Genomic DNA, 46,401 nt, shown 5'->3' on the forward strand with positions numbered 1-46,401 from the left:
GGAACAGTTGGAGGAAAACCTCTTTTTGGCATTGGTAAGTATGGCACAATTTCCATTTCTATTGTATATTTGTCGAGTACTGAGTACATATAGGGTTGTGATTTCGTTATTTATGTTTCGCAACACAAATATCCACAACCCTTTCTTACTTTTCGAAAAAAATTTAAACACTTCATTGTAAAATTTTGTGGTTTTACCATTAGTAAACATACTAAAAAATCACATTATACAATTAAATTGGTATAATACCTTAGAGTAATTAAGGTTAAGTCTAAAAAAACATTATGAGTCCATTAGTCTGTATTTTCAGGATGAGAGCAGATTTGGGCTTATGCCCCATGTGGAGACCGTACTTACGGCAAATGGGGTAAAACCAATACTAAACTTTCAAAAGGTTTTAAAAAACACATATTTATACGGCAGTTTCTCTCCAATTGATGGAAGTCATTTTACTTGAGAAATAGAAGGTATTGATACACTCATATTTGAAGCTTATCTAAGAGCTTTTTCCGAATACAGGCCAGAGGAACTTAAAATAATAATCATTGACAATTCCGGATTTCATTCTACAGAAAATATTACTATTCCCTACAATATCAAGCTTTTCAGAATACCTCTATATACACCAGAACTAAATCCTGCTGAAAAAGTATGGCGATTTAAAGGAGCTGAAAAAATGACTAAATGAAACTTTCAAAAAAAATTTAGTAACCAAAACAATCTAAATATCGTCAAATATGAATTCTATATTGATGCTTTAAAAGGCTCGTTTTGATTCATAATTAGTGTTATTACGTTTCTTTTTGATTTTTTTTTTTTTTTTTTTTTTTGTATTTGCCTAAATGTCAGGGTGTTCATAGGTTTGTTTTATTAGTCTGTGTAGGGGGAATATAGATTTCATGTCATTTATTAAAAACAATGACAAAAGTCATAAAAAAGGAAAAGTATTTTTTAAAATAATTCATATTTTATGTTTGAATTATCTTTTTAGTATGGTAATGTGCTTTAAATGAGGGTGTAATGAATGGTGATTTATAGGTTTTGGGTATAGATTTATAGAACAGTCATCGATTTTTGAGTTAATTTGGAGTACTCTTTTCTTAGCAAACGTTAATATTAACATAAATAAACGTTAACAAAAGGTTATGTAAGTGTTAAAAAAAAAGAGTTGTAATTAACTAAAACTAAAATTATGAAAACAAATCTTAAAGCTTTATGAAAAAAAAAACTCAAAACAAACTTAGATTTTAAACATTAATTTATTAAATAAAAAAGTATGAATAAATTTTATTCCTTTATTTATCCCCTGAAAATTAGTGGAAAAACACTGTCAAAGGCTATTAAATCGGTAACGGTATGCTTCTTTTTTGTATTAAATGGGTATGCAAGCACCAAGGTCTCAGTAGAACCTGGTTCAATTACAATGAGCAATAAAAAGGACGGGGCTGATTATCAACAGACTGAAATTACAGGAACCGTTCTGGGTGAAGGTGGTGTTCCGGTGCCTGGCGCAAATATTATAGTAAAAGGAACTAATAAGGGAACTCAGACAGATTTTGATGGGAATTTCCGAATTACAGCTTCCAAAGGAGAAACTTTAGTGTTTTCCTATGTGGGTTTTAAAACTCAAGAAATTGTCATTGGAAATTTTACTTCTCTTAATATAACAATGATTGAAGATCTCGCAGGTTTGGATGAGGTTGTCGTTGTTGGTTACGGTACTCAAACAAAAGAAGCATTGGTTGGTTCAGTAACTACTGTAAAACCAGCAGACTTGAAAATTCCTTCTAGTAATTTAACAACCTCTTTTGCGGGTAGAGTGCCAGGAGTGATTGCCTTTCAGAACTCCGGAGAGCCAGGTGGTGGATCAGATAATGCCGAGTTCTTTATTAGAGGCGCTACTACTTTTGGAAAGTATTCCTCACCTTTAATTTTAGTTGATAATATAGAATTGACAGCGGATGACTTAGCAAGAATATCACCTGATGATATTGAAAGTTTTTCTGTATTCAAAGATGCTACAGCTACAGCTATTTATGGTGCGAGGGGTGCTAATGGAGTAATTGCCATTGTTACAAAAACGGGAGAGTTAGGGAAACCGCGAGTTTCGGTCAGGTATGAAACTACTTATTCTCAAGCTACACAGAACTTAGAGTTGGCAGATCCTTTAACCTACCTGAGGTTGCATATGGATGCAGTTAATACAAGAAACCTTTCACCAAACCGCAATGATCCTTTACCATATTTACAAAATAAAATCGATAATACTGTTGCAGGAACTAACCCGTTTGTTTACCCTGTTACAAATTGGCAGGACGAGTTGCTGAAAGATTTTACTATGAATCAAAGATTGAATTTTAGTGTATCTGGCGGAGGTGAAGTAGCAAGGTATTATGTGTCTGGATCTGTAGCTCAAGACAGTGGCATACTTAGAGTTGATAAACAAGCTAATTATAATAATAATATAGATAATAAAGTTTACAACCTAAGGTCCAATGTTAATATTGACTTGACACCCACTACAGAACTTTTGGTTAATCTAAATGCGACTGTAGATGATTATCGAGGACCTGTTCCTACCGGTAATCAGGTGTACAATATGATTAATAGAACCAATCCAGTTCGGTATCCAGCATATTATGCTCCTGATGCTGCTAATGAATCCGCAGAACATCTCTTATTTGGAAATGTAGATACCGGAGATGGAGAGTTGGCGGGTTATTTAAATCCGTATGCTGAGTTGGTAAGAGGATATCGCGATTACAGTAGGTCAGTAAGTATCTTAAGTTTACAGATTAGGCAAGACCTAAGCGGAATATTAGAAGGCTTGCATTGGAGAGCGCTTGGTAATGTTACCAATACTTCATCATATAACATATCTAGAGAATATGAGCCTTATTATTACGCTATTAGAGATAATAATTATAATAGAGCCGATGACACATATATATTAACAAGTTTGAATCCTCTAAGTGGGACAGAATATTTGAATTTTACTCAAGATCAAAACTCAAGAATTGTTAATAGAAATCTTTATTTTGAAACCGCACTTAATTATGACAAAACCTTCGCTTTTAAACATAGTATTAGTGGATTGTTAGTGGGTGTTATTAGAGAGTCTGTAGATGGTAATGCAACTGATTTGCAATCTTCGCTTCCAAGTAGAAATGTTGGTGTGTCTGGTCGTTTCACTTACGACTATGATAGAAGGTATTTTATTGAAGGAAACTTTGGTTACAATGGTTCAGAGCGGTTTGCGAAGAAAAATCGGTTTGGTTTCTTTCCTTCAGTTGGTGCAGCATGGGTTGTTTCGAATGAAGATTTTTGGAACATTGACCTTATTAGTAGGTTTAAGCTAAGAGGGTCTTATGGGGTAGTTGGAAATTCCAACATAGGTAATCGAAACGATCGTTTCTTTTATTTATCAAATGTTAATTTAAATGATAGTGGAGCTGGAGCGCAATTTGGAACCTTTGGCCAAGATTCAAGCGGGGGGGTCTCGATAAGCAGATATGAAAACCCGCATATTTCTTGGGAAAAAGCATATAAGCAAAATTATGGTATAGAGATCAATCTTCTTAAAGATGCCATACAGTTCCAAGCAGAGTATTTTAAGCAAAAAACGACAGATATTTTACAAACCCGTGCGGATATCCCTTCTTTTTTGGGATTGCAAGCAGCACCCGTGGCTAACTTGGGAGAAGGCAAGTCCAATGGATTTGAGCTCACCTTATTGGTCAATCATAGTTTTAATAGAGACTGGTGGTTGCAGGCAACTGCGAATTATGTAAAAACCAGTAGTGAGTACACTGTATATGAGGAAGCAGACTTATCTGCTACGCCATGGCTATCTAAAATTGGAAATCCATTTAATCAAGCATATGGCTTGGTTGCCGAGCGTTTATTTGTTGATGAAGCTGATGTGGCCAATTCGCCAGAACAGCAATTTGGAGAAGTGATGCCTGGTGATATAAAATATACTGATATCAATGGGGACGGTATTATATCCAGTTTAGATATTGTCCCAATTGGAGAGCCTACGCAGGCAGAAGTAAGTTATGGTTTTGGGTTTTCTTTAGGGTACAAAAATTTTGATATTTCTGCGTTTTTTGCCGGTTTGGATAATGTGTCCTTTTTTATGGATTCATCCAAGTTAACACCTTTTGCTGATACAGATGCGGGTGGTGACTATTTGTCCGATGCTATTGCAGAAAACCAAATCTTACAAGCTTTTGCGGATAGCCATTGGTCCGAGGAAAATCAAGACATTTATGCGTTGTGGCCTAGATTATCTAGCTATGCAGTCGACAATAATAATCAAACAAGTACTTGGTGGATGCGAGACGGCTCCTTTATGAGATTAAAATCGTTGGAAATAGGATATAACTTTGTGCCAGAAACAGGCGTATTTGGACAAGCTAGTGTTCGTTTCTATCTAAGTGGAACTAATTTAGCCCATTGGAGTAAGTTCAAACTTTGGGATCCGGAGTTAAGAGGTGGTGGAATGAATTATCCTTTGCAGAGAACAGCAAATATAGGTGTCAGAGTTAACTTATAAAATAAGAAAAATGAAAAAAATAAATAAAATTGTATATTCAATTATATTTCTATGCATATTTTCATGTGAAGACTATATAGATATTGTACCAGATAACGTAGCTACCTTTGATTTAGTTTTTAACAATCGCGCTAATGCCAAAAAATTCTTTTTTACCTTATATGGGTATTTGCCAGAATTCTCTGATATTAACGGTAATGTGGCGTTAGCTGGAGGAGATGAAATTTGGACCCATCAAACATGGACCGCAATGAGGTTATCTCAGGGAGAGCAATCCAAGGCAAGTCCTTTGTATAACGATTGGGGATACGGAAGCCGTCATAAACCACATATTGCCCTTAGAGATTGTAATATTTTCCTTGATCGGATAGATGCGGTCAGGGACATGACTGATGAGGAGAAAGACAGATGGAAGGCAGAAGTAAAATTCTTAAAAGCCTATTATCATTATCATTTATTACGAATGTATGGCCCAATTCCAATTATTGCTGAGAATATTGAAGTTAGTGAAGATGTGCTTTCGGTGCGTATAGAGAGGGATCCCGTTGATGATGTGGTAAACTATATAGTGTCGTTATTGGATGAATCTATTGAGTTTTTGCCATCTCGAATCTTTTTGGAAGGAGAAGAGTTAGGGCGAGCAACTAAGCCAATAGCAGCCATGCTAAAAGCCAAGGTTTTAGCATTTAGTGCTAGCCCATTGCTAAATGGTAATGCCATATATGCGTCTTGGACTAATAGTGAAGGTATGCCATATATTAATCAAACCTTTAAAGCTGATAAGTGGCAACGTGCTGCAGATGCTTGTAGGGAGGCTATCGACTTCGCTCATGACGCGGGGAATTCCTTGTATGAATTTACATCGGGGTATAGTTTGTCGCAGGAAACTATGACAAAGATGAATCTCCGTGGTGCTATTACAAGCAGGTGGAATAACGAAATTATATGGGGACAAGCTTATCCTACAACAAATAGTATCCAAAACTTTAGTTTTGCGCGAATTGATCCAAACTATGCGGGGTCAAGTTCAGGACAGGTGAATTCATATCACTCTGCACCTTTACATATGGCGGAATTGTTTTATTCTAAAAACGGTGTGCCTATTGAAGAAGATGCTTCATATAATTATAACAATAGATATGAATTGGAAACCGGGGATGCTGATAATAAGTTTTACGTAAAAGAGGGCTATGAAACAATTGGATTGCACTTAAATAGAGAATCAAGATTCTATGCGTCTTTAGCTGGTGACGGTATCTTATCTTATGACGTTAATAATGAGCAAGACGACACAAATTTATTCGTTGTTGATGCCAAAAACGGTGGTATATCTGGTTATATTAATGATCGGCAATATAATCAAACCGGATATTGGCCCAAAAAGCTAGTGCATTATAAATCAGCGATCGGAAATAACACTTTTACCGCAGAAAATTATGCGTGGCCAGTTTATAGGTTAGCCGATTTGTATTTATTATATGCAGAATGTTTAAATGAGCTGTCAGGTCCTTCCACTGAGGTATTTCAGTATATCGACCTTGTTAGAAGTAGATCTGGATTAGAGGGGGTTGAGGCTTCATGGAATGCGTATTCCGTTAATCCAGCTAAGCCATCTACTAAAGACGGCTTAAGAGAAATTATTCATCAAGAGCGCTTGATCGAATTGGCTTTTGAAGGACATCGTTTTTGGGATTTAAGAAGGTGGTTCAAAGCGCATATCAAATTAAACAATACACCAATGACTGGTTGGCGCTACACCGAAACAACACCTGAAAAGTTCTATGATATTGTAAGTTATGGAGCAACAAGCTTCTCCATAAAGGATTATTTTTGGCCTATATCTGAAAAAGACATATTAGCAAATCCTAATTTAGATCAGGCATTCGGCTGGTAGTTAAAAATTATTTAATAATTAAATAAAATACAATGAAGACATTAAAATTATTTGTTGCGCTTTTGTGTATGGTGGTGGCAACTAGCTGTACAGAAGATAATATAACTTCGTTAATAAAAGATGATGGTATTGCTCCTGGCCCTGTAGTGGTAGATGGGGGGGGCGTTGAAAACTTGGCGGGGGCGTCTATAATAACGTATAATCTCCCTAATCAAGCTGACATGTTATATGTGGTTGCGGAATACCAGCGAAAGCAAAATGGCAAAGTGGTAAGAACTAAATCATCTGTTTTTAATAATTCTTTAAGAGTTGACGGCTTTTCAGAAGCCGCAGCGTATGACGTGCAGCTCTATGGGGTAGATCAATCAGAGAATAGATCGCCTGTTACTACAGTGTCCATAAATCCAGAAAAACCACCTTATAAATATGTATGTGAAACACTCTATGCAGTGGAAGACTATGGAGGTATAAAATTGTTTTGGGAAAACCCAGAAAAGGGTCTGGTAACCATAGAAATTTATGCGGAGGACAGTACCGGAAATTTAGTTTTTCAAGATGCTGTTTACACATCTGCTCCTGACGGAACTCGCTTGATATTGGGGCAGGCAGCCATGGAAACTGAGTATGTATTTGTGGTTAAAGACAGATTTGATAATGCTTGTAGTGAGATAAAGGCAAGCTTAGCCCCACTTTATATTGAGATGTTTGATAGAGCTAAATATCAAGCGGTATATCAAATACATGATACACCATCTGACTATGGGTGGGTCTTGCCAAATTTATGGGATGGAGTAGTAAGTGGAAACAATGGATTTCACACGGGGTCTGGATGGGTGGATCCCGCTGGCTCATTACCGGAATATGCAGATTGGTCCTATGATGGCGTCAATCTTAATGTAGTTATGTTTACTATGGATTTAGGAATGTTATCTCAAGTTTATAGATTTAAATATTGGCCTCGGACAGGAAATTACATCTGGCGTCATGGAAACCCTCATCTTTTTGATTTATGGGGAAGTGATAAATTGAATGTAGATGGAAGTTTAGACGGATGGACCTTATTGTTAGAAAATGCTTCCCCTGTAAAGCCTTCTGGACAACCAGGGAACGAAAATACAACTGAAGATATTGAAGCGGGAGAGGCTGGGTTTAATTTTGAAATTTCACCAGATATGCCAAAAGTTCGTTATATCAGATTTGTCCAGAAAGTAAATCAAGATAGAAAGGCGACGCTATTACATCTAAGTGAAGTTGAATTTTATGGTGATAACCGTTAAAAATTAAATATAAAAAATAAGAGATTATGAATTATAACTCAATAAAAAAACAAATTCTGTTTGTTGGAATTGGAGTACTAGGAATATTACTTTGCCTTTCTTGTGATACTGATTTAGTAGAAACCTATGATCAGTATATTCCAGAAAAGGTGGTAAGTATAGCGAAACCTGATTCTGTGGCAGTCGTATCCACAGATTACAATAAAATTTTATTTCAGGTTTGCGTTAACGCGGATCCAAAAATAAAAAAGGCTGTTATTGCTTTATTTGATGATGATAAAACGGATGATGATGATAAAATAGTCACAACAATTGACATTGATAGAACGCTATTCAAACCAGAAATCTATGAGGTTGAGTTAGAGTTGTCAGAGGGAGGTAGCGAGTATTTTGTTCACTTAGAGGATGTAGATGGTAACGCGTCTATTAAATATGATGTCTTTGGTACAGTGTTAGGGCAAAGCTATAAGGAATCCTTACAGGCAAGACAATTTTCAACAATAAGTCAATATTCTGATTCAGAAGCAGTAATTAACTGGGTCTCTAACAGAGCTATAAATAACAGTAACGAGGAAATTGTACGAAATAAACTCTTGGTTAGGAGTGAACTTATCTACACGAGTAGTGTTGATGGAACAGAGAAAGTTATCGTCGTTGACGAATCTGAAGACGTTACCATAATTCCAGATTTTATCTCTGAGGAAACCTTTATCTATACAACCTTTTATAGGGCGGTAGCAGATTCTCCTTATATTTTTGAAAGCAACGCTACTGAAGAAGTGTTTCCATTAAAGCTATAGTTTTAGAGGACATAGTGCTTGTTAACATATCTTCCCAGAGATTAACTGTTTGGGGAGATATGTTGATTTTCTTTAAAGTAGTCAGATAATCAACTTAATCTTAACTGGAATTTTAAATAATTATTAGTCATATGAAAAAAAAGATACTACAATTTGTACTTGCTGTTTTTTTGCTTATCGTATATAATACGCGCGCCCAAACCGTAATTAACACTTTAGAAGAATTAAAAGCGGAACTAAACACTAGTGATGAAAGTTTTGTAATGACACCGGGTACATATTATTTTAATACCGATAATTGTGGTCCAGGTAAATTGTTTTCAGACCCAAGATTATTGTTGTTCACTGGCAATAACAGCGTTTTCGATTTTACAGATGTGAAATTTGAAATTGATACCAATGTTTTTACTCAATTTGGAAGCATAGATGTTATTGAATTTTGGCCAGTGGGAAGTAATAATATCTATAAAAATTTAACTCTGGAAGATATAGGAAATACCGTTCCTACTAAAGGAGCTGGGACGCTTCATCTTGATGGTTCAGATAATTTGGTGGAAGGTTTTAAAACTACCACTAGAGGCTCTTTTCCTTATGGTTACGGTGATATATTTGGAAAAGGAGGTGGAAGTGTTGTCAGTCACAATAAACACTCAGGAATATTGATACGAGGCGATAGAAATCATATAAAAAACTGTACCGTTATTATGAGAGCCTACGGGCATGGGATTTTTGTTCAAGGTTCTCATGATGCTGTAATAGAAGGCTGTTATGTTGAAGGTGAATTAAGAACCATTGGTGAGGTATTACAAGAAGAAGGTACTGGGTCTCCAGCAGATAACGTAGACTTTTTAACGGTTTGGGGTTTTGATTTAAGAGATCACCAAAGCGATTATACCTTTAGTCTACAAGAAGCTGGAATTAGAGCGTATTCAACCGGTGTAGTTTTTGATTCTGATGGTAATTCTACTGGTGTAAGTAGAGGTACGCTTAATACAACCGTTCTAAACTGTACTATTGTAAAGATGCGAGTGGGGGTTAATACCGGAGCCGAAGGAGGTGAGAATAAGCGCATAGAAAATTGCACCGCATTAGCCTGTGAAGGAGGGTTTTGGCTAGGCAATGATGGAGATGTTATAAACTGTCGTGCAGACGCATCGGTTGGCCCCATTTTGTCGGAAGATATTGCGCGTTCTAATGCGACTTATGAAGTGACCTTGCTAGATGATTATATTCCTAAAATAGGAAATGCCCCGTATTTTTATATGGGCGGGACTAATCATAATATAACCATCCATGATGGAACAACTTATTATAATCCTGATATAAAAATCGTCTTAGGTGGTACACGATTGGCAAGCAGGTTTCTGGTAGGCTCTGTAGAGCCGCCTCCTACTAGAAACGCCAATAATGTCACCTTAATAAATAACACTCCTTACCCAGTTGTTTTAGAAAACGCTTTTAATTGCGATGTTTTCTCTTGTGGGCCCGTAACCAATAATGGGTCTGATAATACGGTAACTCAGTTGGATGATTGTAGTGAAAAATTATGTAACAATACTGCCAATAACCTTGAAGCAGAATGTTATGATGATATGCTTGGCGTTGGAGTTAGGGGTATCCCAGAGAACAATAATCAAAAGGAAATTTATGGTATTCGCAATGAAGATTGGATTAACTTTAATGCTATTGATTTAACCGGAATGACGTCAATAACCGCTGTGGTATCTAGTATGGTTAATGATGCAGCAATTGAAGTTAGAATGGGTGGTGTTAATGGAGCGTTATTGGCCACAGTGGCTATATCAAGTACTTTAAGTGAAGAAACATATCATGAGTTTTCTGTAGGGTTAAATCAAGTGGTTAGTGGGTTAACGGATCTTTACTTTGTATTTAGACATGGCACTGAAACAGGTTGGTTGTTTAATTTAGATAAAATAAGTTTCGAGAAAGACCCCTGTTCTAGTGCGTCTTATAATCCACTTTTACCTATAAGTGCTGAAGCATTTTGTAGTTCTTCAGATATTACTCTTCAAAATCGTTCAGCATTTAATCAAGTGGTGACCACTATTGAAAACACAGATTACCTTAAATTCGCAAATGTCGACTTTGGGAATGATGATGTTTTTAACGCCATTCAAATTTTGGCCTCATCGGCTACAGATGGAGGGCAGATTGAGGTGCGTAGTGGTGCCGTTGATGGGGTGTTGCTAACAACCGTAAATGTTGAAAGCACCGGTGATTGGAATGACTATAAGATGTTTTCAAGTTATTCAAATACCGAAATTACCGGACTTCATGATATTTATTTGGTATTCACAGGCGGGAATGGAAACCTACTAAATATTGATAATTTTTATTTTTATAACGACACATGTTTAGGGGGGGCTTATGAGGCATATAGCCAAATAAGTGCACTGGAATACTGCCAGATGTTTGGCGTAGTACCTATAAACGATGCGTATCTTGGGGGGATCAATGATAAAGATTGGATCCGGTATGGGAGTGTTGACTTTACGACATTATCACCGCCTCAAATCACTTTCAATGTGGCCGGCTATCCTACTGAAGCAACTGTAGAAAATGGTTATATCAACGTGATGCTAGACCATCCAAAAGAGGGGGCCATGATTGCTACCGCTACAGTCCCTAAAACAGGAGGGTGGGAAGTCTGGGAAGAGATTACGGTTCCTTTACTTCAAGAGGTTACTGGTGAACACGAGGTCTATTTGCACTTTGGAAATGGCGCTTTCAATTTAGATTGGTTTGAGTTTCATGACGAAGTCGTTTCATTGGATAATTTGGCCTTAGCTACAAATGGAAGTGTGGCTACTCAATCAAGCACAGCTTATGAAGGAGTGGCTGGTAGAGCTATTGATGGTAACACAAATGGTAATTACGGTGATGGTTCCGTAACGCATACCGAACATGGTGCTACTGGGTTTAATGTGCTAAAGTGGTGGCAAGTAGATTTAGGGGCAGATAAAGCTATCCGGAAAATTGCAGTTTATGGTAGAACAGGGAGTAATTACGTGAATGACTTAAATAGTTTTACAGTTGAAGTGAAAAACGCTAACGGCGATGTTGTATTTACTCAATTTTTCGAAAATTATCCATCCTCTCGTCCACTGACCATAGATACTGGAACGATAGTAGGTCAGGTTGTCAGGATATCAAAAGCCTCTGATCGTGGGTTGTCCCTAGCAGAAGTTGAAGTTTTAGGAACAAGTTCATTAAGTGTTGATGATGTTTCATTAGAGAAAATAGGGATATATCCAAACCCAGCCGAAAATAGAGTGACCATTCGTAACGGGTCGGGTTTAAAATTAGAAATTTATGATATACTTGGTGCTTTAGAATCTGAGTTTATCATTTTGGAAAATGAAAAAGTGCTGAGTTTAGAAATGCTTCCTTTAGGTATTTATTTTTTCAAGTTTAAAAGTGAAAAAGGTATTACAGTTAAAAAAGTAATTAAAAAATAATTCTTAGAAACAGAATCATACATCTGGAATGTCTGCGAAAATAAAGTCTATCGGAAATTGGAGCATCCAGTTATTGCGTTAAGTCATGAGTAAACAAATTGAGATAGGCCTGAAGGTGGTCTATTGTTTTGAAGGTTACGTCTTTCAAATTCGGTTAGTATATTAAATGTGCTATGAAGCTATTTTAAAAGCTTTTTTGATTCATGTTTTTGCTTTTTCTCAAATGGGTCTGAAAACCAATATTGATATATGACCTGATCTATTTGTATATAGAATGACCCTTCAATGATCCATTGTGTCACGTTAGGGTAGGTCTGTTTAAATTAAGATTAGTAGTTTGTATGGGTTAAGGCCACTTAAATGGTGTGCTCTAATAATTGCACTTTTATATAACAGCTGATTGACTAGAAATCCATTATAAATTATAAGAAAAAGGTTTTCAGATTGTAATATTTTTTTGTTCTCCAAAAGCTTAAATAAGAGGTGTTTGTCTCCTGCTTACTGATTTAGAAAAGGTAAGCGGTCGTTTTAACCTTTATGGTATAAAACTTAAAGTGTGTAACTGAAATTAACCAGATAAAATTTTTAGTAATGAATGACATTAGGAAAAAAAATCACGTTCTATTTGTTTTACTTTTTATAACTGCTTCATCCGTAACGGCACAGTTTGTACATCCCGGATTATCCCATAAGAAATCTGATTTAGATAGGATGAAATATATGGTAGAGGCGGGTATTGAACCATATGCCAGTTCGTTTCAACTTTTAGCAAGTCATCCTAGAGCAAGTTATAATGTTCAGGTTGCAGGGGGTAACACCGGGATGACCACTCTTACATCAAGCTGGAATAAGTTTATGATCAATGATGGTATTTCTGCCTACTATAATGCTCTAATGTGGTATATAACAGAGGATCCACGACATGCAGAAAAGGCTGTTGAGGTATTTAGGGTGTGGTCTGATCTTAAAAAACAGGAAATAAATTTTGCTCTTGCAGGAGGACGGCATTGGAAGTTAATTGAGGCGGCTGAGATTATTAAAAGTACTTATAGCGGATGGCATACTTCCGATATTCAGAAGTTTAAGGATATGCTGGTGTATCCAGGTTATTCCAATACAACGATTCCAGCTGCTGCAATTGCAAGTGGTGATCATACCTTATATTGGCTGATCTACCAAGGGGATCCGGCTCGACATGGTAATCAAGGGATTTTTGGAATGCGTGTCATGATGGCCATGGGAGTTTTTCTAGACAATGAGATTATGTACGATCGCGCGGTACGTTATCTTAAGGGATACCCTCACCGTATCGATGATTTACCTTATCCGTCTGGCCCTCCTACCAGTAGTGGCCTCAAAGCAATTTATGAGCATTTTGAGGAGTATAATTTCACGGGGCTGTCTAATGAAGTTGTTGATTATGGTTACAACGAAGTAATAAGTAGCTATATCTACGAAAATGGCCAATGTCAAGAAAGTTCCCGAGATCAAGCACATGCCCACGGAGGTGTGGCAACTTTATGTACGATGGCAGAGATTGATTGGAACCAAGGTGGAAATCTTTATGGTCATTTGGATAATCGACTTCTTTTAGGTCTCAGTTTCTGGTACCGTTATAATTTAAGTTGGGTGGAAAGTTTTCCAGACCAGTTAACCCCATGGGAGCCCACCGTAGAATCAGGAGAGTATTTAGAGCGTTTTGACCGGTCAGGACGATGGAAAGCACTTAAAATCAATCCTTACCTCGCCCAAACTATTACAGATGACGTATGGCACCGGGGCCGGAAAGATCTTTTGGTAAGCCCGGCGTTGGAATCTAATTTGGGACATTATAAATATAGAATGAACCTTCCGTTTGAAGACATTAAATGGTTGGAGCGAGGATTTGACTTTTTAACAAATGAAATCGGATTGGAGCAACTCACTACAACCGATTTTCCTGGGTTAGGAGGTTTGAAATACCGTCGTGTGAGCCCAGGAGACCCCATTAGTGGCTTTGATGCTAATGGCTTGCCCAAATATGATATGAACCTTTTACCATTAACCATCGAAGCAGAGAATTATGACTTTTTCGCGGTAGATGGACAGGGAAAAATCTATAACGATCTGAGCGCCACAAATTCAGGGGGTGTTTATAGAACAGATGAAAAGGTCGATATAAAAGACTGTAGTGAGGGAGGTTATACTGTTACAGATATACAGGATGGTGAATGGTTGACATATACAGTGAGTGTTCCAACCAATGGCGTCTATGATTTAAGTATCCGATATGCTGCTGGGGCTAAGGGAGGAAAAATTAAATTCAATTTTGGAGAGAATGATGTCACCTCCCAAGTGGACGTTCCGTTTGGGGCTTCGTTCTCGACTGGACTTGACGACTATAAAGACCTTAAAGTAGGAGACCGAGTACGTCTCACAAGAGGCGTGCAGGCGATGAAAGTGTTATTTAGCGGGACTAATAATGCCTTTGAACTTAATCATATGACACTAAATTTGGTGAAAGCGGATCCTGAGCCGGTAAATCTCGCACCCTTATTCGGTACTGCCAGCCAATCGATTGAATCAGATCCTTGTCCTTATGGTGGGTGTGCCGAGTTGGCGATAGACGGGAATACCGATGGTAACTTTGGGAATGGGTCTGTGTCCCATTCGGCTCATGGAACAAATGATTCACTTAAGTGGTGGCAAGTAGATTTAGACCGAAATTACCATATTGAAACTATCAACATCTATAACAGGTCAGGATATGAAGAGAGGTTAAACAATTTTACTGTAGAAGTGACAGATGTACACGGGAACACAACGTTTAATGAGTTGTATGTTGAGGCTCCTAAACCTATGCTAAGTATAAATACTGGAGGTGTTGAGGGAAGTGTTGTAAGGATTAATAAAACCTCACAATATGCTGTTTCACTTGCGGAAGTGGAGGTCTATGGAGTTGGCCCTTCTTTATCAAATAAGCAGTTCGATACTTTTGATGCCATTTCTATTAGCCCTAATCCGGTTGAAAGCGAGTTCATAATTGAGAGCAACATGTTTGGAGCAGATTTACAAATATTTAACGTGTTAGGTAAAATAGTGCTCCAAACAACTGTCAAAAAGAACAAACAGAAAGTAGATATATCGCATTTAGAAAGCGGTCTTTATTTTATCCATTTAAATAATTATAGTGAAAAATTAATAAGAAAAATTATAAAAAAGTAGCTTATAATTAAAGATGTCCAGTTTAAAAATCTGTACTATGATTATTACCAATATAGTTAAGCTCATTATTACTTCTATGTAAGAACAGGTTTTTATAACGTCTGAGATTATATGTTAGATGCGTCTTTCATTAACATCTAAGAGGGAGATTTGTGAAGAACAGAAAAACATACTCATAAGGCTATGTAATTTGAATGCCTGGGCTAATCGGTAGTATTAATTGAGGATTTAACCCAAACACTCAAGTCGCCAATCAAGGGGTAAAGCCTTTGTGTTGAGGAAAAGAGACTTGTGGTAACTGAAGTGTTTATTTCTGGCGTTAAGAAAGGAGATTGGAAATTGATTAAGTACGATGTTATGGATGGAAAGATAAGAGAAACACAACTTTTTAACATTGCCAAAAACCCGAATGAATACTTGCCAGAACATAAAAGAACAGATGAAATGGAGACAGATTTAGCAGAAAATCCTAAATATGCTGATAAGCTTGCAGAAATGGAGGCCTTGCTGCTGTCTCAAATGGAGCAGTATAAGGATCCTTATAGATTATGGAATCAACCTCAAATTAAATAATTTTAAATAGATTTTTTGCGTACAAAAGCCTTGCGTTCTTTTTAGAATGTAGGGCTTTTTTTATGCTTATAAACAAGGAGCCCTTATTGCTTTTCTCTTTTTTTACTTTAAAAAGAATCATAATTTATAGTAAACGCATCAGAATTTAAAACAATAATTTAATTCTATTTGTAATATTACTTGAACTAAATTAAATAAAATTATGAGAAAAAATTACAACATTAAAAAGCTATTTATTATGGCACTGTTATGTGTGGTCTCGACACCCATTTGGGCAACCGATATAACCGTTGGTTTAGGAGAGGACATTCAGCAGGCAATCAACACAGTAGCCTCTAGTGGCGGTGGCGTGGTAACCGTTGCGGCTGGTACACATATTGTAACCACCCCTTTAAGGATTAAGAGCAATATTACATTACAGGGTGAAGGGAATTGGGCAAGTAAAATTAAAACGAATACTAATATTCAGGTTATTAATGCAGATGCTGAAGGTTTGGTTAATATTGTAATTCAAAATATTGAAATAGAAGGTGTTAATGGTGTTAATGGTGGTGGTATTCAAATAACATCACAAGGTGTGGATCATGATAATATCCAGCTCTTAAATGTACATTGCTATAACACGGGCTGGGGCGTTCATATTAAAGGGGCTAAAAATTTACTTATAAAAGATTGCCTTTTTGAGGGCAATGGAGCGGTAACAAAAGAGGGTTATGCGCATAACTTATATTTAAGACGTGTTTATGGTGCTGAAGTAAGAGACAGTAAGTTCCTTAACTCTATCTCTGCAAATGGTATTAATATTTCCTATAGCGAAGATATTGAAATCTACAATTGTGAAATGTCTGGGAATTATTTTAGAGGTGTTCGTGCTGCTAATACTGATGGTTATTTAGTGCATGACTGTATTGTTAAGGATAATGGCGATGTAGGGATTTTAGCAAATTCAGAAGGTGTTGCGACTACCAATATAGATATTAGAAGAAATTGTGTTTCTAACAATGCGTTGGAAGGGATAAAAGGTGTTAATGGTGTTACGGGAGTGGCTTATCATAATAATGCCTATGGAAATGGCACCGATTATAGTTTGCCAGGATTGGTAACGCAAGTGGCTAATAATTCAGATGTAAACTTAGCCTGTGTTTACAGCACTGTGCCTACCATTGGACTTTCTGCTATTAAAGCGGGAGGACAAGTGTCATTAAACTGGGGACTTAAAAATATAGAAGCTGTAAAACAGGATGTCTTTAGAAATACGGTTTCAAGCACAAGTGGTAGACAATTGATAGCCAGTAACGTAAATGGAGCGCATTTTACCGATAATACAGCCGTACAAGGCAACACGTATTGGTACTGGATTAAGGTAACAGATGGTTTAGGCGTTAGTTACAATTCGAATGCAGCTAGTCCAGAACCAGAGCCTATTGAGCCTCTTGTAATGCTTACCACTACAGCAGGAAATGGATTTGTAACTTTAAACTGGGAACTTCAGGGGATAAATTTAGGAACTAGTGGTATTCAAGGTGTTTTTAGAAAAAAAGCTTCCGATACAGGGGGTCGAACATTGTTAGTGAATAGAGTTCCTGGAACCACATATACCGATAATACAGCCGAAAATGGGGTCACTTATTTATATTATGTTAAAGTTACTGATGAAAATGCAGTGGATCATAATTCTGAAGCTATCGAAGCCACTCCAAGTGCAACTTTGTCAAATGTTAGCCTTAAAGAAGAGGATAATTCTAAGATCATGATGTACCCTAACCCTGCATCAAATCAATTAACAATAATAAATGCTTTAAATGCACAACTGGAACTATATGATAGTTTAGGCAGAAAAGTAGGGTCACAAGAAATTTTGTCAAATAATCAAACTATCGATATCTCTTTTTTACCTGTTCAGCTGTATGTGGTTAAGTTGAAAAATAAAGGAGACATTTCAAGTTTTAAATTCCTAAAAAGATGAAAATAAAAGCAACTCATATTTCCAAAATAAAGTGTGTAATGTTTAAAGTAGACAACACTTTAGTAACACCAGTATTATTAGCATTTCTGTTTTTTATAATAGGGTCTTCTATGCAGGCCCAGTTTGTACATCCAGGAATTTCTCATAAAACTTCAGACTTAGACCGTATAAAATATATGGTAGCGGCTCAAGTAGATCCATGGTATACTTCTTATCAAGATATGGTATTAGACTCTAAGTCAGACTTTAATTATGCCGTGCAAGGCGACCTCTCCTTTACAGAGTTGGGAAGAGATAATAAGGTGAATTATAACGCCTGGAATAGCGATATTAGAGCTGCCTATTACAATGCTATTCGCTGGTATGTAGAAGGGGATGCTAGGCATGCAGAAAAAGCAATTGAAATTTTTAACTCTTGGGTAAATCTAGAAGCGGTTACCAGTAATGGTACAACCGCTTTAAGTGGCGGTATAGCCCATATCATGATAGAAGCGGCAGAAATAATAAAGCACACTTATAACGGGTGGTCTTCGGCAGATAGAAAAAAGTTTGAGGATATGCTAGTGTTTCCAGGCTACTCGAATACGGCAGTTCCCGCAGAAGTATCTAGAACCTATGGTACTTTTTATTGGCAGGCTTTTCAAGGGGATCCGATTAGACATGGCAACCAGGGCTTGTCTGGATGGCGTACCGTTATGGCTATGGGCATATTTTTAGACAATGAGATTATGTACGATCGGGCTTTAAGATATATTAAAGGACTCCCACATCGCACAGATGATTTGCCTTATCCTGCTGGACCCAATACGAGTAATGCCATAACAGCTTCCAATCAGTATTCCGACACTTACAGTATAACACAAGGTGATACAGAAGAGGATTATGGGTATAATGAGGTGATGACCCACTATATTTGGGAGAATGGACAATGCCAAGAAAGCTCTCGCGATCAACAACACACAGCCTTTGGTATTGGATTGTTAACCTCTATGGCCGAAATGGCATGGAATCAAGGTGAAGATTTATATGGTTTTGAAAATGACAGACTGTTATTGGGCTTAGAATATAATATGAGATATAATGTATCTGCGTTAGAATCGTACCCTGATCAAACTTCACCATGGGAACCCACAGTGGCTTCTGGAGAATTTATAGAACGTATGGATAGAACGGGGCGTTGGTTCTCTAAAGCGATTAGCCCAGAAGGTAGAGGGGAGTTTAGTGGTATAAGAACTGTTTTTGAAATGCCCGTAGCCCATTATTATGGTAGAGGGTTGAAAACGGAAAACGAGGTAAAATGGACAACACGGGCACGTGATAAGTCAATCGCTATTTCTGGGTATGAACAAGCGGGATGGACCAATGATGCACTAGGATGGGGAGCACTTACGGCACGTCGTCCAATATGGTGTTATGGAGATCCCATAAGTGGTTTTGAGGCCAATGGACTGCCTGTTTACGCAATGAATGTGATTGATGCTACACCAATTGAAGCTGAAAATTTTGATTACGACCCTATTGCTGATGGAGAAGGGCGGACCTATCACGATTTAAGTGCTGATAATTCAGGAGGAGAATATCGTACTATGGATCATGTAGACATTGAAGCCATGCCAAATGGAGGGTATAATGTAACTTCAATAGAATCAGGAGAGTGGCTTTCCTATACGGTGTCGGTTCCAGAAACAGCAGTCTATGGTATTACTATCCAGTACGCTGCTTTGCAAGCAGGTGGAACAATTAAAATTAGTGTGGCAGGAGAAGATAAAACTACAGATGTTGCTGTACCTTTTGGTGCTCCTTATTCAACAGGTGGCTCAGACTGGAAGTCGTATGTCGTTTCAGATGATATCATTCTAAACAAAGGGGTTCAAAATTTAAGATTGACTTTCTCAGGCACGTCACAGGCATTTAAACTGGATCATTTTTCTCTGGCACAAACAGGGATTGTAAAAGAGGATCAGACGATTCAGTTTTTTACTCTTCCAAATAAAGTTATAGGGCATGCAGATTTTGCTCCTGAAGCTCAAGCAAGTTCTGGCTTAGATTTAAGTTATACCAGTTCAAATACAGACGTAGCAACGCTTGTTGATGGTAAAATTCATATTGTAGGAGCAGGAACGACCATTATTACAGCCTCTCAAAACGGAAATGCCTCTTTTAATGCTGCGCCTAATGTGTCACAGGAGTTAACTGTTGTTAATGCCATAGCAGATACGGTTACTTTAAGTGTAGATGCCGATGCTTATGTAAATGAAGGCAAGTCTAATGATAATTATGGCACGGCAACTTCTATGGTAACTAAGGTTGCTGGTCGGTATATTTATTTGAAATTTGATTTAAGTACTGTGCCTGGGCCTATTGTTTCAGCAAAACTTAGGATGTACCAAAGAACGAGCTTTAAGGATTTGCGTAGCGTGTATGATGTGGCAGATGATAGTTGGACAGAGACCGGCATTACATGGAATAATAAACCTGCTTATAACCATGAACGTGCTGTAATAACAACAAACCCAAGTACTTGGTCTGAATGGGATGTATCCTCATACGTTGCTCAAGAATTTAATACTGATAAAGTTATTTCTTTTGCCGTTAAAGACCCAGTGCTTAGTGGTATTGGTGTCGATTTTTATTCGAAAGAATTTGATTTTGGTAGTGTTGCACCTGAGTTGGTAATTGAATGTTCAAGTGTACCATTAAGTGTTAGTGAGGTAAATGCTTCAATAGAAACGTATCCTAATCCGGTTCAAAATGATCTTCATATTTCTTTGGTTTCTTCTAGCTTAGATAGCGATGAACTGCGTGTTGGGGTGTATGCTTTAACAGGACAAAAAATAATAGAAATGAAGCCCACTTCGCAACGCGTTAAATTAAATCTGTCCGAATTAAATAGTGGTATATATGTTTTAAAAATAAGTGATAAATCGAAACATATTACAAAAAAAATAGTGAAGCTTTAAGATGTATTTTTGAAGTGGCTCTAGGGTGTCTTTCTTATGTAAAAACACCCATATTGTGAGATTTAAAAAGCTCTGCTAAACCTGGTTTTAGTAGCGCTTTTTTTTATAGCATAGACGTGTGAAGAGCCAGTGGTAATGATAATCCCTCTAAATGAGTGATAATTTAAAGCGATGTGGTTATAATTTATAGATTTTTTTAGTCTTAAATAGTAATATTACAGATACTAGAAAACGGCTGCTTATTGCTTTTAAATCAAATCGCACAGGATCTTTTTTAGTTTTAATAATATTTAAAATGTATGGGATGAAAAACGTATTTCAATTACTAGTCGCGCTCTTTTTTATAGGGCCTCATGCCTTATTGGCCGATGTGAGCTTAAACCCCCTTTTTTCTAATCATATGGTTATCCAACGTGAAACCATTATTCCTATATGGGGCTGGGCAGATGCTGATGAGATTGTTACCGTGGAAACCAGTTGGGGAGCATCAGCACAAGTGATAACAAATCAAGATGGCACGTGGCGCGCAAACATACAGACACCTAGAGCTGGTGGGCCACATCAAATTATAGTGTTTTCAAAAAATAGAATTGAAATAAACGATGTGCTTTCTGGGGACGTTTGGTTGTGCACAGGACAATCTAATATGGATTTTGCTATGGAGAAGTTTGTAAACGACTCCAGGGATCCTCAGCACCAACCCTTAGTGGAGTATATTCGGCATGAGGTTGCCACGGCACAAGACGATTGGATTCGCCATATAGAAGTACCGCAGACCACCTCGTTATTCGAGAAGAAATTTAACTTTAAAGCAAATTGGCGTAGTGTGAATCCTGAACAGATTGGTAAAATAACTGCGACAGGGTATTTTTTTGCTAAAGAACTTCGTAAGCACTTAAATGTACCTATTGGATTACTAGAATGTTCCTGGGGCGGTACGCGTGTTCAGCCATGGATTTCAGAGGCGGCTTATTTCGAAGATGAAAATATGAAGGCATATTTTGAAGCGAGTAGAGCAGGCTCTAGGGCTACAATCGAAAAAATGGATGCTCCGGGCTATGTCGATAAAGCTTATCAAAAGGAATTGGCAAAATGGGAAAAGAAAGGCGGTAAAGGGAAAAAACCTAAACCGGCTACACATCCTACAGAAAACATGCAATTGCCTGCAACGCTGCATAACGGTATGATTTCGGCTATTGTACCTTTTGCTATAAAAGGAGCGATATGGTATCAAGGAGAAAGTAATGCGGTGTATATGGCAAATGAGTATGAACATTATTTTTCTACGATGATAACCAGCTGGAGAAAGGAATGGAATCAAGGAGATTTTTCATTTTATTGGGCACAATTAGCATCTTGTAAACGTGGAAATGATGAGGCGGATAAGGGATGGGCTACTGTTAACGATCAACTTCGTAGAACCTTAAAATTACCGCATACAGGAATGGCAGTTTTACATGATATTGGTGAAGCCAAAGACATCCATCCACATAACAAGATGGATGCAGGAAAACGATTGGCTTTTTGGGCTTTACAAAAGGATTACAACTTAAATATTGATGTAGTAAGTGGGCCTCTATATAAACAGCAGGAGGTGAAAGGAAATAAAATGCAAATTGAATTTGATGAAGTAGGTACGGGGCTAATGGTTGGGAATAAACATTTATTAGAGGCTACTGTTAAGGTTAATGAACCCTTAAAAAGTTTCGAGATTGTTGGGCAAGATGGGAAGTGGTTGCCAGCTGAAGCTAAAATAATTTCTAATTCTAAAATAGAAGTTTGGAGCGCATCGGTGCCAAATCCAGTAAACGTAAGGTATGCTTGGTCTGGAACACCAGATGGAGCAAATTTGTATAATAATGAAGGCTTGCCTGCCGCTGTTTTTACAACTGAAAATTAATATTAGATATGAAAAAAAGACCCCATGTTAAGTTCCAAATTAAATATTTGGTTTTAGGAGTTGTGTTTTGGTCTATGAATGTGCTTTTTGCCCAAAACGTAGACTTAATTTATACAACTGCTACCCAGCGTTGGGTACAGCCGAAAAAGTTTTTACAAAAAGACACTAAAAATGCAACAGCAAATATTACCGTTTATACCGATAGCCTATTGCAAAAAGTAGCGGGTATAGGAGGTGCTTTTAATGAATTGGGCTGGGATGCCATCCAGTCTCTAGACGAAAAAGGAACTCAAGAGGTTATAGAAGCCTTGTTTTCCAAAGACGGATGTAATTTTTCTATGTGCCGTATTCCTATGGGAGCTTCAGATTATTCTTTAAGTTATTATACGAGTAATGATGTTCCAGGCGATTTTGGTATGCGTGATTTTAATATCGATAGAGATAAATATATTCTCATTCCTTACATAAAAGCAGCTTTAAAAGCACGGCCCGATTTGAAAGTTTGGGCTTCTCCTTGGACGCCTCCTGCATGGATGAAAGTAAATGAACATTATGCGATGAGAAGTGGTAATTTTGAAAATGCTATTGAAGGCAATCAAATGGATCTTGGTGCTGAAATCAATAATAACGCTACAGCTTTTAAAATGCAAGAACGTTATTTAAAGGCATATGCCTTATACTTTTCAAAATTCGTACAGTCTTACGCTAAAGCGGGGATTCCTTTGTTCGCCATCATGCCTCAAAACGAGATCGCTTTTCAACCAAATTGGCCAAGTTGTACGTGGAGACCAGAAGATATGGCTTATTTTATCGATGGTTATCTTGGCCCTCAGTTTGAAACCGATAAATTAGATACGGAAATCTGGTTGGGCACCGTCAATTCAAGCGACCCAAATTATGTAAAAACCATTTTAGAGTATAAATCTACTGCTAAATACATTTCAGGTGTTGGATTTCAATGGGGAGGTGCAAAATCAATCCCAACTGTTCATAAAGCTTTTCCAGATTTAAAGTTAATGCAAACAGAAAACAAGTGTGGTGAACATGAAAACGACTGGACTTCGGTGGAAAGGTCATGGAACGATTTAGTGCATTACTTCAATAATGGGACTGGATCTTATATGTATTGGAATATGGTTCTGGACGAAACCGGGAAAAGCGCTTGGGGATGGCCGCAAAACTCTATGGTGGTAATTGATAAGAACTCAAAATCTATAAAATATACAGACGAGTTTTATTTGTTTAAACACGTATCCCATTTTGTGCAGCCTGGAGACCATTATTTAAAATCTTCAAAAGGAAAAAACCATTTGGCTTTTAAACTTAAAGATAATCGTATTATGGTTTTGGTGTATAATCCAGAAGATGTGGATACCGTACTTAATATTACAATAGATAAGGAGCCTATAACGGTTAAAGTAGCAGCAAAATCTATTAATACAGTAATTGTGGGATAGTGAATGCATAAGCACGGCCGAGCTTTAAAATAACCAATGTTGATATGAAGAGTTTTTTTAGTTTTTACTTGAAAAAATTATGTTTTGCAATGTGTTTAATGGTGTTTATCCATTCAAACGCCCAACTGGTAGACCGTATAGATTGGTCGAAATTTTTAGGACAGCATGATTTGGTCTGGGAAGAAATTCCCATGCAATGGAATGAAGGTGCCTTTACGGGAAACGGACAAGTAGGTATGATGATTTATGCTACGATGAAAGAAAATCGTATAGACTTTCACATGGGGAGACAGGATGTTACAGATCATAGAGGAGCGCCTAATAAAAAAACATCTATGGGGGTAAAAGGCACCGATTTGTACGATTTTTCTAGATTAGATGTTGGACGAATGGCGTTGTTTCCTGTAGGTAAAATTAAATCGGCTTCTATTCGACAAGACTTATGGAATGCAGAGGTGCGAGGCGTTATTTATACCGATTTAGGTGAGATTTCTTTTAGAGCATATACGCCCTACGATAGAATGATGAACGTTATAGAAGTGAGTTCTACCGAAAAAAAGAATTCAAAAGCGCTTGATTATAAATGGCAATGGTTAGCTGGCAACCCCATAACACCTAGAGTTTACGCTAAACCAGACCATCCTACTACCTTAGCTTATGTTCCCAACCCAAAACCCGTAATAACAACCGATAATGGGGTGTCCATATGTACACAAGCGTTATTGGCAGGAGGCGATTATGCTACAGCTTGGGCCGAGCGAAAATTGAAAAACAGAGAATCTACTTTATATGTGGCTATTGCCAATGAGGTGCCTGCAGCAAATGTTTCAGCTAAAGTTGCGGTTAAAACGGTAAAAGAGGCTATGGCCTCTAAAACAAAAACAATCGAAAGTTCTCATAGAGAGTGGTGGCATCAGTATTATAAAAAGTCGTTTATAACCATGCCCGACACTAAAATGGAATCATTTTACTGGATTCAGATTTATAAAATGGCAGCCAGTTCTCGTGCCGATGGTCCTGCTCTAGATTTAATGGGGCCTTTTTATAAGAATACCGGTTGGCCAAGTTTATGGTGGAACCTAAATGTGCAATTAACGTATTGGCCATTTAATACCAGTAACCATTTGGATATCGCCCAAAACTTTATCCACTTAATAGATACGCATTTCGACTATATGGTGGCGCATAAAAGCGGTAGTAATTTAGGGGATTTTGCTTGGGCCACACATAATTATTGGTTGTATTTTAAATATAAAGGTGATGAGGAAGCCATTCAAAACAAATGGGTGCCAAAAGCAATAAAAATTTTGGAAAAGTATGAGGCTAAAATGCTCCGAAATGACAAAGGTCAAATAGAGTTAAAACCCATGGGGTCTCCTGAATATTTGGGCTTTAAATCTTTTAAAAACACCAATTATAACCTGGCCATTTTACGATGGCTTTTAAATGGATTGATTGATTCTAATGTGAAATTCAATACGAATCAAGAAGGGGTTATCAGATGGAAACAAACTTTAAGGGATTTAATTGACTACCCTGTAGACGAGCACGGCCTTATGATTGGAAGTGACCAATCTGTGGATATGTCCCATAGGCATTATTCTCACTTACTCGCCTTATACCCTTTGTTTCAATTAAATCCCGATAATCCTAAGGATCGGGCATTGGTTGAGAAATCCGTGGTGCATTGGCATAAAATAGAGAACGGCAGTAAACTAGGAGGTTATGCCTATACAGGAGCTGCGTCTTTATATGCAGCACTAAGTAAAGGTAATGAAGCGAACAAGTTGTTGCAGCGTTTTTTAGCGGGAGATATTGGAAGAGCTCTATTATTGCCCAATACATTTTATATGGAAGGAAATGGATTAAACCCTGTTATTGAAACGCCTTTAAGTGCTGCAGCGTCCATTATGGAATTGCAATTACAAAGCTGGGGAGATAAAATACGTGTGTTTCCTGCCGTACCAGATTCATGGCAAGAAGCTTCCTTTCAAGACCTAAGAGCGCAGGGCGGTTTCCTAGTTAGTGCTAGTAGGCGTGAAGGAAAAACCGAGTGGGTAGCTATAAAAAGTGTGTCTGGCCAACCCTGTGTTTTAAAAGTTGCAGATTGGACGCATGCCATTCAAATTAGTAAAGGGAGAGAAGTCAGTATAGTTAAAAACTCAGAACATGATTTTGTTATTGATTTGAAAAAAGGAGAATCTATATGGATTGCCCCTAAAAAAATTAGGCAAGCAGAAGTTATGTACATAACACATTTAGAATCGGAAATAAACCAGTACGGCGTAAAAAAAGGAAGGAATTATAGTGAAATAATGGAATATGAAGTTCCTGATTATAAATATTAAATTAAATGCTATTAAAAAGTTAAATATGAGCGTAATGAAAAATATAATTTTCAGTTTGGTTTTCGGAAGTGCTTTAATGGTTAGTGCACAAAAAAACATCAACATCGATGTGCAAAAACAAGGCGAGCCCTTTGATCATTATTGGAGTAAAATGGTGGGTGCTGGTCGGGCAAACGAAGGCTTGAGAGCGGGTTGGTTAGAGCAATTACAGGATGTGCAAGAACATTGCGGATTTGAATATGTGCGCTTTCATGGGTTGTTTCATGACGATATGTTCCCCATTGTAGAAGAAAGAGGAAAGCTACTTTATAATTGGCAGTATATCGACGATTTGTTCGATAGAATGTTAGACTTAAATGTTAAGCCTTTTGTAGAGTTGGCCTTTTTACCATCAAGTATGGCCGCAGAAAATTCTAAAACTGTTTTCTGGTGGAAAGCTAATATTACACCAGATGAAAGCAAGTTTGGCGAGTGGCACAATTTGGTAAAAGCTTTTACGCAGCATTGTGTAGATCGTTATGGTATCGACGAAGTTCGCACCTGGTATTTCGAAGTTTGGAATGAACCTAATTTGTATCCGTTGTTTTGGGATGGTACGAAGTCTCAGTATTTTGAGCTTTATAAACAATCAGCAATGGCCGTTAAATCGGTAGATAGCCAACTTAAAATTGGGGGGCCATCAACTAGTAATTTTGTGCCCGATACGCGTTTTGATGGAGAAACGACAGATGATGAAGCTTCGGAAGCTGTTTTTAATACCAACGACATTAATAGTTTACAATGGAAAGGGGTCTGGATCGAAGATTTTTTAAAATATTGTAAGGCAGAGGGTTTACCCGTCGATTTTGTAAGTACACATCCTTATCCTACAGATTATGCCTTTAATCCAGAAACAGGAAAAGGAAAGGGCCTTACACGACATGTGCAATCTGTTAAAGAAGATTTAGAATGGTTAAACCGCACTATTGCAAAAAGCGATTTTCCAGATGTAGAAATTCACCTTACCGAATGGCATACTAGTCCAAGTAGTAGAGACCCTATGCACGACAGGTTGCCTGCAGCAGCGTATATTGTAAAATCGAATTTAGATTGTATTGGCTTAACCAATTCATTAGCGTTATGGACGTTTACTGATATTTTTGAGGAAAAAGGTGGTGCTGCAAGTATCTTTCATGGTGGTTTTGGTATGATTAATTTTCAAGGATTGAAAAAACCTTCTTATCACGCTTACAGAATGCTGCACCAATTAGGGAATCAAAAATTATATAAAGATGATTACTTATTTGTTAGTAAAGATTCTGAAACAGATAATGTTGTGGCTTTAGCGTATAATTATCCTAAAGAATATGAAAATGCAGTGCCTTCAGGAAGCGATAAACGCGAAACGGGAACATCCAAAAAGCTTAATTTTTCATTAAAAGGATTAAAGGCAGGAAGTAATTTTGTTATTGAAATCTTAGATAAAGACCATGGAAATATCCATAACTTTTGGGAAGCTATGGGCAAACCAGAACCACCAACCCGTGAGGAAATTAAAGTCATGAAAGCTTATGCCAATACCATGAAAACAGAATATGTTAAGGCAGATAAAAATGGCGAACTAAACATTAATCACAACATAGCACCGTGGAGTTTGGTCTTAATAAAACAAATTAATTAAAAGAGAAACCATGATACAAAGTAAAAAATCATCCATATTAATCGCATTAGTATTCTCAATAATGCTGTTTAATTCCTGTAAAAATAATATTCAAACTATAACTATAAATGGCGCTCCAATGGAAGCGACTTTAATTTATGAGGATAATTTCGATAAAGGCTTAAATAACTGGCAAGTAGAACAAGCGGCTGGCGGAACAGTAGAAATCCATAATGATAAACTTGAAATTGATGATGCTAAAGGCTGTACCATTTGGCTTAAAGAAAAGTTTGAAGGCCCCATTGTCATCGAATATGATGTGTTTTTGATTCAAAAAGGAGGGCCTAATGATAGGGTGTCCGATTTAAATTGTTTTTGGATGGCTACCGATCCAGAGAATCCTTCAAATTTATTTGAAAATTCAGAAAAGCGCGGCGGTAAATTTTCAAATTACGATACGCTTCAATTGTATTACATGGGAGTTGGTGGAAACGATAATAAAACAACTCGTTTTAGACGTTACGTAGGAAACGGTGATAGGCCTATATTTCCTGAGCACGATTTAAGCGACGCTAAGTATATGCTGGAACCTAATACGGGCTATCATATTAGAATAGTAGCCAATGATGGTGTGATACAGTATTACAGGAACAATGAATTGTTTGTAGATTTTGAGGATTCTAATCCGTATACATCTGGGTATTTTGGGTTTAGAACGGTTAAAAATCATATGACAGTGGATAACTTCAAAGTATATCAATTGTCAAATTAAAACGGTTTAAGCCCTACGAATGTAATCAAGTTTAAATGAAGCAGTTTTTTCTTAATCATACCATTATGAAGCACTATAAAATACTATTGGTTTTTGCTTTTTCTTTTCTTTTAACAGGCATGAAAGATGGGAGAAAAAACATATATCATACCGATTGGATCGATTTTAACAAAAACGGCAAAAAAGAGATTTTTGAAGATTCTAAAGCCCCTTTAGAAGCTCGTGTTAATAATCTTCTATCATTGATGAATGTTAATGAAAAAACCTGCCAATTGGCAACACTTTACGGTTATGCCCGTGTGTTAGAGGACGAACTCCCAACAGCCGCATGGAAAGACCGTGTCTGGAAAGACGGTATTGCTAATATAGACGAGCATTTAAACACCATTTGGAATCAAGAAAAAACGCATACTGGGTATGCGTTTCCTTATAGTACCCATGCAGAAGCAATAAATAAGGTGCAGAAATGGTTTGTAGAAGAAACAAGAATGGGTATCCCTGTAGACTTTACCAATGAAGGTGTGCATGGATTATGTCACGAAAAAGCAACACCACTACCGGCGCCCATAGGAATTGGGAGCACATGGAACAAAGCTCTTGTTAGAAAAGCAGGAGAAATTGTTGGACGAGAAGCTAAGGCCTTGGGGTATACCAATGTGTATGCGCCTATTTTAGATGTAGCTCGAGACCAACGTTGGGGCCGTGTATTAGAATGCTATGGAGAGGACCCTTTTCATATTGCAGAACTGGGCAAACAAATGACCTTGGGAATACAATCTCAAGGTGTGGCCTCAACCTTAAAACATTTTGCGGTATACAGTATCCCTAAGGGCGCACGTGATGGCGATGCCAGAACAGATCCACATGTGGCACCACGCGAAATGTTTCAGCTTCATATGTATCCTTTTGAGCGGGTTATTAAAGAAGCCGCTCCTATGGGGGTTATGAGCAGTTATAATGATTATGATGGGGTGCCCATAACAGCAAGCTACTATTTTTTAACCGAATTGCTGCGCGAGAAGTATGGGTTTAACGGGTATGTGGTTTCCGATAGTGAAGCCGTAGAGTATGTTTCAGAAAAGCATAGGGTAGCAAAAGATTATAAAGAGGCTGTCCGGCAAGTTGTAGAGGCAGGCTTAAACGTACGAACCACATTTAGAACTCCAGAATCGTTTATTGAACCTTTACGCGAATTGATAAATGAAGGGAAAATTTCGATGAAAACCATAGACTCTAGAGTTGCCGATGTTTTGCGTGTAAAATTTAGACTAGGGCTTTTTGATAGTCCTTATGTACGTAATCCTAAAGCTGCTGACAAATTGGTGCATACCGCCGATGATGAGGCTTTTTCAAAGCAAATTAATCGGGAATCTTTGGTGCTTCTTAAAAATGAAAACAATTTATTGCCCCTAGATATTAATAAAACGAAGAAAATTCTGGTAACTGGGCCTTTGGCAGACGAAGTTAGTTTTACATATAGCAGATATGGACCCGCTTTTAATCCATCAGTCTCAGTTTTTGAAGGTGTTAAAAAATATGCAGGAAATAAAGCCGATGTACGCTTTGTAAAAGGCTGTGATATTGTTGATCCTGATTGGCCAGGCAGTGAAATTATACCAGTACCGTTATCTGTGCAGGAACAGAAGGATATTGCTGCTGCTGTTGTTCAAGCCCAACAATCTGATATCATTATTGCCGTTGTAGGTGAAGACGAAAAGCGGGTTGGTGAAACGAAATCGAGAACCAGTTTAGGACTTCCCGGAAGGCAATCACAGCTAGTTCAAGCACTTTACGCAACCGGTAAACCAGTGGTTTTAGTTCTAATTAACGGACAACCACTTACTATAAATTGGGAAAATAAATTCTTGCCAGCTATTTTAGAGGCTTGGTTCCCTAGTACAGCAGCAGGAGAGGTTATTGCAGAAACCTTGTTTGGTGATTATAATCCAGGAGGCAAATTATCGGTTACTTTTCCTAAAACGGTTGGACAAATCCCTTTAAATTTCCCTTATAAACCGGGGTCGCAAGCGGGCCAGCCAGGGGCTGGGCCAAATGGTTACGGAAACACACGTGTTTTAGGTTCGTTATACCCTTTTGGGTATGGATTGAGCTACACAACTTTTGAATATAGTGATTTAAAAGTTACACCCAATTTGTTAAAGTCGCAAGCAAATGTTCAGGTGTCTTTTAAAATAAAAAATACGGGAATGCGGGCAGGCGATGAGGTTGTTCAGTTGTACGTTAAAGATTTAGTAAGTAGTGTCACCACTTACGAATCTATATTACGAGGCTTCGAGCGGGTTCATTTAAAGCCTAATGAAATTAAAACAATCCATTTTACATTACAGCCAGAGGATTTGACTATTTTAGATAAGAATATGAATTGGACTGTAGAACCGGGCGATTTTGATGTTATGATTGGAAGTTCTTCCGTAGATATCAAGTTAAAAGACAGCTTTACCGTGCAGTGAGTAAACAGATAATTGCTTTTCAAGTATTAGATTTTAGCATAGGGCAAAAAAAGTATTGTTCTTGGCTAAATATTAGGAAGATTACATGATTCATTTCTGTTAGTATTGTAAAATAGTATAAATTTATAAAGAGTAATGACCACACATCAAAAAGTATTAAAGATACACGCTAAGGATAATGTCATAGTTGCCTTAACCGATTTAAAGAAAGGAGAACAAATACTACATGACAATCACGTTTTTGATATCCAGAATGATATTTCCGCAAAGCATAAGTTTGTAACAGAGGACTTAAGTTTGGGAGATTCCGTATATATGTATGGTGTTTTGGTTGGTAAAGCTAAGAAATCGATTGCGAAAGGTGATCTTATAAGTACGTCCAACCTAGTTCATGATACAGAAGCCTATGGTGTAAAAGGTTCCGATAAGCAAGAGGCTTGGCAAGCACCTGATATTTCAAGTTTTGTAAATAGAACTTTTGAGGGCTACCATAGGGCCGATGGTAAAGTGGGTACAGAAAATAACTGGTTGGTTATTCCCTTGGTATTTTGTCAAAATAGAAATGTAGAAGTATTAAAAGAAGCTTTAGTTGAAAAATTGGGTTATGGCAAAAAGCAACATTTAGGATTAAATGTAGAAGGTTTAATCAGCGATTATACATCAGGTGTTTCTGCAGAAATGATTTTACAAAAAAACATATTAAGAGAGGGAGAGGAGAGCTCTAAAAATCCACTTTTCCCAAATGTGGATGGCGTAAAGTTCTTAACTCATGATGGAGGTTGTGGTGGTGCTACATCAGACTCGGTTGCGTTATGCAATTTATTGGCAGGTTATATAAACAATCCTAATGTAGCGGGAGCTACTGTTTTAAGTTTGGGCTGCCAACATGCTCAAGCAAGTATTTTACAAGATGCACTTTTAAAAATGTCGCCAAACGTTCAAAAACCTGTTTATGTTTTAGAGCAACAGCAAAGTGTTTCAGAAAAAGAATTATTGGCAGAAGCTGTAAAGAAAACCTTTGTAGGTTTAATGGAGGCTAATAAAATAAAAAGAAAGCCCGCACCTTTATCAAAATTGGTTATAGGCTTAGAATGTGGTGGGTCTGATGGCTTTTCGGGTATTTCAGCAAATCCCGCATTAGGGTATGTTTCCGACTTAATTGTCGGTTTAGGCGGCGCTACCGTATTGTCTGAATTCCCAGAACTTAATGGCGTAGAGCAGGAACTGATTAACAGGTGTACTAGTCCAGAGAAGGCTAAAAAGTTTTCACATATCATGTCTACATACAATTCTAAGGCAGAAGCTTTAGGTGCAGCATTTTCCATGAATCCTTCACCGGGAAATATTAAAGATGGTTTAATTACCGATGCTATAAAATCGGCAGGAGCCGCTAAAAAAGGAGGGAGTTCGCCAGTTGAGGATGTGTTAGACTATACAGAGCAGGTGGTGAAACCTGGCTTGAGTTTATTGTGTACACCAGGAAACGACGTGGAATCTACAACAGGATTGGCAGGTTCTGGCTGTAATATTATATTATTTACAACAGGGTTGGGTACACCAACAGGCAACCCTATTACACCCGTTATAAAAGTATCGTCTAATACTAAATTATTCAATAAAATGAACGACATTATCGATTTTAATGCTGGAGCTATTATTGAAGGAGCTAAAACAATTCCAGAAACAGGAGTAACTTTATTAGACTATATCATTGAGGTGGCTAGTGGTAAACAGACCAAGGCAAGGCAGCTAAGACAAGACGATTTTATTCCATGGAAACGAGGGATGTCTTTATAATGAACATTGAACACAATAAAATAATTGATTTAAAATGACAAAATTTAGCTTAAAAAACAAAGTAGCCTTAGTAACAGGAGGAGGTAGTGGAATTGGAAAAGCAATATCCTTAACCTTTGCTAAACAAGGTGCCAAAGTGCATATATTAGATTTTAATTTAGACGCGGCTAAAGAAACCGTTAATGATATTATAGCCCTTGGAGGTGCTTCGGAAGCACATCAATGTGATGTTTCAAATCAAAGTAACGTAAATAGTATTATCAACACGATTACGCAAAAAGATGGCATTCACATCCTTATAAACAATGCAGGGATTGCTCATGTTGGGAATGTTGAAGCGGTGGAAGAAGCCGATTTAGATAGGTTGTATAATGTAAACATAAAAGGACTTTATAACTGTATAAAAGCCTGTATCCCCAGTTTAAAAGCTAGTGGAGGTGGCGTTATTTTAAATTTGGCATCTATCGCATCGTCAGTGGGTATCAATAATAGATTTGCTTATTCTATGACTAAAGGTGCGGTTTTAACCATGACTTATTCTATTGCAAAAGATTATGTGGCCGATGGTATTCGTTGTAATTGCATGTCGCCTGCTAGGGTGCATACACCATTTGTAGATGGTTTTATTACAAAAAACTATCCTGGGAAAGAGGAGGAGATGTTCGAGAACCTATCCAAAACACAGCCTATTGGACGTATGGGGAAACCACAGGAAATAGCCGATTTGGCTTTGTTCCTTTGTTCCGATGAAGCTAGTTTCATTACAGGATCAAACTATGCCATCGATGGCGGTTTTGTAACATTAAATGGAAACTAATTAAAACAAGAGAAAACACGTCCAAATACAATTTGATTCAAACGTTAAACGTGTTTTAATGTAAAAGAATAAACAAATAAAATAAATAAAAAATGAAATTAATAAGATTTGGAGCCTTAGGCCATGAAAAACCAGGCGTGCAATTGGCAGATGGAACAAGATTGGATGTTTCTGCATTTGGTACAGATTACAACGAAGATTTTTTTGGCAACGAAGGCATTGAAAAATTAAGTGCTTGGTTAGAAAAAAACCAATCCAGTTGCCCTAAAGTAGAGGGTCATGTACGGTTAGGAGTGCCGTTAACAAGACCTTCTAAATTAGTATGTGTAGGCTTGAACTATGCACAACACGCTGCAGAGGCAGGTATGGAAATACCAAAAGAACCCGTGCTGTTTTTTAAATCTACCACGGCTCTTGTTGGACCTAATGATGATGTTATTATTCCAAAAGGAAGTGAAAAAACCGATTGGGAAGTAGAGTTGGCTATTGTTATAGGGAAAAAGGCCTCTTATGTTGAAGAAGCTGATGCTTTTGACCATATTGCGGGTTATGTTTTGCATAATGACGTGAGTGAGCGTGCTTTTCAAATTGAGCGTTCAGGACAATGGTGTAAAGGTAAAGGGTGTGATACTTTCGCTCCTGTAGGGCCTTTTATTGCTACAAAAGATGAAATTAAAGATCCTAATAATTTAAACTTATGGTTAAAGCTGAATGGTAAAACCATGCAAGATAGCTCTACATCAGATTTTATTTTTAACGTGCAGCATGTGGTAAGCCATATTAGTCAGTTTATGACCTTATTGCCTGGTGATATTATATCTACAGGTACTCCATTTGGCGTTGGCCTTGGGTTAACACCTCCGTTATATTTAAAAGAAGGCGATGTAATGGAATTGGGTATTGAAGGCTTAGGAGTTTCAAAACAAGTTTGTAAAAATTACCAAAAACAATAATGAAAATAGATGCCCATCAACATTTTTGGAAGTATAATCCTGCTAGAGACGGTTGGATCGATGAGTCTATGAAGGATATTAGAAAGGATTTTCTTCCTAAAGACCTTAAACCTATACTAGACGCCAATAATGTTGATGGATGTATCGCCGTTCAAGCAGATCAGTCTGAAGAAGAAACCTCGTTTCTGTTGCAATGTGCTCAAAATAACCCCTTTATTAAAGGCGTTGTAGGTTGGGTAGATTTACGGGCAGATAATGTGGAAGAACGATTAGCGTACTTTTCTAAAGACACAAACTTTAAAGGCGTTAGGCATATCGTTCAAGCGGAGAGCGATCCCGAATTTATGTTGAAACCGAATTTTTTAAACGGTATCCAAAAATTAGTGCCACTTGGGTTAACCTATGATATTTTAATTCATCAAAATCAGTTAAAGCAAGCGATAGCCTTGGTAGATAAGTTTCCTGATCAAAAATTTATTTTAGACCATATTGCAAAACCTAATATATCTAAAGGAGTCGATACAGAATGGGGAAATAACATTAAAGCATTGGCGGCTTATCAAAATGTATCCTGTAAAGTTTCAGGCTTAATTACCGAAACCGAAAATAATCAATGGGAAGAATCTGTCTTTACCCCTTTTTTAGACACTGTAGTTAATGCTTTTGGCACTAATAGACTGCTTTTTGGTTCAGATTGGCCTGTTTGTTTGCTTGCAGGAAACTATCAAGAGGTCTTAAACATAATTATGAATTATTTTAATGGTTTTACTGAAGAAGATAAAAAAATGCTAATGGGAGGAAACGCTACAAGGGTATATAATATAAACATATAAGTATTATTAGAAATGGATTTACAGTTACAGAATAAAGTCATAATAGTTACAGGAGGTTCCAAAGGTATTGGCTTAGGGGTCGTGGAGTCCTTATTAAAAGAAGATGCCATTCCGGTAATTGTTACCAGAAATGAGGCAAGTGTCTTAAAAGTTGTTGAGGCATTAAAAAAGAAGGGTAAGGACGTGTTTTATACTTTGGCAGAACTTACCGATCCAGAGCAATGCGAAAATGCCGTAAAATCAGTAATTGATAAATACGGACGTATTGATGGGCTTGTTAACAATGCAGGAGTTAATGATGGCGTAGGTTTAGAAAGTGGCAATTATCAAGGATTCATGGAATCTTTAAAACGAAATGTGGTGCATTATTATCTTATGGCACATTATGCGTTGCCCGAGCTTAAAAAAAGTAAGGGAGCTATTGTGAACATTGGATCTAAAACAGCTGATACAGGACAAGGGGGAACCTCAGGCTATGCTGCCTCCAATGGCGGACGTAATGCCCTAACAAGAGAGTGGGCCTTAGAGTTACTGCCATACGCTATACGTGTTAATGCCGTCATTGTTGCAGAATGTGATACCCCACAATATGATAATTGGATTAAAACGTTTTCAAACCCAGAAGACACATTAGCCAATATTACTAAAAACATCCCTTTAGGAAAAAGAATGACAACTATTGAGGAAATTGGAGATACAGTCGTTTTTTTATTATCGAATAAGTCTAGCCACACCACAGGCCAGTTACTTTACGTAGATGGCGGCTATACCCATTTAGATAGGGCTTTAGAATAAATAAATAAAAAAAAACAACTAAAACGAACTAGCATTATATGAATACCACTCAAAAAACGCCTGTAGTATCAAAAAAGGTACTCATCCCTTTTATTTTAGTAACCTCCTTATTTGCGCTTTGGGGATTTGCTAATGCCGTAACAGATCCCATGGTGCAAGCTTTTAAAAAAGTGTTGGAACTCTCTAATTCTGAAGCAGCTTGGGTGCAAATGGCATTTTATGGGGGCTATTTTTGTATGGCTTTGCCGGCAGCCTTGTTCATGAGAAAGTATTCCTATAAAGTTGGGATTTTAATTGGTCTCGGACTATATGCTACAGGTGCTTTGTTGTTTTTTCCAGCAGCCCAGTCCGAAAGTTTTCTGTTTTTCTGTCTTGGTCTGTACGTTTTAACCTTTGGTTTAGCTTTTTTAGAAACCGCGGCGAACCCTTATGTTTTAGCAATGGGGGCTAAAGAAACTGCTACTCAGCGTTTAAATTTAGCACAGGCTTTTAATCCGTTAGGTTTAATAATTGGTTTGGTTGTTGCACAGCAGTTTGTTATAAAGAATTTAAAATCGGATGGTATAACAGATTTTAGTGCTTTAGACGAAGCTTCAAAAATGGCCATTAAAACAGCCGATTTAATGGCTATTCGCGACCCATACGTGATTTTAGGATTGGTTATACTTGTCGTTTTTGTTTTGTTTTTGGTTAGTAAAATGCCACAAAGTAAAGATGAAGGGGGGATGCCCAGCATTGGAGACACGTTTGCGAGTTTAACTAAAAATAGAAAATACGTTTTTGGTGTTTTGGCACAGATTCTATATGTGGGTGCTCAAATTATGTGTTGGACGTATATTTATCAATATTCAGAAGCCATGGGTATGGATGGTGTTACCGCTGGTTACTATCAATTAGTTGCTTTTATTTTATTTGCTGTTGGACGAGCTTTTGGAACACTCTTATTGCGTTTTCTAAGCTCAGGGAAATTATTGATGTACTTTGCTCTTGCGTCTATAGTGCTTTGCTTTGGAACGATGTTTGTTCAAGGCGTTTTTGGGCTATATTGCCTGGTGGCAATTTCATTTTTTATGTCTTTAATGTTTCCCACTATTTATGGTATTGCTTTAGGAGGCTTAACTGAAGAGCAATCTAAAGTGGGGTCTGCAGGTTTGGTTATGGCTATTGTAGGGGGTGCTTTAATGCCCAAGCTTCAAGGCATTATTATAGATGCTGGTGGTCATGGCGTAGCAGATATAAAAATTATGGGGGTTCCCGAGGTTAATTTCTCATTCATTTTACCCTTATTTTGTTTTATTTTTATCGCTTGGTATGGGTTAAAAGTCTTTAAAAAATATGAGATAACTCAAAAGGTTTTACAAAATACATAATAAAATGAAAAATTTAAAACGGTATGGTTTAACCTTAGATTTGGTTAATGATCAAGATAGTATTGCAGAATATAAAAAATATCACGAACAGATTTGGCCTGAAATTACAAAAAGCCTTTTCGATGCAGGTATTGAAAATGCCGAAATCTATTGTGTAGGCAATCGGCTGTTTATGATCCTAGAGGTAAATGATTCCTTTTCTTTTGAAAAGAAATCAGATATGGATGCTAAAAACCCTAAGGTTCAAGAATGGGAAGCCTTAATGTGGAAGTATCAACAAGCTCTTCCTATAGCAAAAGAAGGTGAAAAATGGGTGCTAATGGATAGGATTTATCAATTAAACCCACAATAAATTTAAAGATGAATATGTGTTGTGGCTAATAAACCAGTACCTTAAGGCTTAACTTGTATGTGTTTTAGCATAGCTATCATTTAAAGAAAGGTAACCTATTATAGCGACTCGAATCTAGGATATGCTTGCATTAGGGACGCATTGTTTTAAACTTTTTTTTCAGAAAGTTTAAAACGTGTTGTATGCTCTATATTTCTTAATAAACCATCGGTTTCATACAGGTAGGTTTTCAAAACATTCTCCAAATACATTTTTACAATCTTTATTCTTTTAAGGCCGTATTGTTTTTATCGTGCTATAATTTATACGTATTATGTAGCGGTATTAAAAAGCCCATATGCTTTATTTAATAGGCCTTATATTTGTAAATCTTTTACATTAAAATAGAGTCTTATGAGTAAGTATAAATGTGTGATTTTTGATTGTGATGGTGTGCTGGTCGATAGCGAACCGATAAGTATTGGAATACTGGTAGATATGGCAAACATGTATGGTGCGAATATCGACTTGGATTACGGTATGAAGCATTTTAAGGGAAGCTTTATGAGTGCATGCGAAGCTAAGCTCATAGAGCTTACAAAGGGTAAACTACCTGATACTTTTCAAGCAGATTATAGAGAAAAAAGCTTTAAGGCCTTTAAGGAACACATGCAACCTATTGAAGGAATAGTAGAGGTTTTAGAGCGTATAAACCTTCCGTTTTGCGTGGCTTCAAGTGGGCCAGAAAGTAAAATTAAACTTAATTTAGAACTTACGGGCCTGTTGCCTTTTTTTGAAACTAAGATTTTTAGCTGTTACACCATTCAAAAATGGAAACCAGACCCAGCAGTATTTCTTTGGGCGGCAAAAACAATGGGTTTTAAGCCAGAGGAGTGCTTGGTTATCGAAGATAGCATATCGGGGGTAAGAGCTGCAAAAGCTGGAGGTTTTGATGTTTTTGGATTTACAGCCCACGATTATAATAATGAATTAAAGCCTGAAGCGACCGATACGTTTAATAGTATGGAGAAGCTTTTAGGGATGTTGTAGTTTTTAAGATGCTTTTATTTTTTATACAAAACAATCTCTTATTTTTGCCTTAATGAAAAGCAAATTTATAGACTTTATTCCGCATGAAGCGATGCCTCAGGTTTTAAAACTTTTAAACCATGATAATTTAACGGTCAAAATAAAAAATGAGCGTAAAACTAGGCATGGGGACTATCGTAAACTACCTAATGATAAGCACCAGATAACGATTAATTCCAATTTGAATAAGTACCGATTTTTAATCACCCTTATACACGAAATAGCACACTTCGAGGCCTATAGAACTTATGGGAAGTTTATAAAACCTCATGGTCTAGAGTGGAAAAAGACCTTTCAGCATTTGATGTTTCCTTTTTTAAATCCAGCCATATTTCCAAACGATATATTGCCGCTTTTAGCACGTCATTTTAAAAATCCGAAGGCTAGTAGTGATACCGATGTGGCTTTGGCTTTGGCTTTAAAACAGTTTGACCCTGCTAATAATAAAAATTATATATTTGAAGTTCCATTAGGAGGTACTTTCAAACTTTATAATGGGAGAGTTTTCAAAATGGGAAAAAAACGTGTAAAACGTTTTGAGTGTGTAGAAATTGGGTCTGGAAAACTGTATCTTTTCAATCCCAATGCCGAGGTGGAGTTGTTATGAATTTTTGGAAAGACATTTTATAGAACAACTAAAATAAAAATAATGAATAAAAGTTATTACGCTATATTAATGGCTGGTGGTGTGGGGTCTAGGTTTTGGCCAATAAGTACCGAAGGTTTTCCTAAACAGTTTCACGATATGTTGGGTACTGGAGATACGCTTATCCAAAAAACGTTTCAAAGGCTTACTAAACTAATTCCAAAAGAAAACATTTTTATTTTAACCAATGCGCGTTATAGTGATTTAGTATTTGAGCAACTACCTGAAATAACAAAACGTCAAGTGGTTTTAGAACCCGCCATGCGTAATACAGCACCTTGTATTTTATATGCATCTTTAAAAATACAAAAAGAAAATCCAGATGCATTAATGCTTGTAGCGCCTAGCGACCATTGGATAGAAGACGAAACCTTGTTTACAAAAAATGTACAGCAAGCTTTTGATTTTTGTAAAAAAAACAATGCTTTAATGACCTTGGGAATAACACCTACTTTTCCAAATACGGGCTATGGTTATATTGAATATGATCGCTTGGAAACAGAGGAAAGCCAAAATCAAGAGGTAAAAGAGGTAAAGCAATTTAGGGAAAAACCAGACTACGAAACAGCGAAAGCATTTATTTCTAAAGGCAATTTTCTATGGAATGCCGGTATTTTTATTTGGAGTGCTAATGATGTAATTGAGGCTTTTCAAAAGAAGCAACCCAAATTATACAAACTGTTTGAGTCGGGAATTTCCGTTTATAATACAGATAAAGAGACAGATTTTATCCAAAGCCATTATGAACAAGCAGAAAATATTTCTGTAGATTATGCCATTATGGAGACTTCGGACAACGTATATGTTATTGCGGCCGAATTTGATTGGAACGACCTTGGTACCTGGGGAAGCTTATACGATAAACTCGATAAAGATATTTCTAATAATGCCGTTGTTAACGCAAGAACACTAACAGAAGATGCTTCTGGCAATATGATTCGCACCAAAAAAGATAAAATAGTAGTTATAGATGGTTTGCAAGATTATATTATAGTAGATAAAGATGAAGTATTATTAATTTTCCCAAAATCAAAAGAACAAGACATAAAAAGAGTGCTTCAGAAGGTAAAAGGTGCTTTTGGAGAACATTATGGATAAAAGTTTTCGGTTTTGTAACATGGTCTAATAAATCATTAATTAAAATGAATGGAAGAGAATAAATTCAATTTTTCTGAAGATGATACCGATGGAGCTAAAGCTACAGGGAAATCCACTCAAGAAATAAAAAAGGATGCCCAAGGCTTGCTTATTAGTGTGAAAAGCTTTTTAAAGGAACTTTTAGATTTTAGAGAAGACACCGATAGAGATGCTACCATACAAGCCATAAAAAATGACATACCGTTTAAAGGGGCTACGGCATGGATTTTAGTGTTTTCTGTTTTTGTTGCTTCTATAGGGTTAAATGCCAATTCAACCGCAGTGGTTATTGGTGCGATGTTAATATCACCCTTAATGGGACCTATCTTAGGCGTAGGGCTCTCTATTGCTATTAATGATATTGACACGTTACGAAAGTCTTTGATAAACTTGGCAACCATGATTGTGCTAAGTTTAATTACGGCGTTTTTATTCTTTTGGTTATTTCCGTTAAGTGAAGATACTTCAGAACTTCTTGGAAGGGTAAAACCAGACATTCGTGATGTTTTAATTGCTTTCTTTGGTGGTTTGGCATTAATTATCGCACGTACAAAAAAAGGTACTATTGCATCGGTTATTTTTGGCGTGGCTATTGCAACGGCCTTAATGCCGCCGTTATGCACTGCGGGATATGGCCTGGCAAAAGGTAACTTCGAGTATTTTTTTGGAGCCATGTACTTATTCGTAATCAACACCATTTTTATAGGTTTGGCAACTTTTATTGTACTAAAAGTGTTAGGGTTTCCAATGCTTAAATATGCCAATTCAAAAAAACGACTTCTAATATCTAGAGCGGCCATGTTATTGGCTATTGTTGTTATGATTCCGGCTGTTTGGACTTTCTTAAATGTTTTGAGCGAGAGTAATTTTGATAGGGATGCTAAAAACTTTGTATACACAGAGCTTGAAGCGCTGCCACATAAAGAGTATTTAATTAAAAATGCCAGCTATAAATATTCTGACGATGGTAATTCATTAATCGAAATCAATACGTTTGGGCTAGATGAGATACCACAATCTACCATCGCGCTTTTGGAAGGCAGGCTGAAAAATTATAGTGCTTTAACTAAAACGACTTTGGTTTTTAATCAGAACAGATCTAAAAACTTAGACAATTTCAGGTACATGGAGGAGTTGCGTACTCGAGATTCTTTGGATCTGTTAACGCAAACCCAAAAAATTACATATCTAGAGAATAAAGTGAACCAACTCTCAAAGCTGGAACGTAATTATGTGGCTTTTGAAGAATTGACCAAAGAAGTTAGAATCAATTATGAAACTATAGAGCAGATTTCATACGCGAACGTGATTACCTCAAACTTTAAAAAAATGGATACTGTTCCTGTGTTTTCCATACGTTGGGTCGATTCGTTGGCTAAAGAAAGCACTAGAAGAAAAGACAAACAGAAATTAGAGAAATGGCTGAAGCTAAAATTTAATTTAGATACCCTTCAGGTTAAAAGGCTGAATTAAAATGCTTTAACGAACTCTTTATTCTGTTCTTAGAAGAATTTTGCACTGTATATGGTATGTTGGTAAAAAACATTAAGACACCCACGAGTTTGGATGAACTACACTTGTTTGATTTTTTTTAAATTTAACCAATTTAATTTTACGACTATACGCTTTAAAGACCTTACAATAAAGAGGGATGTGTTATATGGAAAGAATTAGTGCTTTCTGATTGTTTTAGTCGCTATTACCAGACGACGGATGCAGGTAATACGGTAAACAAAGCAGATTATTGCTCTTCTTCAATATACATTTTACGCACTTTTTTGAATAACTCCGATGAGTACACAAAATTGGTTACAGCCTCATTATCCGTTTTAAAAATAGTGTCTCTAGAGCCTTCCCAAGCTTTTAGTCCATCCTTTAAAAATACTATTTTATGACCAATTTCCATAACGGAATTCATGTCATGTGTATTTATAACGGTCGTCATTTGATATTCTTCTGTAATTTCCTGAATCAAATTATCAATTACCATTGCTGTTTTGGGGTCTAACCCCGAGTTTGGCTCATCACAAAACAAATATTTAGGTTTATTAACAATGGCACGCGCAATAGCAACTCGTTTTTGCATCCCTCCAGAAGCTTCACTAGGCATTTTATTATGATCATCTCCTAGGTTAACACGCTTTAGAACGAAATCTACACGATCCTGCATCTCGCTTTTACTTTGTTTGGTAAACATTTTTAAGGGAAACATAACGTTTTCAGAAATGGTCATTGAGTCAAATAATGCACTACCTTGAAACACCATCCCAATTTCAGAGCGTAAATCGCGTTTAGCATCTTCTGTGAGATTTACAAATTTTTTTCCTTCATATAAAATACTGCCTTGTTCATAATTAAAAAGGCCCAACAAGCATTTTAGAAATACGGTTTTTCCAGAACCACTTTGTCCAATAATAAGATTGGTTTTCCCTTTTTCAAAAGACGTAGAGATGCCTTTAAGTACTTCTATACCACCAAACGACTTGTGTAAATCTTTAACTTCTATCATTAGCTTAATAACATTTGGGTTAGTACGTAGTTTAAAAGAATAATGGCAACACTGGTCCAAACAAAGGATGTTGTACTTGCTTTACCAACCTCTAAAGCACCACCTTTCATATAAAATCCGTGATAAGACGGAATGGTTGCTAAAAGAAAAGCAAAAACAAAGGTCTTTATAAAAGCATAAATGATATGAAACGGAATAAAATCCATTTGAACCCCTGTTATATAATCCTGTAAGGATGAGAAACCTCCAAACACACAAGCGGCCATGCCTCCTAAAATGCCCAAAAACATAGCAATTGAAATAATAAAAGGGTAAAGCATAAGCGCAATAAACTTAGGGAATACCAAATAGTTTAATGCATTTATACCCATAACCTCTAAAGCATCAATCTGCTCTGTAACACGCATGGTGCCTATGCTAGACGTTATAAAAGATCCAACTTTACCGGCCATGATTATAGAAATGAAAGTAGGGGCAAACTCTAAAACAATGGATTGCCTAGTCGCAAAGCCCACCAAAGATTTTGGAATTAAAGGGTTATCAATATTTAATGCTGTTTGAATGGTAACCACGCCACCCACAAAAAAAGCAATAAAAGCCACAATACCTAATGAGCCAATTATCAAATCATCGATATCCTTAAAAATAAGTTGCTTCATTACCGACCATTTGGTGGGTTTTTGAAACATTTCTCGAATCATTAAAAAATAGGCACCAATGCTTTGAAGATAACTCATATGAAAAATTAATACTGCTAAAGTAAAAAAAGAAAAGCCAATTTAGCTATAAAATGTGGCATAAATAAATGGATCGGTTTACAGTTTTAAAAAATTGAAAGATAAAGTTAAAACCTAATGGTTAAGTACTATATTCTAATAGATTTTAACTCTAAACCAATACACGGTTTTTTTATTACAATATATTTCGAGTGAATAAAGTTTTACACCAGACGGTTTCGTTTTTATTAAACATGATGTGCTAAGGAAAGGAAATTTAGTATTTTAGATTGTCAATAATCGGTGTTTTATAATGAAATATTCTTAAATACTGATAGACCTTAGTTTATAAAAAAAGGCCTAATACCATTTAAGATATTAGACCTTTAATAGAGATGTTTTTATTTAATTAGTTGTAAAAAATATCTTTTACACTAATTAATGAACCTGCACTGTAAGATGTAACTAATATTGGGAAGCCTGATTCATCATACTCATAATCATAAGTAGATTGTGTAGTGATAGGAGTACCGCTAGTATTGTCCGTTCTAACAATTACTGTAGTATTAATAGTTTTTGGGTTGTTTTGCCCTTTTACGATAGTTGCTGGTTGACCAGTAACATTTTTCATAGAGCTTGATTTATCATCATAAACATAAACAGTTGTTGTTACGGTGTCGTTTTTGTCGTCAATAGTAGCTGTAGTAACTGTTTTAACTAAGTTGTTATCATCGTATGTATTTACGATTTTTGTATTGCTTACTGTTGGAACTCCCGCAGGGTAGGTTGTCGTTACAGCAGTTTGAGTTTTAGCTGCAGCATCGTAAGTATATTCGATGTAACTGGTTTTTGTTTCTACATTATCTGCAGATACAGAATATGTAGTTGTAGACTTGATATCTCCATTATCAAACACATATTTAGTAGAAGATTTAGTGATATCGTTTTCTTTAAATTCTATTTTACTTAAAACGTTAGATTCGTTGTAAGTGTATACACTTTTGGTTGTATTAGATCCAGAAGTTGTTTTAATCTTTGTACCGTCATAAGTGTAGTCAAGCTTTGAAATTGTTCCTTCTGGCTCAGACGTTGTAACTTCTGATTTTGGTAATTTTATACCACTATTGTTGTTACCATTGTCGTTTTGTCCATCGTCGTCAGAACTACAAGACGTTAAAGATATTAATGCAACTGTAAATAATAAAAATGTTTTTTTCATGATTAAATTTTAATTGTTGTTTATAGCCGGCAAAGGTATGTATTTTATTACGTAGAAGTTATTTTTATTATAAAAATTATTACAAATTAAAATATATGTAGTAATGGGCTTACTTACAGAGAATTAGCTGTTGTTTTGTTTCCAAATAGTAGTGTCCTATTCTAGTGTTTCGTAGATTATAACTGCAAGATTAAAACTACGATAAGCGAAAAAAGTTGTTTTTTTAATAAATCTAGTTTAGAAAATGGGTTTTAGAGGGTTTCTGGATAAGAAAAGAGATTAAAAGCAATGGGTAAGACAAAAGAGAGTATGGTTTTATGGGATGGCCCTATTATAGATGAAAGACTCCAAAATGCGTAGTTTTAATTATTTTTGCCGCTAATCTAAAATCTTGATAGCTCTTTATGGGGAGTTTTGTCTTTATAAAAAATGAATTTTATCTAATCGATACCCTAATCTAAAAACGCATGATATCCCGCTTGTTTCCTTACGGAATCATACAAAATCTTATAGGTTTTAGATTACTTTACCCTACATTAATCAGCCTTTATTAACACATCATCTATTCTTTTAGCTAAGGAAAACATTTTTTTATAAAGCACAATTTTTAAAAATTTATATGAAATCTTTTATGAAAAGTAATATTTGTAATATAATTTCTATACATTTGTAGTATTAAGACAACGTTTTAGAATTTTTCTCTTTTTTCCAAAATAAGACCATGTCCATTAGGAAGCTTTAGGCCAAGGGCTTAAATACCAATTGAGAAACGTTCAAGAAAAACAATTTTTTGATGCTTTCTCTTTTTTTTTATACTAGTCAGAAACTTAAGAAAAGCTTTAAAGTCTTAAAAAGACCATTTAATTTAATTTTTAAAAACCAATTTATTAT

Annotated in this window: 30 protein-coding genes; 27 read left to right on the forward strand and 3 right to left on the reverse strand. The window is 36.6% G+C overall.

The window, feature by feature from the left end:
• Positions 1–481 precede the first annotated feature (481 nt).
• The 27 genes from ACFFU9_RS06160 to ACFFU9_RS06290 all read left to right on the forward strand — a co-directional run bounded on the left by ACFFU9_RS06160 (position 482) and on the right by ACFFU9_RS06290 (position 42,539).
• Positions 482–688 carry a transposase gene (locus tag ACFFU9_RS06160; protein WP_379860551.1) on the forward strand — a complete coding sequence of 69 codons (207 nt, stop codon included), beginning with the start codon at positions 482–484 and terminating at the stop codon, positions 686–688.
• A 588-nt stretch (positions 689–1,276) separates the two neighbouring features.
• The gene (locus tag ACFFU9_RS06165; protein WP_379860522.1) at positions 1,277–4,558 is read left to right on the forward strand and encodes a SusC/RagA family TonB-linked outer membrane protein; all 3,282 of its coding nucleotides are present in this window, start codon (positions 1,277–1,279) and stop codon (positions 4,556–4,558) included.
• Between the two features lie 250 nt (positions 4,559–4,808).
• Entirely contained in the window at positions 4,809–6,452 is a 1,644-nt protein-coding gene (locus ACFFU9_RS06170; protein WP_512699413.1) for a RagB/SusD family nutrient uptake outer membrane protein, read from the forward strand.
• Positions 6,453–6,484: 32 nt separating this feature from the next.
• Complete coding sequence (locus ACFFU9_RS06175) at positions 6,485–7,729, forward strand: DUF5000 domain-containing lipoprotein (protein ID WP_379860524.1); 1,245 nt, start codon at positions 6,485–6,487, stop codon at positions 7,727–7,729.
• A gap of 26 nt (positions 7,730–7,755) precedes the next feature.
• Positions 7,756–8,529 (forward strand): DUF4998 domain-containing protein, encoded by a 774-nt coding sequence (locus tag ACFFU9_RS06180; protein ID WP_379860525.1) that lies wholly within the window; start codon positions 7,756–7,758, stop codon positions 8,527–8,529.
• Positions 8,530–8,660: 131 nt separating this feature from the next.
• Positions 8,661–12,008 (forward strand): carbohydrate-binding protein, encoded by a 3,348-nt coding sequence (locus ACFFU9_RS06185; RefSeq protein ID WP_379860526.1) that lies wholly within the window; start codon positions 8,661–8,663, stop codon positions 12,006–12,008.
• 591 nt (positions 12,009–12,599) lie between these two features.
• Positions 12,600–15,212, forward strand: a complete 2,613-nt coding sequence (locus tag ACFFU9_RS06190; protein ID WP_379860527.1) for a T9SS type A sorting domain-containing protein — start codon at positions 12,600–12,602, stop codon at positions 15,210–15,212.
• A 291-nt stretch (positions 15,213–15,503) separates the two neighbouring features.
• Complete coding sequence (locus tag ACFFU9_RS06195) at positions 15,504–15,785, forward strand: hypothetical protein (RefSeq protein ID WP_379860528.1); 282 nt, start codon at positions 15,504–15,506, stop codon at positions 15,783–15,785.
• A 238-nt stretch (positions 15,786–16,023) separates the two neighbouring features.
• A complete protein-coding gene (locus tag ACFFU9_RS06200; protein ID WP_379860529.1) occupies positions 16,024–17,751 on the forward strand; it encodes a T9SS type A sorting domain-containing protein in 1,728 nt (575 codons plus the stop codon).
• Entirely contained in the window at positions 17,748–20,711 is a 2,964-nt protein-coding gene (locus ACFFU9_RS06205) for a CBM96 family carbohydrate-binding protein (RefSeq protein WP_379860530.1), read from the forward strand. The genes ACFFU9_RS06200 and ACFFU9_RS06205 overlap by 4 nt, the downstream gene beginning before the upstream one ends.
• A gap of 304 nt (positions 20,712–21,015) precedes the next feature.
• A complete protein-coding gene (locus ACFFU9_RS06210) occupies positions 21,016–22,611 on the forward strand; it encodes a sialate O-acetylesterase (protein ID WP_379860531.1) in 1,596 nt (531 codons plus the stop codon).
• Positions 22,612–22,619: 8 nt separating this feature from the next.
• Positions 22,620–24,068 (forward strand): glycoside hydrolase family 30 protein, encoded by a 1,449-nt coding sequence (locus ACFFU9_RS06215; protein ID WP_379860532.1) that lies wholly within the window; start codon positions 22,620–22,622, stop codon positions 24,066–24,068.
• A 44-nt stretch (positions 24,069–24,112) separates the two neighbouring features.
• Complete coding sequence (locus ACFFU9_RS06220; RefSeq protein ID WP_379860533.1) at positions 24,113–26,416, forward strand: glycosyl hydrolase family 95 catalytic domain-containing protein; 2,304 nt, start codon at positions 24,113–24,115, stop codon at positions 26,414–26,416.
• Positions 26,417–26,450: 34 nt separating this feature from the next.
• Complete coding sequence (locus ACFFU9_RS06225) at positions 26,451–28,076, forward strand: GH39 family glycosyl hydrolase (protein WP_379860534.1); 1,626 nt, start codon at positions 26,451–26,453, stop codon at positions 28,074–28,076.
• Between the two features lie 10 nt (positions 28,077–28,086).
• Positions 28,087–28,827: a DUF6250 domain-containing protein gene (locus tag ACFFU9_RS06230; RefSeq protein ID WP_379860535.1), complete on the forward strand. Its 741-nt coding sequence runs from the start codon at positions 28,087–28,089 to the stop codon at positions 28,825–28,827.
• A 65-nt stretch (positions 28,828–28,892) separates the two neighbouring features.
• The gene (locus ACFFU9_RS06235; protein ID WP_379860536.1) at positions 28,893–31,298 is read left to right on the forward strand and encodes a glycoside hydrolase family 3 N-terminal domain-containing protein; all 2,406 of its coding nucleotides are present in this window, start codon (positions 28,893–28,895) and stop codon (positions 31,296–31,298) included.
• Between the two features lie 135 nt (positions 31,299–31,433).
• Positions 31,434–33,095, forward strand: coding sequence for a UxaA family hydrolase (locus tag ACFFU9_RS06240; RefSeq protein WP_379860537.1), 1,662 nt, complete (start codon positions 31,434–31,436; stop codon positions 33,093–33,095).
• 34 nt (positions 33,096–33,129) lie between these two features.
• The gene (locus ACFFU9_RS06245; RefSeq protein WP_379860538.1) at positions 33,130–33,912 is read left to right on the forward strand and encodes an SDR family NAD(P)-dependent oxidoreductase; all 783 of its coding nucleotides are present in this window, start codon (positions 33,130–33,132) and stop codon (positions 33,910–33,912) included.
• A gap of 92 nt (positions 33,913–34,004) precedes the next feature.
• Entirely contained in the window at positions 34,005–34,865 is an 861-nt protein-coding gene (locus ACFFU9_RS06250) for a fumarylacetoacetate hydrolase family protein (protein WP_379860539.1), read from the forward strand.
• Positions 34,865–35,698, forward strand: coding sequence for an amidohydrolase family protein (locus ACFFU9_RS06255; protein WP_379860540.1), 834 nt, complete (start codon positions 34,865–34,867; stop codon positions 35,696–35,698). Before ACFFU9_RS06250 ends, ACFFU9_RS06255 begins: the two co-directional genes overlap by 1 nt.
• 12 nt (positions 35,699–35,710) lie before the next feature.
• Positions 35,711–36,493: an SDR family oxidoreductase gene (locus tag ACFFU9_RS06260; protein WP_379860541.1), complete on the forward strand. Its 783-nt coding sequence runs from the start codon at positions 35,711–35,713 to the stop codon at positions 36,491–36,493.
• Between the two features lie 38 nt (positions 36,494–36,531).
• The gene (gene fucP / locus ACFFU9_RS06265) at positions 36,532–37,863 is read left to right on the forward strand and encodes an L-fucose:H+ symporter permease (RefSeq protein WP_379860542.1); all 1,332 of its coding nucleotides are present in this window, start codon (positions 36,532–36,534) and stop codon (positions 37,861–37,863) included.
• Between the two features lie 4 nt (positions 37,864–37,867).
• Positions 37,868–38,215: an L-rhamnose mutarotase gene (locus ACFFU9_RS06270; protein ID WP_379860543.1), complete on the forward strand. Its 348-nt coding sequence runs from the start codon at positions 37,868–37,870 to the stop codon at positions 38,213–38,215.
• A gap of 393 nt (positions 38,216–38,608) precedes the next feature.
• Positions 38,609–39,244 carry an HAD family hydrolase gene (locus ACFFU9_RS06275; protein WP_379860544.1) on the forward strand — a complete coding sequence of 212 codons (636 nt, stop codon included), beginning with the start codon at positions 38,609–38,611 and terminating at the stop codon, positions 39,242–39,244.
• A gap of 52 nt (positions 39,245–39,296) precedes the next feature.
• Positions 39,297–39,890, forward strand: a complete 594-nt coding sequence (locus ACFFU9_RS06280; protein WP_379860545.1) for a SprT-like domain-containing protein — start codon at positions 39,297–39,299, stop codon at positions 39,888–39,890.
• A gap of 42 nt (positions 39,891–39,932) precedes the next feature.
• Entirely contained in the window at positions 39,933–41,027 is a 1,095-nt protein-coding gene (locus ACFFU9_RS06285; protein WP_379860546.1) for a mannose-1-phosphate guanylyltransferase, read from the forward strand.
• A 48-nt stretch (positions 41,028–41,075) separates the two neighbouring features.
• The gene (locus ACFFU9_RS06290; protein WP_379860547.1) at positions 41,076–42,539 is read left to right on the forward strand and encodes a DUF389 domain-containing protein; all 1,464 of its coding nucleotides are present in this window, start codon (positions 41,076–41,078) and stop codon (positions 42,537–42,539) included.
• Between the two features lie 268 nt (positions 42,540–42,807).
• Here ACFFU9_RS06290 and ACFFU9_RS06295 read toward each other — a convergent pair whose 3' ends face one another.
• The 3 genes from ACFFU9_RS06295 to ACFFU9_RS06305 form a co-directional block, all read right to left on the reverse strand.
• Positions 42,808–43,575, reverse strand: coding sequence for an ABC transporter ATP-binding protein (locus ACFFU9_RS06295; RefSeq protein WP_379860548.1), 768 nt, complete (start codon positions 43,573–43,575; stop codon positions 42,808–42,810).
• On the reverse strand, positions 43,575–44,312 hold the full coding sequence (locus ACFFU9_RS06300) for an MlaE family ABC transporter permease (RefSeq protein WP_379860549.1): 738 nt from the start codon (positions 44,310–44,312) through the stop codon (positions 43,575–43,577). The genes ACFFU9_RS06295 and ACFFU9_RS06300 overlap by 1 nt, the downstream gene beginning before the upstream one ends.
• 388 nt (positions 44,313–44,700) lie before the next feature.
• On the reverse strand, positions 44,701–45,510 hold the full coding sequence (locus ACFFU9_RS06305; RefSeq protein WP_379860550.1) for a hypothetical protein: 810 nt from the start codon (positions 45,508–45,510) through the stop codon (positions 44,701–44,703).
• Positions 45,511–46,401: the final 891 nt, after the last annotated feature.

Source organism: Mariniflexile ostreae (assembly GCF_042427585.1).
Taxonomy (GTDB): domain Bacteria; phylum Bacteroidota; class Bacteroidia; order Flavobacteriales; family Flavobacteriaceae; genus Pseudalgibacter; species Pseudalgibacter ostreae.

Coding starts and splice junctions, on each gene's coding strand:
- ACFFU9_RS06175 (WP_379860524.1), top strand. CDS start 6,485: ATGAAGACATTAAAATTATTTGTTGCGCTTTTGTGTATGGTGGTGGCA.
- ACFFU9_RS06280 (WP_379860545.1), top strand. CDS start 39,297: ATGAAAAGCAAATTTATAGACTTTATTCCGCATGAAGCGATGCCTCAG.
- fucP (WP_379860542.1), top strand. CDS start 36,532: ATGAATACCACTCAAAAAACGCCTGTAGTATCAAAAAAGGTACTCATC.
- ACFFU9_RS06255 (WP_379860540.1), top strand. CDS start 34,865: ATGAAAATAGATGCCCATCAACATTTTTGGAAGTATAATCCTGCTAGA.
- ACFFU9_RS06300 (WP_379860549.1), bottom strand. CDS start 44,312: ATGAGTTATCTTCAAAGCATTGGTGCCTATTTTTTAATGATTCGAGAA.
- ACFFU9_RS06245 (WP_379860538.1), top strand. CDS start 33,130: ATGACAAAATTTAGCTTAAAAAACAAAGTAGCCTTAGTAACAGGAGGA.
- ACFFU9_RS06185 (WP_379860526.1), top strand. CDS start 8,661: ATGAAAAAAAAGATACTACAATTTGTACTTGCTGTTTTTTTGCTTATC.
- ACFFU9_RS06260 (WP_379860541.1), top strand. CDS start 35,711: ATGGATTTACAGTTACAGAATAAAGTCATAATAGTTACAGGAGGTTCC.
- ACFFU9_RS06275 (WP_379860544.1), top strand. CDS start 38,609: ATGAGTAAGTATAAATGTGTGATTTTTGATTGTGATGGTGTGCTGGTC.
- ACFFU9_RS06290 (WP_379860547.1), top strand. CDS start 41,076: ATGGAAGAGAATAAATTCAATTTTTCTGAAGATGATACCGATGGAGCT.
- ACFFU9_RS06165 (WP_379860522.1), top strand. CDS start 1,277: ATGAATAAATTTTATTCCTTTATTTATCCCCTGAAAATTAGTGGAAAA.
- ACFFU9_RS06220 (WP_379860533.1), top strand. CDS start 24,113: ATGAAGAGTTTTTTTAGTTTTTACTTGAAAAAATTATGTTTTGCAATG.
- ACFFU9_RS06190 (WP_379860527.1), top strand. CDS start 12,600: ATGAATGACATTAGGAAAAAAAATCACGTTCTATTTGTTTTACTTTTT.
- ACFFU9_RS06180 (WP_379860525.1), top strand. CDS start 7,756: ATGAATTATAACTCAATAAAAAAACAAATTCTGTTTGTTGGAATTGGA.
- ACFFU9_RS06170 (WP_512699413.1), top strand. CDS start 4,809: ATGAGGTTATCTCAGGGAGAGCAATCCAAGGCAAGTCCTTTGTATAAC.
- ACFFU9_RS06235 (WP_379860536.1), top strand. CDS start 28,893: ATGAAGCACTATAAAATACTATTGGTTTTTGCTTTTTCTTTTCTTTTA.
- ACFFU9_RS06270 (WP_379860543.1), top strand. CDS start 37,868: ATGAAAAATTTAAAACGGTATGGTTTAACCTTAGATTTGGTTAATGAT.
- ACFFU9_RS06305 (WP_379860550.1), bottom strand. CDS start 45,510: ATGAAAAAAACATTTTTATTATTTACAGTTGCATTAATATCTTTAACG.
- ACFFU9_RS06285 (WP_379860546.1), top strand. CDS start 39,933: ATGAATAAAAGTTATTACGCTATATTAATGGCTGGTGGTGTGGGGTCT.
- ACFFU9_RS06230 (WP_379860535.1), top strand. CDS start 28,087: ATGATACAAAGTAAAAAATCATCCATATTAATCGCATTAGTATTCTCA.
- ACFFU9_RS06225 (WP_379860534.1), top strand. CDS start 26,451: ATGAAAAATATAATTTTCAGTTTGGTTTTCGGAAGTGCTTTAATGGTT.
- ACFFU9_RS06295 (WP_379860548.1), bottom strand. CDS start 43,575: ATGATAGAAGTTAAAGATTTACACAAGTCGTTTGGTGGTATAGAAGTA.
- ACFFU9_RS06240 (WP_379860537.1), top strand. CDS start 31,434: ATGACCACACATCAAAAAGTATTAAAGATACACGCTAAGGATAATGTC.
- ACFFU9_RS06210 (WP_379860531.1), top strand. CDS start 21,016: ATGAAAAACGTATTTCAATTACTAGTCGCGCTCTTTTTTATAGGGCCT.
- ACFFU9_RS06205 (WP_379860530.1), top strand. CDS start 17,748: ATGAAAATAAAAGCAACTCATATTTCCAAAATAAAGTGTGTAATGTTT.
- ACFFU9_RS06215 (WP_379860532.1), top strand. CDS start 22,620: ATGAAAAAAAGACCCCATGTTAAGTTCCAAATTAAATATTTGGTTTTA.
- ACFFU9_RS06200 (WP_379860529.1), top strand. CDS start 16,024: ATGGCACTGTTATGTGTGGTCTCGACACCCATTTGGGCAACCGATATA.
- ACFFU9_RS06250 (WP_379860539.1), top strand. CDS start 34,005: ATGAAATTAATAAGATTTGGAGCCTTAGGCCATGAAAAACCAGGCGTG.